Source organism: Streptomyces sp. 7R007 (genome assembly GCF_054850255.1).
Window position 1 is genome coordinate 1 of record NZ_JBTWMV010000019.1, and the last position, 56,377, is coordinate 56,377.

56 protein-coding genes and 1 pseudogene (1 of these 57 cut by a window edge) are annotated in these 56,377 nt (G+C 71.7%); 23 read left to right on the plus strand and 34 right to left on the minus strand.

Features of this window, described 5'->3' with window-relative positions; translation table 11 throughout:
- From ACYF6T_RS24290 to ACYF6T_RS24350, 13 genes and pseudogenes are all read left to right on the plus strand, one after another.
- Window positions 1–575: pseudogene (locus tag ACYF6T_RS24290) on the plus strand (DUF4157 domain-containing protein); the annotation flags it as partial.
- A 165-nt stretch (window positions 576–740) separates the two neighbouring features.
- A complete protein-coding gene (locus tag ACYF6T_RS24295; RefSeq protein ID WP_461698940.1) occupies window positions 741–2,324 on the plus strand; it encodes a phage tail sheath subtilisin-like domain-containing protein in 1,584 nt (527 codons plus the stop codon).
- 57 nt (window positions 2,325–2,381) lie between these two features.
- Entirely contained in the window at window positions 2,382–2,825 is a 444-nt protein-coding gene (locus tag ACYF6T_RS24300) for a phage tail protein (RefSeq protein WP_461698941.1), read from the plus strand.
- Window positions 2,825–3,346 carry a hypothetical protein gene (locus ACYF6T_RS24305; protein ID WP_461698942.1) on the plus strand — a complete coding sequence of 174 codons (522 nt, stop codon included), beginning with the start codon at window positions 2,825–2,827 and terminating at the stop codon, window positions 3,344–3,346. Before ACYF6T_RS24300 ends, ACYF6T_RS24305 begins: the two co-directional genes overlap by 1 nt.
- Window positions 3,343–3,501, plus strand: coding sequence for a DUF6760 family protein (locus tag ACYF6T_RS24310; RefSeq protein WP_461698943.1), 159 nt, complete (start codon window positions 3,343–3,345; stop codon window positions 3,499–3,501). Before ACYF6T_RS24305 ends, ACYF6T_RS24310 begins: the two co-directional genes overlap by 4 nt.
- Window positions 3,502–6,369: 2,868 nt before the next feature.
- Window positions 6,370–6,996 carry an extensin gene (locus tag ACYF6T_RS24315; protein WP_461698945.1) on the plus strand — a complete coding sequence of 209 codons (627 nt, stop codon included), beginning with the start codon at window positions 6,370–6,372 and terminating at the stop codon, window positions 6,994–6,996.
- A 76-nt stretch (window positions 6,997–7,072) separates the two neighbouring features.
- Complete coding sequence (locus ACYF6T_RS24320; protein ID WP_461698946.1) at window positions 7,073–7,495, plus strand: phage tail protein; 423 nt, start codon at window positions 7,073–7,075, stop codon at window positions 7,493–7,495.
- A gap of 41 nt (window positions 7,496–7,536) precedes the next feature.
- Window positions 7,537–8,265 (plus strand): CIS tube protein, encoded by a 729-nt coding sequence (locus tag ACYF6T_RS24325; RefSeq protein WP_461698947.1) that lies wholly within the window; start codon window positions 7,537–7,539, stop codon window positions 8,263–8,265.
- Window positions 8,265–10,172, plus strand: coding sequence for a VgrG-related protein (locus ACYF6T_RS24330; protein WP_461698948.1), 1,908 nt, complete (start codon window positions 8,265–8,267; stop codon window positions 10,170–10,172). The genes ACYF6T_RS24325 and ACYF6T_RS24330 overlap by 1 nt, the downstream gene beginning before the upstream one ends.
- A 31-nt stretch (window positions 10,173–10,203) precedes the next feature.
- The gene (locus ACYF6T_RS24335; protein WP_461698949.1) at window positions 10,204–10,638 is read left to right on the plus strand and encodes a GPW/gp25 family protein; all 435 of its coding nucleotides are present in this window, start codon (window positions 10,204–10,206) and stop codon (window positions 10,636–10,638) included.
- Window positions 10,638–12,596, plus strand: coding sequence for a putative baseplate assembly protein (locus ACYF6T_RS24340; protein ID WP_461698950.1), 1,959 nt, complete (start codon window positions 10,638–10,640; stop codon window positions 12,594–12,596). Before ACYF6T_RS24335 ends, ACYF6T_RS24340 begins: the two co-directional genes overlap by 1 nt.
- Window positions 12,596–13,162 carry a phage tail protein gene (locus tag ACYF6T_RS24345; protein ID WP_461698951.1) on the plus strand — a complete coding sequence of 189 codons (567 nt, stop codon included), beginning with the start codon at window positions 12,596–12,598 and terminating at the stop codon, window positions 13,160–13,162. Before ACYF6T_RS24340 ends, ACYF6T_RS24345 begins: the two co-directional genes overlap by 1 nt.
- A gap of 620 nt (window positions 13,163–13,782) precedes the next feature.
- The gene (locus tag ACYF6T_RS24350; RefSeq protein ID WP_461699112.1) at window positions 13,783–14,913 is read left to right on the plus strand and encodes an NADase-type glycan-binding domain-containing protein; all 1,131 of its coding nucleotides are present in this window, start codon (window positions 13,783–13,785) and stop codon (window positions 14,911–14,913) included.
- Window positions 14,914–14,934: 21 nt separating this feature from the next.
- Here the strand turns inward: ACYF6T_RS24350 and ACYF6T_RS24355 are convergent, their stop codons facing one another.
- From ACYF6T_RS24355 to ACYF6T_RS24365, 3 genes are all read right to left on the minus strand, one after another.
- Entirely contained in the window at window positions 14,935–16,140 is a 1,206-nt protein-coding gene (locus tag ACYF6T_RS24355) for a polyamine ABC transporter substrate-binding protein (protein ID WP_461698952.1), read from the minus strand.
- Window positions 16,141–16,226: 86 nt separating this feature from the next.
- Window positions 16,227–17,396 (minus strand): sensor histidine kinase, encoded by a 1,170-nt coding sequence (locus ACYF6T_RS24360; RefSeq protein ID WP_461698953.1) that lies wholly within the window; start codon window positions 17,394–17,396, stop codon window positions 16,227–16,229.
- On the minus strand, window positions 17,393–18,049 hold the full coding sequence (locus tag ACYF6T_RS24365) for a response regulator transcription factor (RefSeq protein ID WP_461698954.1): 657 nt from the start codon (window positions 18,047–18,049) through the stop codon (window positions 17,393–17,395). The genes ACYF6T_RS24360 and ACYF6T_RS24365 overlap by 4 nt, the downstream gene beginning before the upstream one ends.
- A 120-nt stretch (window positions 18,050–18,169) precedes the next feature.
- Here ACYF6T_RS24365 and ACYF6T_RS24370 point away from each other — a divergent pair, with 120 nt between their 5' ends.
- Window positions 18,170–18,712 (plus strand): hypothetical protein, encoded by a 543-nt coding sequence (locus ACYF6T_RS24370; protein ID WP_461698955.1) that lies wholly within the window; start codon window positions 18,170–18,172, stop codon window positions 18,710–18,712.
- 81 nt (window positions 18,713–18,793) lie between these two features.
- On the opposite strand, the gene ACYF6T_RS24375 is transcribed toward ACYF6T_RS24370, so the two are convergent.
- Entirely contained in the window at window positions 18,794–20,233 is a 1,440-nt protein-coding gene (locus tag ACYF6T_RS24375) for a gamma-aminobutyraldehyde dehydrogenase (RefSeq protein WP_461698956.1), read from the minus strand.
- 170 nt (window positions 20,234–20,403) lie between these two features.
- Here ACYF6T_RS24375 and ACYF6T_RS24380 point away from each other — a divergent pair, with 170 nt between their 5' ends.
- The 7 genes from ACYF6T_RS24380 to ACYF6T_RS24410 all read left to right on the plus strand — a co-directional run bounded on the left by ACYF6T_RS24380 (window position 20,404) and on the right by ACYF6T_RS24410 (window position 27,104).
- Window positions 20,404–20,919, plus strand: a complete 516-nt coding sequence (locus ACYF6T_RS24380; RefSeq protein WP_461698957.1) for an Lrp/AsnC family transcriptional regulator — start codon at window positions 20,404–20,406, stop codon at window positions 20,917–20,919.
- Window positions 20,920–20,938: 19 nt separating this feature from the next.
- Window positions 20,939–22,303 carry an aspartate aminotransferase family protein gene (locus ACYF6T_RS24385; protein WP_461698958.1) on the plus strand — a complete coding sequence of 455 codons (1,365 nt, stop codon included), beginning with the start codon at window positions 20,939–20,941 and terminating at the stop codon, window positions 22,301–22,303.
- Window positions 22,304–22,497: 194 nt separating this feature from the next.
- Window positions 22,498–23,295, plus strand: coding sequence for an ABC transporter ATP-binding protein (locus tag ACYF6T_RS24390; RefSeq protein WP_461698959.1), 798 nt, complete (start codon window positions 22,498–22,500; stop codon window positions 23,293–23,295).
- The gene (locus tag ACYF6T_RS24395) at window positions 23,277–24,593 is read left to right on the plus strand and encodes a hypothetical protein (RefSeq protein WP_461698960.1); all 1,317 of its coding nucleotides are present in this window, start codon (window positions 23,277–23,279) and stop codon (window positions 24,591–24,593) included. Before ACYF6T_RS24390 ends, ACYF6T_RS24395 begins: the two co-directional genes overlap by 19 nt.
- A gap of 84 nt (window positions 24,594–24,677) precedes the next feature.
- A complete protein-coding gene (locus tag ACYF6T_RS24400; RefSeq protein WP_461698961.1) occupies window positions 24,678–25,085 on the plus strand; it encodes a VOC family protein in 408 nt (135 codons plus the stop codon).
- Between the two features lie 37 nt (window positions 25,086–25,122).
- On the plus strand, window positions 25,123–26,244 hold the full coding sequence (locus tag ACYF6T_RS24405) for an LOG family protein (protein ID WP_461698962.1): 1,122 nt from the start codon (window positions 25,123–25,125) through the stop codon (window positions 26,242–26,244).
- A 161-nt stretch (window positions 26,245–26,405) separates the two neighbouring features.
- Window positions 26,406–27,104, plus strand: coding sequence for an LAETG motif-containing sortase-dependent surface protein (locus ACYF6T_RS24410; protein ID WP_461698963.1), 699 nt, complete (start codon window positions 26,406–26,408; stop codon window positions 27,102–27,104).
- Window positions 27,105–27,174: 70 nt separating this feature from the next.
- On the opposite strand, the gene ACYF6T_RS24415 is transcribed toward ACYF6T_RS24410, so the two are convergent.
- The 11 genes from ACYF6T_RS24415 to rpsB form a co-directional block, all read right to left on the minus strand.
- Complete coding sequence (locus ACYF6T_RS24415) at window positions 27,175–28,194, minus strand: ABC transporter ATP-binding protein (protein ID WP_461698964.1); 1,020 nt, start codon at window positions 28,192–28,194, stop codon at window positions 27,175–27,177.
- Complete coding sequence (locus ACYF6T_RS24420) at window positions 28,195–29,796, minus strand: ABC transporter permease (RefSeq protein ID WP_461698965.1); 1,602 nt, start codon at window positions 29,794–29,796, stop codon at window positions 28,195–28,197.
- 44 nt (window positions 29,797–29,840) lie between these two features.
- Complete coding sequence (locus ACYF6T_RS24425) at window positions 29,841–30,914, minus strand: thiamine ABC transporter substrate-binding protein (RefSeq protein ID WP_461698966.1); 1,074 nt, start codon at window positions 30,912–30,914, stop codon at window positions 29,841–29,843.
- 126 nt (window positions 30,915–31,040) lie between these two features.
- Entirely contained in the window at window positions 31,041–32,147 is a 1,107-nt protein-coding gene (gene rlmN / locus ACYF6T_RS24430) for a dual-specificity RNA methyltransferase RlmN (protein WP_461698967.1), read from the minus strand.
- A 58-nt stretch (window positions 32,148–32,205) separates the two neighbouring features.
- Complete coding sequence (locus tag ACYF6T_RS24435; RefSeq protein WP_461698968.1) at window positions 32,206–32,781, minus strand: dihydrofolate reductase family protein; 576 nt, start codon at window positions 32,779–32,781, stop codon at window positions 32,206–32,208.
- Between the two features lie 101 nt (window positions 32,782–32,882).
- Window positions 32,883–33,332, minus strand: a complete 450-nt coding sequence (locus tag ACYF6T_RS24440; RefSeq protein WP_461698969.1) for an SRPBCC family protein — start codon at window positions 33,330–33,332, stop codon at window positions 32,883–32,885.
- Between the two features lie 99 nt (window positions 33,333–33,431).
- Complete coding sequence (locus ACYF6T_RS24445; RefSeq protein WP_461698970.1) at window positions 33,432–34,556, minus strand: phosphatidate cytidylyltransferase; 1,125 nt, start codon at window positions 34,554–34,556, stop codon at window positions 33,432–33,434.
- A complete protein-coding gene (gene frr, locus ACYF6T_RS24450; protein ID WP_461698971.1) occupies window positions 34,556–35,113 on the minus strand; it encodes a ribosome recycling factor in 558 nt (185 codons plus the stop codon). Before frr ends, ACYF6T_RS24445 begins: the two co-directional genes overlap by 1 nt.
- A 130-nt stretch (window positions 35,114–35,243) precedes the next feature.
- Complete coding sequence (pyrH, locus tag ACYF6T_RS24455; RefSeq protein WP_461698972.1) at window positions 35,244–36,002, minus strand: UMP kinase; 759 nt, start codon at window positions 36,000–36,002, stop codon at window positions 35,244–35,246.
- A 191-nt stretch (window positions 36,003–36,193) separates the two neighbouring features.
- Window positions 36,194–37,030, minus strand: a complete 837-nt coding sequence (gene tsf / locus ACYF6T_RS24460; RefSeq protein WP_461698973.1) for a translation elongation factor Ts — start codon at window positions 37,028–37,030, stop codon at window positions 36,194–36,196.
- A 133-nt stretch (window positions 37,031–37,163) separates the two neighbouring features.
- Complete coding sequence (rpsB, locus tag ACYF6T_RS24465; protein ID WP_461698974.1) at window positions 37,164–38,051, minus strand: 30S ribosomal protein S2; 888 nt, start codon at window positions 38,049–38,051, stop codon at window positions 37,164–37,166.
- A gap of 273 nt (window positions 38,052–38,324) precedes the next feature.
- On the opposite strand from rpsB, the gene ACYF6T_RS24470 reads away from it, so the two are divergent.
- Complete coding sequence (locus tag ACYF6T_RS24470; RefSeq protein ID WP_461698976.1) at window positions 38,325–38,894, plus strand: peptidoglycan DD-metalloendopeptidase family protein; 570 nt, start codon at window positions 38,325–38,327, stop codon at window positions 38,892–38,894.
- A gap of 634 nt (window positions 38,895–39,528) precedes the next feature.
- Here ACYF6T_RS24470 and ACYF6T_RS24475 read toward each other — a convergent pair.
- From ACYF6T_RS24475 to proS, 18 genes are all read right to left on the minus strand, one after another.
- On the minus strand, window positions 39,529–40,086 hold the full coding sequence (locus tag ACYF6T_RS24475) for a TetR/AcrR family transcriptional regulator (protein WP_461698977.1): 558 nt from the start codon (window positions 40,084–40,086) through the stop codon (window positions 39,529–39,531).
- Between the two features lie 74 nt (window positions 40,087–40,160).
- On the minus strand, window positions 40,161–41,003 hold the full coding sequence (gene whiG / locus ACYF6T_RS24480; protein WP_461698978.1) for an RNA polymerase sigma factor WhiG: 843 nt from the start codon (window positions 41,001–41,003) through the stop codon (window positions 40,161–40,163).
- 260 nt (window positions 41,004–41,263) lie between these two features.
- Window positions 41,264–42,394: a DNA-processing protein DprA gene (gene dprA / locus ACYF6T_RS24485; RefSeq protein ID WP_461699113.1), complete on the minus strand. Its 1,131-nt coding sequence runs from the start codon at window positions 42,392–42,394 to the stop codon at window positions 41,264–41,266.
- A gap of 23 nt (window positions 42,395–42,417) precedes the next feature.
- Entirely contained in the window at window positions 42,418–44,043 is a 1,626-nt protein-coding gene (locus tag ACYF6T_RS24490; RefSeq protein ID WP_461698979.1) for a YifB family Mg chelatase-like AAA ATPase, read from the minus strand.
- On the minus strand, window positions 44,043–44,405 hold the full coding sequence (locus ACYF6T_RS24495) for a YraN family protein (RefSeq protein ID WP_461698980.1): 363 nt from the start codon (window positions 44,403–44,405) through the stop codon (window positions 44,043–44,045). The genes ACYF6T_RS24490 and ACYF6T_RS24495 overlap by 1 nt, the downstream gene beginning before the upstream one ends.
- Before the next feature lie 108 nt (window positions 44,406–44,513).
- Window positions 44,514–44,822, minus strand: coding sequence for a DUF2469 domain-containing protein (locus ACYF6T_RS24500; protein WP_003965949.1), 309 nt, complete (start codon window positions 44,820–44,822; stop codon window positions 44,514–44,516).
- 56 nt (window positions 44,823–44,878) lie between these two features.
- Window positions 44,879–45,385 carry an NUDIX hydrolase gene (locus ACYF6T_RS24505; protein WP_461698981.1) on the minus strand — a complete coding sequence of 169 codons (507 nt, stop codon included), beginning with the start codon at window positions 45,383–45,385 and terminating at the stop codon, window positions 44,879–44,881.
- Window positions 45,375–46,154: a signal peptidase I gene (lepB, locus tag ACYF6T_RS24510; RefSeq protein WP_461698982.1), complete on the minus strand. Its 780-nt coding sequence runs from the start codon at window positions 46,152–46,154 to the stop codon at window positions 45,375–45,377. The genes ACYF6T_RS24505 and lepB (ACYF6T_RS24510) overlap by 11 nt, the downstream gene beginning before the upstream one ends.
- Before the next feature lie 286 nt (window positions 46,155–46,440).
- On the minus strand, window positions 46,441–47,457 hold the full coding sequence (lepB, locus tag ACYF6T_RS24515; protein WP_461698983.1) for a signal peptidase I: 1,017 nt from the start codon (window positions 47,455–47,457) through the stop codon (window positions 46,441–46,443).
- A complete protein-coding gene (gene lepB, locus ACYF6T_RS24520; protein ID WP_461698985.1) occupies window positions 47,345–48,463 on the minus strand; it encodes a signal peptidase I in 1,119 nt (372 codons plus the stop codon). The genes lepB (ACYF6T_RS24515) and lepB (ACYF6T_RS24520) overlap by 113 nt, the downstream gene beginning before the upstream one ends.
- Window positions 48,456–49,172 (minus strand): signal peptidase I, encoded by a 717-nt coding sequence (lepB, locus tag ACYF6T_RS24525; protein ID WP_461698986.1) that lies wholly within the window; start codon window positions 49,170–49,172, stop codon window positions 48,456–48,458. The genes lepB (ACYF6T_RS24520) and lepB (ACYF6T_RS24525) overlap by 8 nt, the downstream gene beginning before the upstream one ends.
- Before the next feature lie 45 nt (window positions 49,173–49,217).
- Window positions 49,218–49,568, minus strand: a complete 351-nt coding sequence (rplS, locus tag ACYF6T_RS24530; RefSeq protein ID WP_171114436.1) for a 50S ribosomal protein L19 — start codon at window positions 49,566–49,568, stop codon at window positions 49,218–49,220.
- 135 nt (window positions 49,569–49,703) lie between these two features.
- Window positions 49,704–50,537 (minus strand): tRNA (guanosine(37)-N1)-methyltransferase TrmD, encoded by an 834-nt coding sequence (gene trmD, locus ACYF6T_RS24535; protein WP_461698987.1) that lies wholly within the window; start codon window positions 50,535–50,537, stop codon window positions 49,704–49,706.
- Between the two features lie 3 nt (window positions 50,538–50,540).
- Window positions 50,541–51,116, minus strand: a complete 576-nt coding sequence (gene rimM / locus ACYF6T_RS24540; RefSeq protein WP_461698989.1) for a ribosome maturation factor RimM — start codon at window positions 51,114–51,116, stop codon at window positions 50,541–50,543.
- 95 nt (window positions 51,117–51,211) lie between these two features.
- Window positions 51,212–51,451, minus strand: a complete 240-nt coding sequence (locus ACYF6T_RS24545) for an RNA-binding protein (RefSeq protein WP_404193982.1) — start codon at window positions 51,449–51,451, stop codon at window positions 51,212–51,214.
- Between the two features lie 2 nt (window positions 51,452–51,453).
- Entirely contained in the window at window positions 51,454–51,873 is a 420-nt protein-coding gene (rpsP, locus tag ACYF6T_RS24550; protein WP_151786085.1) for a 30S ribosomal protein S16, read from the minus strand.
- Between the two features lie 288 nt (window positions 51,874–52,161).
- Window positions 52,162–52,758: a hypothetical protein gene (locus tag ACYF6T_RS24555; protein ID WP_461698990.1), complete on the minus strand. Its 597-nt coding sequence runs from the start codon at window positions 52,756–52,758 to the stop codon at window positions 52,162–52,164.
- A 260-nt stretch (window positions 52,759–53,018) separates the two neighbouring features.
- Window positions 53,019–54,434, minus strand: coding sequence for a proline--tRNA ligase (gene proS, locus ACYF6T_RS24560; RefSeq protein WP_461698991.1), 1,416 nt, complete (start codon window positions 54,432–54,434; stop codon window positions 53,019–53,021).
- A gap of 198 nt (window positions 54,435–54,632) precedes the next feature.
- On the opposite strand from proS, the gene ACYF6T_RS24565 reads away from it, so the two are divergent.
- Window positions 54,633–55,529: a class I SAM-dependent methyltransferase gene (locus ACYF6T_RS24565; RefSeq protein ID WP_461698993.1), complete on the plus strand. Its 897-nt coding sequence runs from the start codon at window positions 54,633–54,635 to the stop codon at window positions 55,527–55,529.
- Between the two features lie 102 nt (window positions 55,530–55,631).
- On the opposite strand, the gene ffh is transcribed toward ACYF6T_RS24565, so the two are convergent.
- Window positions 55,632–56,377: the end of a signal recognition particle protein gene (gene ffh / locus ACYF6T_RS24570; RefSeq protein WP_461698994.1), read on the minus strand. It continues 805 nt past the right edge of the window; the window shows 746 of its 1,551 coding nt (coding positions 806–1,551); its start codon lies off the right edge, out of view — the gene reads right to left on this strand; the stop codon is at window positions 55,632–55,634.

Sequence of the window (56,377 nt, forward strand, 5' to 3'; positions counted from 1 at the left end):
ACCGGGCGATGGACAAGAACGAGTTCGACGGACTCATGTACGGCAACGCCCTGCCCCAGGGCCGGTCGTACCAGGGCTTCTCGCCGACCCGCGAGTACTCCGAGGCCTACATCACCGGCAACGCGAAGAAGCCGACCAGCCACCTCGTCGAGTTCTACCGGCCCTCCCCGACCCGGCCGGACGGCAGCGAGATCCCGGAGCTGGACAAGCTGCTGAAGGCCGCGGGCGCCGGCGAGAAGGGCGAGGACGGGATCATGTCGACGGCCGTCGGCGATGCCGCCACGTATCCGCCGGAGGTGCTGGAGAACACCCGGAAGAAGGCGAAGCGGACGGCGGCCGTGGACGAGCTGAACGAGGCCATCGCGCAGGCCGAGGCGGATCTGGCCGACCCGAAGAAGCAGAAGTTCCACAAGTCGCGGCAGAAGACGCTGGCCGCCAAGAAGGCGGAGCTCGACAAGATCACCGCCAGGCCCGAGCCGTACCCAGCCAAGGGTGACGCGGTCAAGGCCCTGAACCAGGCGCTGGCGAGCGGCGAGGTCGCCTGGCGTCTGATCACCTTCCGCTCCACGGTGTAGGGACCGCCGGCCGGCCGTACGGGACGCCGGTCCGCGGTGTGGCGCCGGTCTGCCCCTGAGGGCAACGGCACTGCCCCCGGACCGGCCCCCGGGGACGTTTCGACGGGTGCCGCGCGCGCGTGAGGCTGAGGGCGGTCCTGTCTCGTACCCCGAGGAGAGCAGAGCATGCCGTCCTACCTGTCGCCCGGCGTCTACGTCGAGGAGGTGGCCAGCGGCTCGCGTCCCATCGAGGGGGTGGGCACGTCGGTCGCCGCCTTCGTGGGTCTCGCGCCGACCGGCCCGCTGAACGAGCCGACGCTGGTGACCAACTGGAGCCAGTACGTGGCGGCCTTCGGTGAGTTCACCGACGGGTACTACCTCGCGCACTCCGTCTACGGCTTCTTCAACAACGGCGGTACGGCCGCGTATGTCGTCCGCGTGGGCGGCTCGGCCGAGGACGCCGCCGCCGTCGCCGGTGGCGCGCCCGCCGCGGTGAACGGCTCCACCGCCCCGGCCGCGCTGCCGGCCGGCGAGCCGGTGCAGCTGGGCACCTTCCAGGTGACCGCCACCGCGCCCGGCAACCTGAGCGTCGAGGTCGCCGACCCGGAGGGCGAAGGCCCCGCCGAACGCTTCAAACTGCTGGTCAAGGACGGCGACAAGACCGTCGAGACCTTCGACGTGACCGCCAAGAAGGGCGGCCGCAACTACGTGGTCACCCAGGTCAAGGAGCGGTCCAAGCTCATCACCGTGACCGAGGCCGCGCCGGCCGCGCAGCTGGCCCGCCCGGACAACCAGACGGTGGCGCTCGCGGCCCCGGCGTCCGCGCCCGCCGTACCCGACCAGGCGGCGGAGGCCCCCCACCCCGGTCCCGCCCAGTACCTCGGCGACTCCGCCGACCGCACCGGTTTCGGCGGTCTGGAGGCGGTGGACGAGGTCTCCATGGTCGCGGTGCCCGACCTGATGGCCGCCTACCAGCGCGGCGCGATCGACCTGGAGGCCGTGAAGGCGGTCCAGCTCGGTCTGATCGCGCACTGCGAGCTGATGGGCGACCGGGTCGCCGTCATCGACCCGCCGCCGGGCCTGAACGCCCGTCAGATCCGCGTCTGGCGGCAGGAGACGGCCGGCTACGACTCCAAGTACGCGGCCCTGTACTACCCGTGGATCAAGACCTTCGACCCGGCCGTCGGCCAGTCCCGGCTGATCCCGCCGAGCGGTCACATCGCCGGCATCTGGGCGCGCAACGACTCCGAGCGCGGCGTGCACAAGGCGCCCGCCAACGAGGTCGTGCGCGGTGCGGTGGACCTGGAGACCCAGATCACCCGCGGTGAGCAGGACCTGCTCAACCCGATCGGCGTCAACTGCATCCGCGCGTTCCCCGGCCGGGGCATCCGCGTCTGGGGCGCGCGGACGCTGTCGTCGGACCCGGCCTGGCGCTACCTCAACATCCGCCGGTACTTCAACTACCTGGAGGAGTCGATCCTGATCGGCACCCAGTGGGTGGTGTTCGAGCCGAACGACCACGCGCTGTGGGCCCGTATCCGGCGCAACATCTCGGCGTTCCTGGTCAACGAGTGGCGCAGCGGCGCCCTGTTCGGGCAGCGGGCCGAGGAGGCCTACTACGTCAAGTGCGACGAGGAGACCAACCCGCCGGAGTCGGTCGACCTGGGCCGGGTCGTCTGCGAGATCGGCATCGCGCCGGTCAAGCCCGCCGAGTTCGTGATCTTCCGGCTGGCCCAGTTCTCCAGCGGCAGCGGGGAGTTGGAGGAGTAGGCCCGGCCTCCGCCTCCGCGCCCCCCATTTCCAGACGGTCAGAAGGACAAGGAACACATGAGTCTCCAGCCGGGTGACGCCCTCACCTCACACAACTTCGGGCTGCAGATCGACGGCGTGATGGTCGAGTACCTCGCCGAGGTCAGCGGTCTGAGCATCGAGCAGGACGTCATCACGTACCAGCAGAACACCCCCAACGGCCAGAACGTGGTCAAGAACCTGCCGGGTGTGAAGAAGAACGGCACCTGCACGGTGGTCCGCGGCATGACCCAGTCGGCGTCGTTCACGCAGTGGATCAACGAGTCGATCAACGGCCAGATGACCACGGCCCGCAAGAACGCGTCGATCATCATGATGGACTTCCAGAACAACCCGGTGAAGCGCTACCACCTGCGCAACGCCTGGTGCAACAAGATCGACGCGAGCACGGTCAAGGCCGGTGAGGCGTCCGCGCTCACCGAGACCGTGACGATCTCGTTCGAAGAACTGGTCATCGAGTAATGCGGCGTACGGCTGCCAGGAGCGCCGGCGCCGTCGCCTACTCCGGCGCGAACGCGGCGGAGGCGGCGGAGGCGGGCGTGGAACTGCCGGGCCCGGAGGCGACACCGGCCCCGGCGGCTCCCGCCCCCGCCGCCGTGCCGCAACGGGAGTCGCTGCGCACCGAGTTCGCCTTCCAGCTCCCGCGCGGTTACGTCGACGAGTCGGGCACCGTCCACCGGGACGGGGTGATGCGGCTGTCGACGGCGCGGGACGAACTGGTCCCGCTGCGTGACGTGCGCGTCCAGGAGAACCCGGCGTACCTGTCCGTGGTCCTCCTGGGCCGGGTCATCACCCGCCTCGGGACGCTGCCCATGGTCCACGACGGCATCGTGGAGAACATGTTCGCCTCCGACCTGGCGTTCCTGCAGGACTTCTACCGCCAGATCAACGCGGAGGGCCACACCCGCGCGGCCGTGGAGTGCCCGCACTGCTCGGAGCCCTTCGAGGTGGAACTCGGCGGGAGCCGCCTGGGGGAATCGTGACGTACGCGACCGACCGGCTGCACGAGGAGATCGCGTACGTCGCCTACCACTTCCACTGGAGCATGGAGGAGATCCTGAACCTCGAACACCACGACCGCCGCCGCTACACGAACGAGATCGCGTCCCTGGTGACGCGGAGTGGGGCGGAGGGCTGAGCGGTGGGGTTCCTGGATCGAGTACGGGGGCGCGAGCGCGGACGCGTGAACGCCGACGCCCCCGAGACGGCCGCGGCGGTGCCGCCGGCGTCCGCTTCCGCGGCCGACGGCACCGCGGGCATCCCTGTCGTCGCCGCTTCCTGGGCGAAACTGCCGCCCATCCAACGGGCTCTGGGTCCGGGGCCGGCTGGAGTGGCCGACGCCGGGTTCGGCGGCCGGCTGCCGACGTGGCAGAACCCGGGCTTCATGGCTACGGCGTCCCCGGCACTCCTGGACGGCCGCTCCGGCGCGCTGCTCCCCCACACCGCCCACCCGACGCCGTCCCGCCCGGCCCCGGGCCTCGAAGCACCCAGGGGTCCCCTGCCGTTGGCAGGCCAGGAGCCGACGGTACAGCGAACTCCGGCGGTGCCTTTGCGGGTTCTTCCGGCGCGGGGGGTGGGGGCGACGGGGTCGGTTGCGGGGGCGGGCTCGGGAGCCGGTACGGGTGCGGGCTCGGGAGCCGGTACGGGTGCGGGCTCCGGGGCTCGTATCGGCGCGGGCTCGGGCGGTCGTGCGGGTGCGGGCTCGGGGCTTGGTGCGAGTGCGGCCTCCGGGGGGAACGCGACTGGTTCCGGGGGCTCGGGGGCTCGTGCGGGTGCGGGTTCTGAGGCTCGTACTGGCGCGGACTCGGGGCTTGGCGCGAGCGCGGGCTCCGGAGGGAACGCGACTGGTTCCGGGGGCTCGGGGGCTCGTGCGGGTGCGGGCTCCGGGGCTCGTATCGGCGCGGGCTCGGGCGGTCGTACGGGCGGGGGCTCGGGGCTTGGTGCGAGTGCGGGCTCCGGGGGAAGCGCGACTGCTTCCGGGGGCTCGGGGAGTTCGCAGGGAGCGGTTTCGAGGGGTGGGGCGGACTCGCCTGCGGTTGGGCCCAGCTCGGTGAGCAGTGCGGACGCAATGAGTGCTGGGGCGGCTGCGGTTGGCGGGGCGAACTCGCCTGGTGCTGCGGCAACTCCGGGTGGCCGGATGGGCTCGCGGAGCGCCGGCTTGGGTTCCGGGGCGCGGACGATCTCGCGGGCCATCGGTACGGCGTTGAGGCGCGGGACCAAGTCGGCGGTGCCTGGTAGGACTTCGGGAGGAAAGGCCGACTCGTCGGAGGCCGGCGGGGCTTCAGGGGCTGAGGCCGTCACCAAGCCGACGGCTGTCGGGGAGACTTCCGTGCGTGGAGCCACCTCGACGGCTGCCGGGGTGGCTACGGGGCGTGGGGTCGTCTCACCCGCCACCGGGGGGACTTCGCGGGGCGCCGCGAAGTCACCTGCCGTCGCGAAGGGTACGAAGCCGGAAACGATCTCGCGTGCCACCGGGACGGCTCCAGGAGGCGCCCCTAGCTCTCCCGCCGCCACCCCTTCGGCCTCGGGCACGCGAGCCATCTCGCGTGCCACCGGCGCGGCTTCAGGAAGCGCCCCGAGCTCTCCACCGGCTACCGCCTCCTCTTCGCCCTCGGGAAACGGAGCCTTCCCGCGTGCCGTCAGGCCGACTTCAGGAAGCACCCTAAGCGGGCCCTCTACCACTGCCTCCTCGACTTCGGGAAGCGGAGCGATCCCGCCTGCCACCGGCGCGGCATCAGGAAACGCCCCGAGCGCGCCGGCTGCCACCGCCTCCTCGACTTCGGGAACCGGAGCGATCCCGCCCGCCACCGGCACGGCTTCAGGAAACGCCCCGAGCGCTCCCGCTGGCACCGCCTCCTCGACTTCGGCAACGGAAGCAGTTCCGCCCGCCACCCGCGCGGCATCAGGAAGCACCCCGAGCTCTCCGCCGGCTACCGCCTCCTCGGCTTCGAGGCCGATCGCAATCTCGCGTGCCGTCGTGGCGGGCCCGCAGGCCGGCCGTACAGCTCCGCTGACACGCGTGCCCCCAGTAGCCGCCGGGAACCTGAGGGTCCGTCCCGTCGCGAGAGCCATCGCGCCGTCAGCCACCGGGGCGGCGTCGGGAGCCGAGCGTTCCTCGACGGCCGGTACCCCCTCGCAGGCGAACTCGGCTGAGGACACGACCACGACGTCACCGTCCAGCACGCCCACGGAGGCCCGTGCAGCCTCGGTCCCCGCCACGCCCGCGCGGACGGCGCCGGCCCCCGTCTCACCGACGAACGCGCCCCAGGGAGCAGGCACGGCCCCCCAGACCAGCGTGTCTCCGGCCCCCATCCCGATCTCACGTGCCACGGCGACCAGCACCCCCGGCACCCCCTCGCACAGGACCGCGGCCCCCAAAACGGGCACTGCCTCCCAGGCAACCCCCGCGGTCCCGTCGAGCGACGCCCTCACTCCGCTCCCGCAATCCAGCACCCCCGGCGGCGAACGCACGCCCTCGAAGACCGCCACCACCTCCCCGACCCCCATCCCGATCTCGCGGGCCGGCACAACCACCACCCCAGACGCACTCCCCCACACGAACACGCCCCCCAAGACCGCCACGCCCGCACCCAACCCGGCACCCGCGCCCCACACCACCCCAACCCCCATCCCGATCTCCCGAGCCACCGCGACCGGCACCCCCGGCACCCCCGGCACACCCGCGCAAACCAGCACCACCCCGGGAACGGCCACGGCGCGTGCAAGCGAGCCCCACACCACCGGCCCGTCCTCGCCCCCCACCGCAGAACCCCCCACCCTCCAGCGGACGAGCACCTCCCCGGCACCAGCCGCCGACTCACCTGCGAGCACGCCTCGGGAACCCATCAGCGGACCGCCCCTCAACCCGGCCCCCACCACCGCCAACCCAGTCGGCGCCCCGCTCCCCCACCTGCAGCGCGCCACTGCCCCCGCAACTCCCCCGCCGCCCGCCCCTGCCCGCAGGTCGGCCGCCTCGCCCCCCGCACTCCAGCAACGCACGCTGCGCGTGGCACGCACGACCACTCCCCCGAGCCGTAAGGAGGAAAGCGCCCCCACCGTCACCTCCACCCCCCGCGTCGGCCTGGGCGCCCCCCTCTCCTCGGCCCTCACGCCGACCCAGACCCCCGCCGCCCCCACGGCCCCCCGCCGCCCCTCCCTCGGCGCCCCGCTCACCCCTCTCCAAGCGCCGCAGACCCCTGCCAGCCGGCCCCCCACCATCCAGCGCGCCGCGAAACTCACCAAGCCCAAGCCCAGGCCCCGGAACAACCCCACGCCCAACCCGGCCCACACCGCCACCAGCGCCCTCGCCGCAGCCGCCGCGGCCACGGTCGCCGGCACCCTCCCCACGCCCGCCACCCCCCGCGTGGATTCCCCACCCCCGTACACCCCCACCACCACACCACCGCCTCCCTACACCGCCGTCCCGGTCGCCGCTTCCGCCTCCGCCCCACCGTCCGCGCCCCCACCCCCCTACACCCCGACCCCCGCCAACACCTTCGACCCCCGTGACCTCACCGACTTCCAGCTCGACGAGCTCGTGCACCGCATCATCGGCCGCATCACCCGTCTCATCCGCACCGAACTCCGCCTGGACCGCGAACGCGTGGGCAGACTCCGCGACCCCCGCAACTGACCGCCTCCGCACGTGACCCCCCCTCGGCCCCGACCGCCCGCTCCCGCCCCAGGCACGACAGAAAGGCCCACCCGCGATGCCCCGCCAGGACCCTGGTTCCACCATCTGGTTCACCCTCAGCATCGACGGCGAGAGCCTCGGCTACTTCAACGGATGTGAAGGGCTGTCCTCCCAGGTGGAGGTCGAACACCGCCAGGAGGGCGGCAACAACGGCTTCGTCTGGCAGCTGCCGACCCGCGTGACGTTCTCCACGATCCGCCTGACCCGCCCCCTCACCCCGGACACGGCGAAGGTCGCCAAGTGGATCTCGTCCGTGCAGACCGGCATCAAGCGCCCCACCGCCCAGATCGCCGCCCTGCGCGCCGACGGCTCGGAGGTCGCGCGGTGGGGGCTGATCGACGTGCTGCCCGTGAGCTGGACCGGTCCCACCCTCGACCCCGCCAACCCGGCCGTGGCCACGGAGGTCCTGGAGATCGCCCACCACGGCTTCACGGACTGAGGGGCCAGAGGACGAGTAGGACGAGGGAAAGGACACCGGCCATGGCCAAGGGCAGCGGCAGGAGCGGCGCCGGCAAGAGCCTCGTACGCGCCACGCTCACCATCCACGAACCGCCGGTCGGCGACAGCACCACGCCCGGCGGGATCATCACGACCTTCGGTTTCGACTTCAACCCGGCCCAGCTGTCGCTGACCCGCCGCGCGCAGTGGAAGACGACGCCCGCGCAGATCGAACGGGACGGCGCGCTCCCGGAGTTCATGGGCGCCGAGCCGCGGGAGATGAGCGTGGAGATCTTCCTCGACACCTCCGACGAGCCGACCAGCAACACCGTGCTGAAGAAGGTCGAGTCGCTGCTGGAGTGCTGCGAGGTGACCACGCAGAGCATCGCCGCCAAGCAGCCCTCGCCGCCGTGGGTGGTCTTCGAGTGGGGGTCGTTCTCGACGGCCCGCTTCACGGCGTACGTCAGCTCGGTGGAGGCCGCCTACTCCCTGTTCGGGACGACCGGCGTGCCGATCCGGGCCACCTGCCGGCTCCAGCTGCACGAGATCCCCAGCAAGACCAAGGGGCAGAACCCGACGTCCGGCGCGCTCACCGCCCAGCGCGTGCACCGCGTCGTGGCCGGCGACTCGCTGCAGTCGCTGGCCTGGCGGGAGTACGGCAACGCCGCCGCCTGGCGGTCCATCGCCGAGGCGAACGGCATCGACGACCCGGCCCACCTGCCCACCGGCACCGAACTGGTGCTGCCGGCCGCCGAGGAGGTGCGTGCCTGATGGTGCGCGCGGCCTTCTCGAACGTCGTCGACGTCCGCATCGGCGGCGCCAAGCTGCCCCCGGAGTACGCGCGGGCGCTGGTCGACAGCTGGGTGGACCAGGGCGTGGGGGTGCCGGCCGCGTTCCGGCTCACCTTCCGCGACCCCTACCGGCACATCCTCGGCAAGCTCGGCGTGAAGTTCGGCACCAAGGTCTCCATCGCCCCGGTCTCCGACGGCAAGGGCGCCGCCGATCCGCTGCTGACCGGCGAGGTCACCGGCCTGGAGGCCGACTACGACGGCACCGGCACGTTCACCGTGATCCGCGGCTACGACTTCGGGCACCGCCTGCTGCGCCAGCGCCGGGTCGCCGCCTACCGCAACCAGAGCGCGTCGGACATCGCCCGCAAGCTGGCCGCGCAGGACGGGGTGCCCGTCGGGCGGATCGAGTCGACGAAGACGGTGTACGAGTTCATCAGCCAGTCCAACGTCAGCGACTGGGACTTCCTCGCGCGGCTCGCCGACGAGAACGAGATGGTGATGTCGGTCGACGCGGACGGCCGATTCCAGTTCGTGAAGCCGAAGCCGTCGTCGGGCGCGCCCTCCCCGGAGACGGACGGCGACAAGAGCCCGTTCGTGCTCCAGGCCGGGCACGACATCCTGCGGCTGCGGGCCGCGGTGACCGCCGCCGACCAGGTCGGCAGGGTCGAGGCGCGCGGCTGGGACGTCACGACGAAGAAGAAGCTGACCGCCACCGCGCCGGCCACCGCCAACCCCGGCATCCAGATCGGCAGTTCGCCGGGCGAGGCGGCCGGGAAGTTCAAGACGGCCAAGCTCGTGGAGACGGGCACGCCCTACGACAAGCAGAGCGAGGTGAAGTTCGCCGCGGACTCCCTCGCCGACGACGTCACCGGCTCGTTCGCCGAGCTGGAGGTCGTCGCGCGCGGAAACCCCAAGCTGCGCCCGGGAGTTCCGGTGGCCCTCGCCGACGTCGGGGACCCCTTCGAGGGCAAGTACACCGTCACCTCCGTCCGGCACGTCTTCGGCGATGGCACGCACTACGAGGCGTGGGTGACGGTCAGCGGGCGGCAGTGGCGGTCCCTGTACGGGCTGGCCTCGGGGGGCGGCGACAGCGCGCCGCGGCTGCCCAGCGTGGCCAACGCGCTGGTGACCGACGTCAACGACCCGCTGAAGCAGGGGCGGGTGAAGCTCCAGTTCCCGTGGCTGGACGACACCTACGTCAGCGACTGGACGCGGACCGTGCAGCTGGGCGGCCTGGGCGGCGGCGGGATCTTCCCGCTCGACGTCAACGACGAGGTGCTGGTCGCCTTCGACCGGGGTGCCCTGGACCACCCGTTCGTGATCGGCGGGCTCTACAACGGCCGGGACAAGCCGACCGTGGTCAGCGATGTGCCGCTGCACGACGCCGTGCGCAAGAAGGCCAGCCGGCACACCGTCTCCGACCGGGACGGCAACCGCATGGACCTGCTCAGCCAGAAGACCGGTCTGCGCAAGCAGGGCGTGCGGCTGATCTCCGGGGACAAGCAGCTGACCATCAACCTGGACCGGACGAAGACCGAGATCGTCATCGACAGCAAGGGCTCGGTCACCATCAAGGGCAGCCGGAGCGTGAGCGTGGAGGCCGGCACCGACCTCACGCTCAGCGCCCGGCGCGCCCTGACCATCAAGAGCGGCGGCCCGCTCAGCATCCAGGGCGGCGGCATGGTCAACGTGCGGGCCGCGGGCGAGATCGGGGTGAACGCGGTCGGCGCGCTGAACCTGAGCGCCGCGGGCGCCGCGAACCTCACGGGCGGGGCGACCGTGCAGGTCACGTCGGCCGTCAACACCACGATCAAGGCGCCGACCACGATGGTCGCCTCCCCGGTGTTCGGCGTCACGACCATCCCGGTGCCGATGGTGATCCCGTGACCGATTCCACGACATGCGGAGGGTATTCCTGATGGCCGAGCAGTTCGTCGGCTCCGGCTGGTCGTTCCCGCTGCGCATCGGGCCGACCGGCGGGATCGCCCTGGTCAGCGGGGAGCGGGAGATCGAGGAGTCGATCCGGCTGATCCTGTCGACCGCGCCGGGCGAGCGCCCGATGCGGCCCGACTTCGGCTGCGCGATCCACGACCTGGTCTTCGCGCCGGTCAACGAGCAGACCGCGGGCCGCATCCAGCACGCGGTGCACGTCAGCCTCGACCGCTGGGAGCCGCGGATCGCGGTCGACGACGTCGAGGTGACGGCCGGCTCCGACCAGAGCGTGCTGTACATCGACGTCCGCTACTCGATCCGCGGCACCAACAACCCGCGCTCCCTGGTCTTCCCGTTCTACGTCATTCCGTCCCACGACGAGCCGGACGGCGCCGCGCCGGCTCCTGAAAGCGACCGCTGATGGCCCTGCCCTCCCCCAACCTCGACGACCGCCGCTTCCAGCAGTTCGTCGACGACGCCAAGCGCTACATCCAGCAGCGCGCCCCGGAGTGGACCGACCACAACGTCTCCGATCCCGGCGTCACCCTCGTCGAGACGGTCGCGCACATGGCCGACCAGATCGTCTACCGGCTCAACCGGGTGCCGGAGAAGAACCATCTGGCGTTTCTGGACCTGGTCGGGATCACCCTGTTCCCGCCGTCGGCGGCGCGCACGGACGTGACGTTCTGGCTGTCGGCGCCGCAGGAGGAGGCGATCACCGTGCCGGTGGGCACCGAGACCGCCACCCTGCGCACGGAGGGCGAGGAGGCGGTCGTCTTCGCCACCGAGCGTGAACTGGTCGTCGTACCGTGCGAGCTGCGGCATCTGCTGGTGCAGCACAAGGGTGAGGCGGCGGTCGACCGGACACCCGAACTGGCCGACGGCAAGGACCTGTTGTGCTTCTCCGAGTCGCCCGATCCGGGCGACTGCATGCTGCTCGGGCTGACCAACGCCGTGCCGCACTGCGCGGTCTCCCTGGACCTGGACAGCCGGGTGGACGGCGTCGGCGTGGACCCGCGTCAGCCGCCGCTGGTGTGGGAGGCGTGGACGGCGGACGGCTGGCAGCCCTGCGAGGTCGACCGGGACGGCACGGGCGGCCTCAACCGGCCCGGCGAGGTGGTCCTGCACGTCCCCGGCGGTCACGTCCTGTCCCGCAACGCCGGGCAGGAGGCGGGCTGGCTGCGCTGCCGGGTGACCGAGCCGCTGCACGGCCAGCCGTTCTACACCACCTCGCCGACGGTCCGCTCCGCGGAGGCCTTCACCATCGGCGGCACCACGGGCGCCGTCCACGCGGAGACCGTGTACGACGAGGCGCTCGGCGAGTCGACGGGCCTGCCCGGGCAGCGCCTGCGGCTCGCGCACGCCCCGGTGGTCGGCGACGACCCGCCGGTGCTGCTGCAGACCGCCGAGCACGACGGCTGGGTGGACTGGCAGGTCGTGCCCAACTTCGCCGCGTCCGGGCCGTACGACCGTCACGTCACCCTCGACGCCACCACCGGCGAGATCGCCTTCGGTCCGGCGGTGCGCGAGCCGGACGGCTCGCTGCGCCAGTACGGCACGGTCGCCCCCAAGGGCGCGCCGATCCGTGCCCGCCGCTACCGCACGGGCGGCGGCCGGGCCGGGAACGTGGCCCGGGGCGCGGTGCAGATCCTGCGCACCTCCATCCCGTACGTCTCCGAGGTCGTCAACCGCGAGGCCGCGCGCGGTGGCGTGGACGGGGAGACGGTGGAGGAGGCGAAGGTCCGCGCGCCGATCACGCTGCGCGCCCAGGAGCGGGCGGTGACCCTGCGGGACTACGAGGAGCTGGCCCGCCGTGCCGCCCCGGAGACCGCGCGCATCACCTGCCTGGAGGGCGAGGAGGGCGAGCACGGAGCGTATGCCGTACGGGTGTTGGTGGTGCCGCAGGCGGTACCGGACCCCGGCGGGCGGCTGCGCTTCGAGCAACTGGTGCCCGGCGACGCCCTGTTGGACCGCATCAGCCGCTACCTCGACGAACGGCGGCTGATCGGGACGAGGTTGGCGGTGGGGCCGCCGTACTACCAGGGGGTGACGGTGGTGGCCACGGTGCACGCGTTCAAGGGCGTGGACACCGATCGGGTACGGCGTGAGGCGCACGACGCCCTGTACCGGCACCTCGATCCGCTGACCGGCGGCGCGAACGGCACGGGCTGGCCGTTCGGCCGTCCCGTGCAGTCGGGTGAGGTGTTCGCGGTGCTCCAGCGGGTGCCGGGGGTCGAGCTGGTGGACCAGGTGGTGCTGCACCCGGCGGACCCGCTGACGGGCAAGCGGGGGGAGGCGACGGACCGTATCGACCTGTCCGCTCCCTCCCTCGTCTTCTCCTTCGACCACCGCGTCCGGGTGATCGGGGACGGCGCCTGATGAGAGGTTCCATCGACGGCCTGGGTTCCTCGGCGCCCATCGGCACGATGCTGCCGGCGGTGTTCGCCGACGACGACTTGGCCCTGCGGTTCGTGGGCGGGCTCGACGACGTCATGGCGCCGATCCTGAGCGTGCTCGACTGTCTCGACACCTACTTCCGGCCGTCCCTCGCGCCGCTCGACTTCGCCCAGTGGCTGGGCGGTTGGGTCGGCGCGGAGACCGACGGCAGCGAGCCGGAGCCGCTGCTGCGGGCGGCGGTCGCGGCGGCGGCGTACCTGCACCGGGTGCGCGGTACGCGGCGCGGGCTGGCGGAGGCGGTGCGGCTCGCGTTCGGCGTGGAGCCGGAGATCGACGAGAGCGGCGGCGCGACGTGGAGCGCGCGCCCGCTCGGGTCCTTCCCCGGCGCCCCGCGCCCCCACCTGCACGTCCGCCTCAGCCTGCCCGACCCCACCCCCGCGGACCACCACCGCCTGGACGCCCTCGTGGCCGCCGCCCGCCCCGCCCACATGCCGTACACGGTCCAGGTGACCGCCGCCGCTCCCGCCGAAAGGATCCCCGAGAGATGACGACCACCCAGAACTGCGCCGAATGCGGCACCCGCGCGGAACCGGGCCAGTCGTTCTGCGACGCCTGCGGGGCCGTGCTGAGCTGGACCGACCGTGCGAAGGCGGCGGCCGCCGCGGCCACGGCGCCCACGAGGACACCGGAGCAGACCGTTTCCGCCGGGGCGGACGGCACCGGTCCCACCGAAGCACCCCGCGCACCGGCCGACGCCACGCCGATACCGCCCCAGCGCACGGCCACCCCCGACGACGCCACGGGCGCCGACGCGGCGCACGGGCCCGGTGCGCCCGTGACCACCGGCACACACGACGACAGCGCGACGGCGGAGCAGGACCCGGCGCCCGGGACACGTCACGCCCCGGTCCACGCATCCCAGGCCGCCCGCTCACACCCCGGCGACGCGGCCACCGACGCCCCGGCAGGCGGCTCGGCGCACGGCGCAGGCGTCCCCGGGAGCGCCGGCGGCACCGCTCCCGGCGGGGCCGCCCTTTCCGCGTCGGGCGGGACCGCCTCGGCGGCGGACTCCGCCCACCCGGGTGCCGGCGGTGACGGCTCCGCGCCCGGCTGGGACGCCTTCTCCCCGCAGGACGGCGGTACGGGGCCGGCGCCCACGCCCCGCGACCTGCCGGCCTCGCCGACGGCACCGACGCCCGCCCCCGGCGCCGCCGCCAACAGCCACGCCACCGCACCGGACACGGACGGCGCCTCCCACCCCGGCACCGCCCCCGACGAGACCGCCCCCACGCAGCCGGTCCCCGCCTCGGCCCCGGTGCCACCCCCGTCCCCCGTGGACGAGACCGCCCCCACCCAGCCCGTACCGGCCTCCGCAGCCCCGCCCGTGGCCCCCGTCACCCCCACGACCGACGCCACCGACCGCGCCCGGCGTCTCCTCATCCCCGTCGCCGACCCCGAGCCGCGCCCCTCCGCGACCCCCTCCGTCGCCCCGGTGCTGCCGGGTCGGCCCACACCTCAGCGGCCGCAGGCCGTGCGGGCGCCCGGGGAGGAGCTCGGGGCGCACGGCGGGATACCGTGCCCCTGGTGCGCCACGCCCAACCGGCCCGACCGGCACTACTGCGCCCGCTGCGCGATGCCGATGGCCGGCGGCGAGGCCACGCCGGGCCGGCTGCCCTGGTGGCGGCGTCTGTTCGGGGCCGGCCGGGAGGCCCCGTGGGCCGGTGACCGCCCGCGCCTGCGCCGCGCCTTCGACCGCGTGCTGACCTGGCTGGGCGTGGCGATCGCCCTGACCCTGGTGATCGTGCTGGCGGTGAACACCCCCAAGGGCATCCAGGCGGTCCGCGACCACTTCGCCAAGCGGGCCCCGGTCGCCCCGGACCGGGTCAGCGCGTCCCGCTCGTATCCCGGTCACAAGCCCCAGCTGGTGTTCGACAAGCTCAACGACACCTGGTGGGGGCCCGGTGTGTCCGAGTCCGGTCAGGGGCAGTGGATCGAGGCCGGTTTCGACGAGCCGACCCGGCTGCTGGACCTGATCATCACGCCGGGCGTCTCCACCCACGCCGACAAGCTCAACCAGTCGGCGCTCCCGCACCGCCTCAAGGCCACCGTCACCCTGTCCAACGGCAAGACCACCACCCGTGAACTCACCCTCGACCAAGGGGCCGGCGGCCAGCGCGTCGCCTTCCGCGTCGGCGAGGTGAGCAAGGTCCGCTTCACCATCGAGTCCGCGTACGCGACCTCCGCGAGCAAGCAAGTGGCCATCGCGGAGATCGAGTTCTTCGGCCGCTCGAACAACTAGCCGCGGGCATCGCGCCCTTCCCTACAGCCCCACGATCCGGTTCCACCGCTGGGCGAACTCCGTCCGCTCGTTCGCGGCGATGTCCCGGGCGATCGCGAGCCGCCTGCGCATGCCGGCGTCGGGGAAGACCAGCGGGTTCTCGGCGAGGGCGGCGGTGTCCGCGTCCTTCGAGGAGGCGAGGACGTCCTGGGCGGCCGGGACGGGGCAGACGTAGTTCACCCAGGCGGCGAGTGCGGCGGCGACCTCCGGGTCGTAGTAGTGGTCGACGAGCCGCTCGGCGTTCGTCTTGTGCAGGGCGCGGTCGGGGATCATCAGGGAGTCCGCCCACAGCTCCGCGCCCTCCTCGGGGACGACGAAGCGGATGTCGGGGTTGTCGGCCTGGAGCTGGATGACGTCGCCGGAGTACGCCTGGCAGGCCAGGACGTCGCCGCTGACCAGGTCCTTGGTGTAGTCGTTGCCGGTGAAGCGGCGGATCCGGCCGTCGCGGACGTGCTTCTCGACCTGGTCGCACACCGTGTGGTAGTCGTCGGCCGTCCAGCGGGTGATGTCCACGCCGTTGCCCTGCATCAGCAGGGCGAACGCCTCCTCGTAGCCGGACAGCAGGGTCACCCGGCCCTTGAGGTCCTCGGCCCACAGGTCGGAGACGTGGCGTATCTCGCGGCCGAGCTCCCCGCGGTGGTACGCGATGCCGGTGATGCCCGACTGCCACGGCACGGTGTACCTGCGGCCGGGGTCGAAGGCGGGTGAACGCAGCAGTGGGTCCAGGTACTCGGTCACGTTGGGCTGCTCGGACCGGTTCATCTCCTGGACCCAGCCCAGCCGGACGAACCGCGCGCACATCCAGTCGCTGATGACGATCAGGTCGCGGCCGGTCCGCTGGTGGTTCATCAGGGCGGGGCTGATCTTGCCGAAGAACTCGTCGTTGTCGTTGATCTCCTCGACGTAGTCGACGGCGATCCCGGTGCGCTTCTCGAAGGCCGCCAGCGTCGGCCGGCGGTTGGGATCGTCGGCGTCGGCGTCGATGTAGAGCGGCCAGTTCGCCCAGGTCAGCTTCTTCTCGGTGGCGGAGAGGTCGGTGCCGGCGCGGTCGCCGGGCCGCACGTAGGCCGCGGGCACCCCACAGCCGGCCAGGCCGGCGAGCGCCGCACCCCCGCCGAGCGCGCGCAGGAGCCGGCGGCGGGAGACGGAGGGCCGCGGCGGCGGAGGCGTTCTGGGTGTGAGGGGCATGGCCGCAGCATGCCGGTGTCGCCTGTGCCCGGACAATCGACGCTGCGTCGAGCACCCGTGCACAGGTCCGACACCCTGTCGATCCGTCAGCCGACGGGCACGGGGCGGCGCGCCGGTGTGTACGGCGGCAGGCTGACCTCCACGGTCAGTCCGCCCCGAGGGCGCGTGTGCGCCCGTACGCGGCCCCCGTGCGCGGCGACGACGGCCGCCACGATGGACATGCCGAGGCCGAGGCCCTCCCGCCTGCGTACCCGGTCCGGGCCGAGCCGGCGGAAGGGCTGGAAGAGGCCCGCCGCCTGGTCCGGCGGGATCACCGGACCGCTGTTCTCGATCCGCAGCGCCGGGCGCCCCGCCGCGTCCAGCCCCGTCCACACGCTCACCCAACCCTCCTCGTTGGCCGGGAGGTTGTGGCGTACGGCGTTGTCGGTGAGGTTCACCACGAGCCGCTCGATCAGCTGCGGATCGCCGAGCACGGGCGCCGGCTCCAGCCGCGCCTCCACCCGCGGCCCCGACACCGGCAGCCGCGCGCGCACCAGTTCCGTCAGGTCGACGAACTCTCGCTGCTCCAGGCCGCGTTGGCTGCGCGCCAGGGTCAGCAGGGCGTCGATCAGCCGTTCCTGCTCCTGTCCGGCCGCCCGCACCCGGGTCAGGGCGGCCCGCAGGGCGTCCGGCGGGGCGTGCGGGTCGGCGAGGGTCACGTCCACGATGGTCTGCTGGAGGGTGAGCGGGGTGCGCAGTTCGTGCGAGGCGTTGGCGACGAACTGCCGCTGCGCCTCGAACGCGCCCTCCAGGCGGGCCAGTACGTCGTCGAAGGTGTCCGCCATGGCCTTCAGTTCGTCGTCGGGGCCGGGCACCGCGAGCCGTTCGTGCAGGTTGTCGGCGGAGATGCGGCGGGCGGTGGCGGTCATGGTGCGCAGCGGCGACAGCACGCGGCCGGCCATCAGCCAGCCGAGCGCGAGGGAGGCCAGCGCCATGACGGCGAGGGCGACCGCGCCCTCGATGAGCAGTTCGTGCAGCTGGTCCCGGCGTACGGCCTCCACGACCGCGCTGACGGTCGGCGGGTCCAGGCTGCCCGCCCCGGTGCCGGGCGTGACGGGTCCGCCGACGGTGACGGCGGCCCGGCCGGCCGCGGAGTGCGCGGCGAGGAGGTAGGTGATGCCCAGCAGCAGGGCCCCGGCCACGACGAACAGCGCGCTGTAGAGGAGGGTGAGCCGCAGCCGGATGCTGCGCGGCCGCCAGCCGAGTGCCGCCCTCACCGGATGCGGTACCCGGCCCGGTCGACCGTCTCGATCAGCGGCGGCTCGCCGAGTTTGCGGCGCAGCCGGCTCACGGTGACCTTCACGGTCTGGCTGAACGGATCGGCGGCCTCGTCCCATGCCCGCTCCAGCAGCTCCTCGGTGGACACGACCGCCCCCTGTGCCCCGAGCAGCAGCTCCAGCACGGCGAACTCCTTGGGGCTGAGCGGCAGTCGGGACCCGTCGCGCAGGGCCTCCCGGCGGGCCGGGTCCAGCCGCAGCCCGCCGCGTACCAGGACCGGCGGCAGCGCGGGCTGCGCGCGGCGCGCCAACGCCCTTATCCGCGCCACGAGTTCGGCGAAGGCGAACGGCTTGGGCAGGTAGTCGTCGGCGCCCAGCCCCAGTCCCGCGACCCGGTCGGCCACCGTGCCGGAGGCGGTGAGCATCAGCACCCGCGCCCGGCTGCCGCCCGCGGCCAGCCGCCGGCACACCTGGTCGCCGTGGACGCCGGGCAGGTCGCGGTCGAGCACGACGACGTCGTAGCCGTTGACCTCGGCGCGCTCCAGGGCCGTGGGGCCGTCGAAGGCGAGGTCGACGGCCATGCCCTCGCGGCGCAGCCCCGCGGCCACGGTCTCGGCGAGCTCTTCGTGGTCCTCGACCACCAGCACACGCATGGCGTCCACTGTGGCGGGCCGGTGGTTACACGCGCGTAAGAGCGGCCGTTCCGCCGCTGTAACCGTGCGGGGAGTTGCCTGGGCGCCGTCAACGACAGCAGCCACACCTCTGGAGGAACCATGCGTGCTCTGGCGTCCCGGCCGCAGCGGATCGCCCTCGGCATCGCCGTGCTGACGGCCGCGGCACTCGGCACGGTCAGCGCGTCGGCGGCCCAGGCGACCGGCACCACCACGGCCACGACCACCACCACGACCACGGCTTCCGCGCACGCGAAGCCGCACAAGGCGGTCGGCCTGGCGGTGGCCTACCACCCGACCGCGAACGCCCCGGACGACGTCAACGCCGCCAACGACGACTTCGCCGCCTGCATGAAGGACCGGGGCCAGTCGGTCTTCCCGGACTTCCACGCCTCGAAGGACGACGAGGGCCGCGTCCGTCTCGACGTGACCGTCAAGGGCGGCGGCTTCGACCCGACGTCCAAGGCGTACGAGAAGGCCGTCAAGGTCTGCGGCCCGATCCTGGAGAAGGCCGGCATCACCTTCCCGGACCCGGCGGACCTCCCGCCGCTGCCGACGAAGCCGGGCCAGGGCCCCGGGTCGGGCACGACCCGCCACGTCGAACCCGGCACGCCGGCCGAGCCCGGTCTGACGCTGAACACCTGACCCGGGCCAGCCGCCAGGAGGGGGGAAGCGCACGGCCCCGGCGCGCGTTGCCGCGCCGGGGCCGTGCCCATGCGGTGGGGGTTACGCGTCCAGGGACGTCATCACGTGCTTGATCCGCGTGTAGTCCTCGAACCCGTACGCCGACAGGTCCTTGCCGTAGCCCGACTTCTTGAAGCCGCCGTGCGGCATCTCCGCGACCAGCGGGATGTGCGTGTTGATCCACACGCAGCCGAAGTCCAGCTTCTTGGACATCCGCATCGCCCGCCCGTGGTCCTTGGTCCACACGGAGGAGGCGAGCGCGTACTCGACGCCGTTGGCCCACTCCACGGCCTGGTCCTCGTCGGTGAAGGACTGGACGGTGATGACCGGTCCGAAGACCTCCTTCTGGATGATCTCGTCGTCCTGCTTGACGCCGGAGACGACGGTCGGCGCGAAGAAGTACCCCTTGTCGCCGACCCGCTTGCCGCCGGCCTCCACGCGCGCGTGCGCCGGCAGCCGCTCGATGAAGCCCTCGACCTGCTTGAGCTGGTTGGGGTTGTTGAGCGGACCGAACAGCACGTCCTCGTCGTCCGGCTGCCCCGTCTTGGTGTCGGCCGCCGCCTTCGCCAGCGCCGAGACGAACTCGTCGTGGATGGACTCCTGGACGAGGACGCGGCAGGCCGCCGTACAGTCCTGGCCGGCGTTGAAGAAGCCCGCCACGGAGATGTCCTCCACGGCCTTGGCGATGTCCGTGTCCTCGAAGACGACGACCGGCGCCTTGCCGCCCAGCTCCAGGTGGACCCGCTTGAGGTCCTTCGACGCCGACTCGGCCACCGACATGCCGGCCCGTACCGAACCGGTGATGGACGCCATGGCCGGCGTCGGGTGCTCGACCATCAGCCGGCCGGTGTCACGGTCGCCGGTGACGACGTTGAAGACGCCCTTGGGCAGGATGCCCCCGATGATCTCGGCGATCAGCACGGTCGACGCCGGCGTGGTGTCCGACGGCTTGAGCACCACCGTGTTGCCCGCCGCGATGGCCGGCGCGAACTTCCACACGGCCATCATCATCGGGTAGTTCCACGGCGCGACCTGCGCGCAGACGCCGACCGGCTCGCGGCGGATGATGGACGTCATACCGTCCATGTACTCGCCCGCGCTGCGCCCCTCCAGCATGCGCGCGGCGCCCGCGAAGAAGCGGATCTGGTCCACCATCGGCGGGATCTCCTCGGACCGCGTGAGCCCGATCGGCTTGCCGGTGTTCTCCACCTCGGCCGCGATGAGGTCCTCGGCGCGCTCCTCGAAGGCGTCGGCGATCTTCAGGAGGGCCTTCTGGCGCTCGGCGGGGGTCGTGTCGCGCCAGGCGGGGAAGGCCGCGGCGGCGGCGGCCATGGCGGCGTCCACGTCCGCCGGGCCGGACAGCGGCGCGGTCGCGTACGCCTCGCCCGTCGCGGGGTTGACCACCTCGGTGGTCCGTCCGTCGGCGGCGTCCCGGAACTCACCGTCGATGTAGTTGCGCAGACGACGCAGCTCGGTGCTCACTGCCGGCCTCCTGTCAGGTTCTGGTGTCCGATTGCTGAGACATCCCCACCCTAATCCGCCGGCCGACGTTTTCAACACCCCCGATTGCGCGATCGCTGCGAAATCCGCAGGACTCAGTCACGTAAACAACGAATTTCATCGCTCCGCCCTTGCGGAACTGTCGAGACGTCGTGCACAGTGAGCTGGTGGCCAGTCGAAGCGCAGACCAGAGGGACTCCCGCGAGTCCAGGAACGGCACCCCCCACCTGGACGCCGTCTCCCTCGCCATCATCGAGCAGCTCCAGGAGGACGGCCGCCGGCCGTACGCCGCGATCGGCAAGGCCGTCGGCCTGTCGGAGGCGGCCGTGCGCCAGCGCGTGCAGAAGCTGCTCGACCAGGGCGTGATGCAGATCGTCGCCGTCACGGACCCGCTCACCGTGGGCTTCCGCCGGCAGGCGATGGTCGGCATCAACGTCGAGGGCGACGTCGAGAAGATCGCGGACGCGCTGACTGACATGTCGGAAGTCGAGTACGTGGTGATGACCGCGGGCTCGTTCGACATCCTCGCGGAGATCGTCTGCGAGGACGACGACCACCTGCTGGACGTCATCAACAAACGCATCCGGTCACTGCCCGGCGTGCGCTCCACCGAGAGCTTCGTCTACCTCAAGCTCAAGAAGCAGACCTACATGTGGGGAACCCGATAACCGTGAGGACCCGATAACCGTGAGCACCAAGGACCTCAGCCAGACCGCGTACGACCACCTGTGGATGCACTTCACCCGCATGTCCTCGTACGAGAACTCCCCCGTGCCGACGATCGTGCGCGGCGAGGGCACCTACATCTACGACGACAAGGGCAAGCGCTACCTCGACGGTCTCGCCGGCCTGTTCGTGGTCCAGGCCGGTCACGGCCGCACGGAGCTCGCCGAGACGGCCTTCAAGCAGGCCCAGGAGCTGGCGTTCTTCCCGGTGTGGTCCTACGCCCACCCGAAGGCCGTGGAGCTGGCCGAGCGCCTGGCCGACCACGCGCCGGGCGACCTGAACAAGGTCTTCTTCACCACCGGCGGCGGCGAGGCGGTGGAGACCGCCTGGAAGCTGGCCAAGCAGTACTTCAAGCTGGTCGGCAAGCCCACCAAGCACAAGGTCATCTCCCGCGCGGTCGCCTACCACGGCACCCCGCAGGGCGCCCTGTCCATCACCGGCCTGCCGGGCCTGAAGGCCCCCTTCGAGCCGCTGGTCCCGGGCGCGCACAAGGTGCCGAACACCAACATCTACCGCGCGCCGATCTTCGGCGACGACCCGGAGGCCTTCGGCCGCTGGGCCGCCGACCAGATCGAGCAGCAGATCCTCTTCGAGGGCCCGGACACGGTCGCCGCGGTCTTCCTGGAGCCGGTGCAGAACGCCGGCGGCTGCTTCCCGCCCCCGCCCGGCTACTTCCAGCGGGTGCGCGAGATCTGCGACCAGTACGACGTGCTGCTCGTCTCCGACGAGGTCATCTGCGCCTTCGGCCGCCTGGGCACGATGTTCGCCTGCGACAAGTTCGACTACGTCCCGGACATGATCACCTGCGCCAAGGGCATGACCTCGGGCTACTCCCCGATCGGCGCCTGCATCATCTCCGACCGCCTGGCCGAGCCGTTCTACAAGGGCGACAACACCTTCCTGCACGGCTACACCTTCGGCGGCCACCCGGTCTCCGCCGCGGTGGGCCTGGCCAACCTCGACCTGTTCGAGCGCGAGGGCCTCAACCAGCACGTCCTGGACAACGAGGGCGCCTTCCGCGCCACCCTGGAGAAGCTGCACGACCTGCCGATCGTCGGCGACGTCCGCGGCAACGGCTTCTTCTACGGCATCGAACTGGTGAAGGACAAGGCGACGAAGGAGTCCTTCAACGAGGAGGAGACCGAGCGCGTCCTGTACGGCTTCCTCTCCAAGGCCCTCTTCGACAACGGCCTGTACTGCCGTGCCGACGACCGCGGCGACCCGGTCGTCCAGCTCGCGCCGCCGCTGATCTCCAACCAGGAGACGTTCGACGAGATCGAGCAGATCCTGCGCGCGACGCTCACGGAGGCGTGGACGAAGCTCTGATCCTCACGGATTCAGCCGCTTATACGGCCCGGGGCGCACCCGTCCGAGTGACAAGGGTGCCCTCGGGCCGCGTGCTGTCCGGTGTTGCGCCGGTCGCTCCTTAGCGTGCCTGGTAACCGATCGGCCCTGCTTTCGTTCCCCCGCTCGGGGGATTGGCAAGAGGGAACGACAGATCCGAACCGAGGTGTACGCCCATGGAGGCCCCGCCCGACAACGACGTGCTGTGGGCACGGTCCCTGCACTTCACCCACGCCGACGGCTCCCCCGCGCTGGGCGGTGTCTCGCTCGGCGTGCGGGAAGGCGAGATCCTCGCCGTCACCGGCCCGCGCGGCAGCGGCAAGACCACGCTGCTCAGATGCCTGTCGGGGCTCACCCCGGCCGGACGCGGCGAGATCTGGTTCAACAGCGTGCCGGTGCACACGATGGGCCCGGCGACCCGGGAACGGCTGCGCCGCGACCGCTTCGGCTGGATCGACCCGGCCCCCGCGCTCGTCCCCGAGCTGAACGTGTGGGAGAACGCCGCGCTCCCCCTGATGCTGCGCGGCACGGGCCGCCGGCGCGCCAGGACGGCCGCCCTGGAGTGGCTGGAGCGCCTCGACGTCGGCGACCACGCCCGCCGGCGCCCGCACGACCTGACCCAGGCCGAACGCCAGCGCGTGTCGATCGCCCGCGCCCTCGCTCCCGCGCCGACCGTGCTGTTCGCCGACGAGCCGACGGCGCCGCTGCACCGCGCGGACCGGGCGCACGTCCTGCGGACGCTGACCACCGCGGCCCGCTCGCACGGCATCACGGTGGTCCTGGCGACCCACGAGGCGGAGACCGCCGCCCTCGCCGACCGCACGGTGTCGCTCCTGGACGGCCGCCGGGTCCACACCGTCCACCTTCCGCCGATGCCGGAGGCGGAGAGGGGGCCGCGGGGGCGCGGGAGCGGACCGGGCGGCCGGGGGGCCGCGTCGGAAGGCCAGGGGGCCGCGTGCTCGCTCTCCGTCTGACCCGCACCGCCCACCCGGCCGTACACCTGCGCCGCCTGCTGGTGGCCACGGCGTCGGCCGGCACGGGTTTCCTGCTGCTGTGCACCCTCGGCTACGCCCTGAACCACCCCGAGACCCCCTCGGCCTCCCTCCTCCGCCTCGCCTGGTGCCTGACCCCGCTGGCCGCCACGGTCCACCTCGCGGTCGCGGTGGCCCGCACGGACCCCGCGACGAAACCCCGCCCGGGCCTGTCGGCGATCGGCCTGGGCCCCGCCCGCCTGATGGCCGTCTCGGCCACGACGACGGCCCTGTCCTGCACACTGGGCTCGACGCTGGCCCTGCTCGTCTTCCTCCACCTCAGAGGCGACCTGACGGGCATGCCCTTCGACGGCGCCGCGGCGGACGCCCTGGCCGCGAACCAGCCCCTGCCCCTGCCGGCCGCCCTGACCCTGCTCACCCTGGTCCCGGCGATCGCGTCGGCGACGGTGGCCCTGGTCCTGCGCCCGCGGGACGCCCGCCCGGCCGCGACGCGGGGCGCGGGACGCGCGTACGGCCGTTTCGGGGCGTACGGCAGAGCGACGGCACGGGAGACCTTCGGTGCGTACGGCCGCTTCGGCGCCCGTCTGCGCGGTGCCTCGCGCGTCCGGGAGCTACCGCCGTCCGAAGACGAGAGCGAAACGCCTCCCGCGGCGACCCCCGCGCCCCGCACCGCGCCCGCCGGCCTCCCCTGGGGCGCGGCCGTCCTCGCCGCGGGCCTGGCGGTGGAGGCCTACGCCGGCCGCACCGCCGGCCGCCCCACCCTGACCATGCCCGGCGGCCTCACCCACAGCACCCCCGCCCTCCTCCTCGGCCTCACCCTCACCGCCGTCGGCCTCGCCGTCGCCGCCCCCGGTCTCACCCACCTCACCGGCCGCCTCCTGCAGTCCGCCCGCCCCGGCGCCCTCCGCCTCCTCGCGGGCCGCGTCCTGATGGAGGAAGCCGTCCGCATCGGCCGCCCCCTGGGCGTCGTCTGTGCCGTGGCCTGCGCCGCGTACGCCATGACGGCGCTCTACGAACCCGCCGCTCCCTCCCCCTCCTTCGGCCCCCTCACCACCCTCGGCACCCTCCTGGTCGCCGGGTGCGCGGTCGCCACCCTCCTCACCGCCGCCGTGGAGGCCAGACAGGCCCGCGCCGACACCACCGCCGCCCTGCTGCGCCTCGGCGCCCCCGCCACGATGCTCCGCACCGCCGCCGCCCTGCGCACCGCCGCCCTGCTCGCGCTCTTCGGCCCGCTGACCCTGCTGGTGGCCGAACTGGCGGCGCTTCCGCTCACCCGGTGAAAAGTTCTCCCCCGCGCACCGATGACTTCCGCGCCGCGCCCCGGTCTACCCACCGAACGGCACGACACCGACGGGAGAGGCCCCATGTACCAGCAGATGATCTTCGTGAACCTGGCCACCACCGACGTCGCCGCGTCGAGGAAGTTCTTCACGGAGCTCGGCTACACGATCAACCCGCAGTTCAGCACGGACGACTGCGCCTGCGTCGTGATCAGCGACACCATCATCACGATGCTGCTCAGCAGGAAGCGCTACTCCGACTTCACCAAGAAGGAGATCGCGGACTCGGCGAAGACCAGCGAGGTGCTGCTCTGTCTGAGCGCGGAGAGCCGCGAGAAGGTCGACGAGCTGGTGGAGAAGGCGGTCGCGGCCGGCGGCACCGCCAACCCCGACGTCCAGGACCACGGCTACATGTACGGCCGCTCCTTCGACGACCTCGACGGCCACAGCTGGGAGGTCGTGTGGATGGACCCGGCGGCGGTCCAGGGCTGACCCCTCGACGGCGGGACGGCGTGCCTAGCATGGGCCCGTGCAGACGAGCCCGGCCCATGCGGCCCACCACGACGACCGCGAGATCGAGACGATCGAGGACTTCGACGCGACCGTCTCGGCGCGCGGCACCCTCGCCGGCTACCGCGTACAGGCCGTCGATCTGACGGACCGTACGAGGGAGTTGCTCACCACGGACACCGCGGGCGCCGTCTTCCTCGGCTGCCCGATGCGCGAGGACGCGGCGGCCAAGATCCGCACCGACGGCGCCCTGGTCTTCCCGCCCGTCCCGCATCTGCCCTTCGACCCGTACCGAGGGCATCTGTACCGGCCCGCCGAGCTGTTCGCCGCCCTGGAGAAGGGGTACGAGCACACGCCGGACGCCCTCGCCTACGCCTGGTTCCAGCGCACCAAGGCCGACGGCGACATCTACGCCTCGATGCTGCGCGCCGTGCACGACGACTCCATCTCGGACGCCCTGGACGAACTCCTGCGCGGCGCCCGGGTGGTGGGCGTCATGGGCGGTCACGCGATGGCGCGCGGGACGGAGGCGTACGCCGGTGCCGCGCGCCTGGGCCGAGAACTGAGCCGGTCCGGCCTCACGGTGGCGACCGGCGGCGGTCCGGGCGCCATGGAGGCGGCGAACCTCGGCGCGTACGCGGCGCCGTACGAGGACGCCATGCTGGAGGAGGCCTGCCAACTCCTCGCGAAGGCGCCGTCGTTCACGCCCTCGGTCACCGAATGGGCGCGGGCCGCGTTCGAGGTGCGCGAGCGCTGGCCGAAGGGCAACCACTCGGTGGGCATCCCGACCTGGTTCTACGGCCACGAGCCGCCGAACCCCTTCGCCGCGTACATCGCCAAGTACTTCGCCAACGCCACCCGCGAGGACGGCCTGCTGGCCCGCTGCAACGCGGGCGTGGTCTTCCTGCCCGGCGCCGCGGGGACCGTACAGGAGATCTTCGACAACGCGACGCCCAACTACTACGAGTCGCGGGGCGAGCCGACGCCCATGGTGCTCGTCGACCGCGTCCACTGGACCGAGCGGCTGCCCACCTGGCCGCTTCTGCAGGCACTCGCCCGGGATCGGTCGATGGAGTCCCGAATCGCCCTCGTTGACCGGATCGAGGAGGCTCCGGCGGCGTTGAAACGTCTCTGCGGTTAATAAGAGCGTAAAGCCAACGCTCTTGTTCCGCGCACGCATTGACACTACTTATGGAACGCTTATAAACCTGTGAGCCTCCTGGGGAACGTGAAGCCTCGTCTCACCGTCGCTCCACATCCCCTTCAAACCCCCCGCAGTTGTACCTCCCGTGAAGGGCAAACGTGTCCATAACCCGCCGTACCGCACATCGTTCAGCGCGCATCCTGGGTGTCGCCGCCGCTTCCACCGCTCTTGCCCTCGGTGTCGCGGGCAACGCGCTCGCCTGCAACATCAGCGAGTTCTCCGCCGAAGCCAAGTGCGATGGCGCCAAGGGCATCATCAACGTCATCGACAAGGACGCCTCCGGCACCCCGGCGACCATCACCGTGTTCCTCGAGAACAACGGCGCCGACGAGAAGCAGGTCGGTCAGCAGGACGTCACCGGCTCCCGCGCAGGCACCGTCGTCACCTTCAACGAGGACTGGGCGCCCAACGCCGAGTACCGTGTCCACGTCACGGCCGGGAAGGACAAGGACCACCCGATCGTCGACAAGGACATCACGCCGAACCTGACCACGCCGTCCGAGGGCTGCTCGAAGGACGAGTCGACCCCACCGGCCACCCCGACCCCGTCGGAGTCCTCCTCGGCCCCCGCCGAGGACACCCCGACCCCGACCCCCTCGGCCTCGGACAGCACCACCGCCCCGGCCGAGACCTCCAGCAACGCGCCGTCCCCGGCCGCCGGCGACTCCAACCTCGCCGAGACCGGTGCGAACTCCAACACCGGCCTGATCGCCGGTGTCGCCGGTGCGCTGGTCGTCGTCGGCGGCGGTGCCGTGTTCTTCGGCATGCGCCGCCGCGGGGCGAACAGCGGCCGCTGACGCCCCACTCGGCACCACCGTGTGGCCCGTCCCCGTATCCCCGGGGGACGGGCCACACGCATGCGGTGGCTCAGCCGAGGACGACGGTCTCGGCCGCGTCGAAGCCCACGCCGACGGTCTGGCCGACCTCCGGCGCCTCCCTGAGCGCGCAGGCCGCCTCCAGGCGTGGCGCGTCCTCGGGCTGGAGGTGTACGGCGACATGGGTGCCCTTGAAGGTGCGCGCGGCGACCGTGCAGCGCAGGCCCTCCTCGGCGGGCAGCAGCCGTACTCCGGCGGGCCGCACGAGGAGCGTGCGGGTGCCCTGCGGGGCGTTCTCGGGCACCGGCACCTTGCCCCACACCGTGTCCGCGGCCTCGCCGCCGACCGTGCCCTCGGTCACGTTCTCGAAGCCCAGGAAGCGGGCCACGAACGCGTCGGCCGGCCGCTGCCAGACCTCAAGGGGCGTCCCGGACTGGGCGATCCGCCCGTCCCGCATCACCACGACCCGGTCGGCGAGCGCGAACGCCTCGCCCTGGTCGTGCGTCACGGCGAGCACGGTGGTGCCCAACCGGCCGAAGAGTTCCCGCAGTTCGACCACGAGGCGCTCGCGCAGCGAGCGGTCGAGCTGGCCGAGCGGCTCGTCCAGCATCAGCAGCCGGGGCCGGGGGGCGAGCGCGCGGGCCAGGGCCACGCGCTGCTGCTCGCCGCCGGAGAGCGCGGCGACGGCCCGGCGCGCGGCGCCCGGCAGCCCGACGAGGTCGAGCAACTCCGCCACCCGGTCTGCCTGTTCGCGCGCGGACGCGCCGTGCATGCGCAGCCCGAAGGCCACGTTGCCGCCCACGTCCCGCTGCGGGAACAGCTGGTGGTCCTGGAACATCAGTCCGACGCCCCGCTTGTGCGCGGGCACCCCGGCCTGGTCACGGCCGTCGAGGAACACCCGTCCCCCGGACAGGGGTTGCAGCCCGGCCACCGCGCGCAGCAGGGTCGATTTGCCGCTGCCGCTGGGTCCCAGCACGCACACGACCTCGTGCTCGGCGACCCCGAGGTCGACGGCGTCGAGCACCGCCCGTCCGCCGAACCGCACGGTCGCGCCTTCCAGGCTCAGCAGCATCTAGAACTCCCCGCTCCGGTCGGTGCGGAGCCGCTCCAGCACCAGCAGCGCCGCCGCGCACACCACCATCAGAATCGTGGACAGGGCCATCGCCTGGCCGTAGTTGAGATCGCCGGGCCGGCTCAGCAGCCGGGCCACCGCGACCGGCAGCGTCGGGTTGTCGGGCCGTGCGATGAACACGGTCGCCCCGAACTCCCCGAGCGACACGGCGAACGCGAACCCGGCGGCGACCAGCAACGCCCGCCGCACCAGCGGCAGATCGACCTCCCGCCACACCCTCCACGGCGACGCCCCGAGCACCGCCGCCGCCTCCCGCAGCCGTGCGTCCACGGCCCTGAGCACCGGCAGCACGGTCCGTACGACGAAGGGCACGCCGACCAGCGCCTGCGCCAGCGGCACCAGGATCCAGGACTGGCGCAGGTCGAGCGGGGGCCGGTCCAGGGCGATCAGGAAGCCGAAGCCGACGGTCACCGCGGAGACGCCCAGCGGCAGCATCAGCAGCGCGTCGAAGCCGCGCACCAGCCGGCCGGCGTCCCTGCGGGCGAGGGCCGCGGCGGCCAGAGCGCCGATCACGACGGCGATGGCGGTAGCGGCGAGGGCGTACTGCAGGGAGTTGCCGACGGCGTCGAGGGGCGGGACGAGGAAGGTGCCGCCGTCCTCGCGGGTCAGGGCGCGGTAGTAGCCGAAGCCGGGTGTGTCCAGGGACCGTCGCACCAGGACCGCCAGCGGCAGCAGGAGCAGCACGAGGACGGTGACCAGGACGCCGGCCAGCACTCCCCACTGTCCGGCGCCGCGCGGCCGTCGCGCGGTCGCCGAGGCGTCCACGAGCCGCAGGGCGCTCTCCCGCCGCCGTACCGTCCAGGCGTGCACGGCGAGGATCGCGCCCACGGCGAGGAACTGGACGAGGGTCAGGACGGCGGCCGTGGAGAGGTCGAAGATCTCCGAGGTCTGCCGGTAGATCTCGACCTCCAGCGTGGAGAAGGTCGGTCCGCCGAGGATCTGCACCACGCCGAAGGAGGTGAAGGTGAACAGGAAGACCATCAGCGCGGCGGCGGCGACGGCGGGCGCGAGGGCGGGCAGCGTCACGTTCCGCCAGGCCCTCCACGGTGACGCGCCCAGCATGCGCGCGGCCTCCTCCTGGCGCGGGTCCAGTTGGGACCACAGCCCGCCGACGGTGCGTACGACGACGGCGTAGTTGAAGAAGACGTGCGCGAGCAGGATGGCCCACACGGTGGTGTCCAGCCGTACGCCCCACAGCTCGTCGAGGAGTCCGCCGCGGCCGACGAGCGCCAGGAACGCCGTGCCGACGACGACCGTCGGCAGGACGAAGGGGACGGTGACGACGGCGCGCAGGACCTGTTTGCCGGGGAAGTCCAGGCGGGCGAAGACGTAGGCGCCGGGCAGGGCGATCAGCAGGGTGAGGGCGGTGGAGGCGAGCGCCTGCCAGGTGGTGAACCACAGGACGTGCCGGATGTCGGCCGCGGTGAGGACGTCCGCGATCCGGCCGAACCGCCAGACCCCGTCGGCCTTGAGCCCGCGCGCGACGATCGCGGCGACGGGCCAGGCGAAGAAGAGCGCGAAGAACGCGACGGGCAGGGCCATGAGCCCGAGCCGCGCCGCGCTCCCCCGCCGCGCCGGACGCGGGGCTACTTCAGTACGAGTGACGTCCACGTCTTGACCCACTGGTCACGCTTGGCGGCGATCTTGTCGGGTGCCATGGTCTCGGGGTTCTTCGCGGCGGGGCCGTACTCGGTGAACTCGGCCGGTACCGCGGCGCCCTTGACCACCGGGTAGACGAACATGTTCAGCGGCATGTCCTCCTGGAACTCCCTGGTCAGCAGGAAGTCGATGAGCGCCTTGCCGCCCTTGGTGTTGCCTGCGTTGCTCAGCAGCCCCGCGAACTCGATCTGGCGGAAGCAGGTGCCGGTCGCCACGCCGGTCGGGGCGGTGGCCGGCTTGGGGTCGCCGTAGATCACCTCGGCGGGCGGGGAGGAGGCGTAGGAGACGACGAGCGGCCGGTCGGCCTTGGCCTTCTTGCCGCCCGCGGAGCCGGAGAACTCCTCGTTGTAGGCCTGCTCCCAGCCGTCGACGACCTTGACGCCGTTGGCCTTGAGCTTCGTCCAGTACGCCTGCCAGCCCGTGTCGCCGTACTCGGCGGCGGTGGCGAGCAGGAAGCCGAGGCCGGGCGAGGAGGTGGCGGCGTTCTCGGTGACGAGGAGGTTCTTGTACGCCGGCTTGACCAGGTCCTCGAAGGAGGCGGGCGGGGTCAGCTTGTGCTTGCTGAAGTACGCCTTGTCGTAGTTGACGCAGATGTCGCCGTAGTCGATGGGCGTGACCCGGTGCTTGTCCTTGTCGAGCTGGAACCGCGTGTCGACCCGGCCGAGCCCCTTGGCCTCGTACGGCTGGAAGAGGCCGTTGTCGAGGGCGCGGGAGAGCAGGGTGTTGTCGACGCCGAAGAAGACGTCGCCCTGCGGGTTGTCCTTGGTCAGGATCGCCTTGTTGACGGCCTGGCCGGCGTCGCCGTCCTTGAGGACCTTCACCTGGTAGCCGGACTTCTTCTCGAAGTCCTGCAAAACGCTCTTGGAGACGGCCCAGGAGTCGTGGCTGACCAGGGTGACGGTCTTGGAGTCGGCGGCCGAGGAGCCGTCGGACGAGCCGCACGCGGACAGCGTGACGAGACCGAGGCCGACGACGGCGGCCAAGTACTTCTTGGTGTTCACGGTGATGACCGAACTTCCTACCCAGAATGACCTGGGCGAGGTTCAGAGGGTCTGCGGCCCGGTTGCCGCACTCTCAGCGCTGTGGCGCTCCCCTGTCGGATATGAAGATGTACGTACGGGCAAAGGTTACCGCTCGGTGGCGGCGAGCTGTCCACAGGCCCCGTCGATCTCCTGCCCGCGGGTGTCCCGGATGGTGACGGGCACCCCGTGGGCGGCGATGGCCTCGACGAACGCCTTCTCGTCCTCGGGCCGCGAGGCGGTCCACTTCGACCCGGGGGTCGGGTTCAGCGGGATGAGGTTGACGTGCACGGGCCTGCCCCGCAGCAGCCGCCCCAGTCGGTCGCCGCGCCACGCCTGGTCGTTGATGTCGCGGATGAGCGCGTACTCGATGCTCAGCCGGCGCCCGCTCTTCTCGACGTACTCGAACCCGGCGTCGAGCACCTCGCGCACCTTCCAGCGGGTGTTGACGGGCACGAGGGTGTCGCGGAGTTCGTCGTCGGGGGCGTGCAGGGAGATCGCCAGCCGGCACTTGAAGCCCTCGTCGGCGAACCGGTGGATGGCCGGCACCAGCCCGACGGTCGAGACGGTGATCCCGCGCTGGGACAGCCCCAGCCCGTCCGGGGCGGGGTCGGTCAGCGCCCGGATCGCCCCGACGACGCGCTTGTAGTTGGCGAGCGGCTCGCCCATCCCCATGAAGACGATGTTGGACAGCCGCGCGGGGCCGCCCGGCACCTCGCCGTCCCGCAGCGCCCGCATCCCGTCCACGATCTGGTGGACGATCTCGGCGGTGGACAGGTTCCGGTCCAGCCCCGCCTGCCCGGTCGCGCAGAACGGGCAGTTCATCCCGCAGCCCGCCTGCGAGCTGATGCACATCGTCACCCGGTCCGGATACCGCATCAGCACCGACTCGACGAGCGTCCCGTCGAACAGCCGCCACAGCGTCTTGCGGGTGGTGCCCTGGTCGGTCGACAGATGCCGTACGACGGTCATCAGCTCCGGAAGCAGCGCCTCCCGCAGCCGGTCCCGGGACCCGGCGGGGATGTCGGTCCACTCCGCGGGGTCGTGCGCGTACCGCGCGAAGTAGTGCTGCGACAGCTGCTTGGCCCGAAACGGCTTCTCCCCGGCCTCGACCACCGCGTCCTTGCGCTCGGCGGGCGAGAGATCGGCGAGATGCCGCGGCGGCTTCTTGGCTCCGCGCGGGGCGACGAATGTGAGTTCTCCGGGCTTAGGCATGGCCTTACCAGTGTCGCAGATCGAACCGGGTGGCCCGGTCGGCGGTGCGTGGGGCCGGTCAGTGGAGCGTCGGGCGGTAGACGAGTTCCTGGATGTCGCCGTCGAGGGTGTGGCGTTCGATCAGTTGCAGGTCGAAGTCGGCGGCGTCGCGGAAGACCGGGTCCAGGCCGGTGCGGCCGGTGATCACGGGGAAGAGCGTCACCTGGAGGCGGTCGACCAGGCCGGCGGCCATCAGGGCCCGGTTCATCGACAGGCTGCCGTGGGAGCGCAACGGCACCTCGGACTCCTCCTTGAGCCGGGCGACGACCTCGACGGCGTCCCCGGCCGCGACGGTGGCGTCCGGCCAGTCGAGGGGGCCCTCCAGGGTGGTCGAGATCACCGTCGCCGGCAGGTTCCGCATCCGCGTGACCCACGGGTCGCGCACCTCGGAGTCCTCGGCGCTCTCGGCCAGCATCCGCGTGAACGCCTGGAAGGTGCGGGCGCCGAACACCATCCGCTGCTCCCCGCCGTACTGGGCGAGACGGTGGTCGAGCAGCTCGGGGCCCTGCTTGCCCCAGTAGCCGGTCCAGTCGCCGCCGGCGGCGCCGTAGCCGTCGAGGCTGGAGAAGACGTCGAAGGTGTAGGTCGCGGGCATGTCGTTCTCCTCGGGTGCGGGCGGGGGCGGGCCACGGCGACCCGCCCCACCCGTAGACCCGGCCGGCCGCCGGAAGTCATCGCCGGGGCGGTGACGAGGGGTCAGGCGGCGGTGTGCTCCAGCCGTTCCTTCAGCAGCCGTTCGTTGCGCGGCATCTCCTTGCGGGCCTGGGGCCGGACGACGAGGGGCAGCAGAAGCCTGCCGATGCCGTGTCCCTCGAAGTCGAGGTCCATCGTCACGTGGGTGCGACGGCCGTCGTCGAGGGGCGTGATCTCGCCGTGGAAGGTGCCGCGGACGGGGCCGTCGACGCCGCGCACGCTCCAGGAGCGCTGCGGCTCGTACTCGGTGCACTCCATGGTCATCGGCATCTCGCGCCGGCCCACGTGGCGGGTGACGCGGACCCGGGAGCCCAGTTGGAAGGGGCGGTCGTCGAGCTGTTCCGCGCTGACCGCGCTGAGCTGCCATTCGGGCAGGTGGGAGGGGTCGGTGACGTACGCCCAGACATCCTCGGGACGGCGGTCCACGTCGAACTCTTCATGGATGGCGGACATGGCGCCTCCTCGTCGGGAGATCCCCTTTGAGGGCTTACACCGGGATCGTCCCACTCCGCCGACGGCCACGCCATCGGCGGAGCGGAACCTGCGAACCCGTCAGCCGGACCCCACGAACAGCACCATCAGCAGCCACACCACGGGCGCCGTGGGCAGCAGCGAGTCCAGCCGGTCCATGATGCCGCCGTGGCCCGGCAGCAGCGTGCCCATGTCCTTGATGCCGAGGTCCCGCTTGATCATCGACTCGCCGAGGTCGCCCAGCGTCGCGCTGGCCGCGACCGCGAGGCCGAGGAGCAGGCCCTGCCACCAGGTGCCGTCGTCGATCAGGAACTGCATGCACAGCGCGCCCGCCACCATCGCGAACGTCACCGCGCCGACCAGGCCCTCACGGGTCTTGCCGGGGCTGATGCGCGGCGCCAGCTTGTGCGTGCCGAAGCGCCAGCCGACGGCGTACGCCCCGGTGTCGCTGACGACCGTCAGCAGCAGGAACGTCAGCACCCGCCAGGGGCCGTCGTCGGCGGTGAGCATGAGCGCGACGAAGGTGGCCAGGAAGGGGACGTAGAAGGCCGCGAAGACCCCCGCCGTGACGTCCCTGAGGTAGCCCTCGGGCGGCTCGGTCATGCGCCATACGAGGACCGCGAGCGCCGTGAGCGCCATCGCCACCCACGCGCCCTCGGCGCCCCGCACGTACCCGGCGACGACCATCGCCGCGCCGCCGACCGCGAGCGGGACCAGCGGCGCCCTGATCTGCTTGCGCTCCTGAAGCCTGCTGGTCAGCTCCCACAGCCCGACGACCACGGCGACCGCGATCACGCCGACGAAGACGGCCTTGACGACGAACAGCGACGCGATGATCACGACGCCGAGACCGACGCCGACCCCTATGGCCGCGCTCAGATCGCGCCCCGCGCTCTTCTTCGGCGGCCGGGGGGCCGGCTGGGAAGCGTCGGGCATGGGCTCCGGATTCTGCTGCACCGCCCCGGCGGGCGGCGCCTGCGGCGTCTCGTCGCGGAACAAGGGGCCGCTCAGCCGAGCGGCCCCCCGGTCGTCATCCTGGTCTCCGCCGTACGCGGGCACCTCGGGCACGATGGGCATGGGGCGAGTCTGCTGCGCCTCAGGCGCATCGTACGCGGGACCCGCCGGGGCAGCCCCCTGGACAGGTCCCTGCTCGGAGGGCCCCCAGTACCCGGCTTGTGGCGGCGCTCCCCAGGAAGAGTCGTTCATCAGACCTCGAGCAGCTCCGCTTCCTTGTGCTTGAGGAGCTCGTCCACCTGAGCGACGTACTTGTGCGTGGTGTCGTCGAGCTCCTTCTCCGCACGGCGGCCCTCGTCCTCGCCGATCTCGCCGTCCTTGACGAGCTTGTCGAGGGCGTCCTTGGCCTTGCGGCGCACGGAACGGATGGACACGCGCGCGTCCTCGGCCTTGCCCTTGGCGACCTTGATGTACTCGCGCCGGCGCTCCTCGGTGAGCTCGGGGAACACCACGCGGATGATGTTGCCGTCGTTGCTCGGGTTGACGCCCAGGTCGGAGTCGCGGATCGCCTGCTCGATGTTGCGCAGGGCCGTCTTGTCGAACGGGGTCACGACCGCCATGCGCGGCTCCGGCACGGAGAACGAAGCCAGCTGGTTGATCGGCGTCGGCGCGCCGTAGTAGTCGGCCACGATCTTGTTGAACATCGCCGGGTGCGCACGGCCGGTGCGGATCGCGGCGAAGTCCTCCTTGGCGACCACGACGGCCTTCTCCATCTTCTCCTCGGCCTCGAGGAGGGTCTCTTCGATCACCACTTGCTCCTGCGTGTCTTGAGTAGGCCCGGCTGCGGTTCCTTGGTGGGGGCGGCGGCCGGCTGCGTCGCGTCTTCTTCCTGCACGGTTCCCGACCGGCAGGACATTGTCCATCCCCCGGTCAGGGTCATCAGCCGTGGCTGCCTTGCTCACCCACAAGCGTGCCGATCTTCTCACCCTTGACGGCCCGCGCGATATTGCCCTCGGCCAGAAGCTCGAAGACCAGGATCGGCAGCTTGTTGTCGCGGCACAGGGTGATGGCGGTGGCGTCGGCGACCTTCAGGTCGCGGGTGATGACCTCGCCGTAGCCGAGGGAGTCGAACTTGACGGCGTCCGGGTTGGTCTTGGGGTCGGAGTCGTAGACCCCGTCCACGCCGTTCTTGCCCATCAGCAGCGCCTCGGCGTCGATCTCCAGGGCGCGCTGGGCGGCGGTGGTGTCGGTGGAGAAGTACGGCATGCCCATACCGGCACCGAAGATGACCACGCGGCCCTTCTCCAGGTGGCGCACGGCGCGCAGCGGGATGTACGGCTCGGCGACCTGGCCCATGGTGATGGCGGTCTGCACCCGGCTGTCGATGCCCTCCTTCTCCAGGAAGTCCTGGAGGGCGAGGCAGTTCATCACGGTGCCGAGCATGCCCATGTAGTCGGAGCGGGCCCGGTCCATGCCGCGCTGCTGGAGTTCGGCGCCGCGGAAGAAGTTGCCGCCGCCGATGACAACCGCGATCTGCGCGCCGTCGCGTACGACGGCCGCGATCTCGCGGGCGATCTTGTGCACCACGTCGGGGTCCACGCCCAGGCCCCCGCCGCCGGAGAAGGCCTCTCCGGACAGCTTCAGCAGAAACCGGCCGCGTACTTTGCCGTCGTCGCTCTTCTGGGCCTTGGTGGTCATGGGGATCCCGCCTCTTTCACGTGGTGCACATACGAAGAAGGCCATTGCCGCTGGGGTCGCTATCCGCTCCCATGCTCGGCAATGGCCTCCTCGTCAGATCTGCTGTCGTCCCCCACGCACGCGTGCGTGGAGGCGTACGCGGACGACTGCACCCGACCTTATCGGTCCTGTGCGCCGATCGCGGTACGGACTCAGATGCCGACCTTGATGCGCGTGAAGCGCTTCAGGGTGACACCGGCCTCGTCCAGGACCTTCTGGACCGACTTCTTGTTGTCGAGCGCGTACGGCTGGCCGAGCAGCGTCGCATCCTTGAAGAAGCCGTTGAGACGCCCCTCGACGATCTTGGCGATCGCGGCCTCGGGCTTGCCCTCGGCGCGGGTGGTCTCCTCGGCGATGCGGCGCTCGGACTCGACGACCTCGGCCGGCACGTCGTCCTTGGAGAGGTACTTCGGCGCGAAGGCGGCGATGTGCTGGGCGACGCCCTTGGCGACCTCGGCGTTCGGCTTGTCGAACTCGACGAGGACACCGATCTGCGGGGGCAGGTCGGGCATCGTGCGGTGCATGTAGGCGAGGACGAAGCCGTCCGAGAACTGCGCGAAGCGGTCCAGGACGATCTTCTCGCCGAGGTTGGCGTTGGCCTCGTCCACGAACGCCTGGACGGTCTTGCCGGGCTCGATCTCGGAGGCGAGCAGGGCCTCCAGGTCGGCCGGGGAGGTCTTGGCGACGTGCTCGGCGATCGCGGTGGCGACGGCCTGGAACTTGTCGCCCTTGGCGACGAAGTCCGTCTCGCACTTCAGCTCGACCAGGACGCCGGAGGAGTTGTCGTCGGCGATGATGGAGACCACGGCGCCGTTCTCGGCGGAGCGGCCCTCGCGCTTGGCGACGCCCTTCTGGCCCTTGATGCGCAGCGCCTCGACGGCCTTCTCGACGTTGCCCTCGGCCTCGTCCAGCGCCTTCTTGCAGTCCATCATGCCGGCGCCGGTGAGCTCACGAAGCTTCTTGACGTCGGCGGCGGTGTAGTTCGCCATGAGTCGTTAAGTCTTTCTCGAAGTCGGAAGATCTACCCGGTCCACCATCCACACGCGGATGTAGATCGCGAACCTACGGGTGAACGGCGGGGGCGACTTGGGTGTCGCCGCCCCCGCCGTCAACGCTGACTGATCAGGCCTGCTCGGCGTCCGCGGCCGGAGCCTCGGCCGCGGGGGCCTCGGCGGCGGGGGCCTCGGCGGCCGGAGCCTCAGCGGCGGTCTCGGCCGGCTTCTCGGCCTCGTCCGCCTTCTTCTCGCCCTCGAGCAGGTCGCGCTCCCACTCGGCGAGCGGCTCGCCCGCGGCCTTCTCCTTGCCCTCGGTGGCGACACCGCTGCGGGCGATGAGGCCCTCGGCGACGGCGTCGGCGATCACGCGGGTGAGCAGGGTGACGGAGCGGATCGCGTCGTCGTTGCCCGGGATCTTGTAGTCGACCTCGTCGGGGTCGCAGTTGGTGTCGAGGATGGCGACGACCGGGATGTTGAGCTTGCGGGCCTCGCCGACCGCGATGTGCTCCTTCTTGGTGTCCACGATCCAGACGGCGCTGGGCACCTTCTGCATCTCGCGGATACCGCCGAGGGTCTTCTCCAGCTTGGCCTTCTCGCGCGAGAGCACGAGAAGCTCCTTCTTGGTCAGACCGGAGGCGGCGACGTCCTCGAAGTCGATCTGCTCGAGCTCCTTGAGGCGCTGCAGACGCTTGTAGACGGTGGAGAAGTTGGTGAGCATGCCGCCCAGCCAGCGCTGGTTGACGTAGGGCATGCCGACGCGGGTGGCCTGCTCGGCGATGGCCTCCTGCGCCTGCTTCTTCGTGCCGACGAACATGACCGTGCCGCCGTGGGCGACGGTCTCCTTGACGAACTCGTAGGCGCGGTCGATGTACGACAGCGACTGGAGCAGGTCGATGATGTAGATGCCGTTGCGCTCGGTGAAGATGAAGCGCTTCATCTTCGGGTTCCAGCGACGGGTCTGGTGACCGAAGTGGACGCCGCTCTCCAGCAGCTCCCGCATCGTGACGACGGCCATGGCCGTAACTCCTTGGTGTTCTCGGTTGTGCCGCGAAGGCCGGACGGCTTTCGCGCCTGACGCCCGTGGCGCGCCGTGCCGCTGAGGACCGAGAGGCGCTGACACCGGCCGTGTGCGGGCCTGGTGTCGGGGCGTGCGAAGTCGACCCGGTGACCCGGATCGCCAGAAGAAGTGTACGGGACCGGCGGGGCACCGGGTGACGCCGCTGTCCACAGCCGGGGGGTTGTCCACAGATCCCGGCCATGATCGTGGCGGGTGCGGGACGGTTGCGGCATGCGAGCGAAGCGATACGTGCGCCTTGCGGGGGCGGTGCTGCTGGGGCTGACGTGGGCCGTCCTGACCCCTTGGGCCTGGGCCGAGCCGCCTCCCGTGCCGGCCGACCCGGGTCCAGGAGTCCCCGCCGTGGGGCGCGTGTGGCCCGTGGGGAGACGGCCCCTGGTCCTACGGGGCTGGGAACCCCCGGCGACGGTCTACGGCCCCGGCCACCGGGGCGTGGACCTGTCGGCGCCGCCCGGGACACCGGTACGGGCGGTGGCGGCCGGCCGGGTCTCCTTCGCGGGGCGGGTGGCGGGGCGGGGGGTGGTGTCCGTGGAGCTGACGGGCACGGGGCTGCGGACGACGTACGAGCCGGTACGACCGTCCGTGGCCGAGGGCGCGGAGGTGGCACCCGGCGAGGTGGTCGGGGTGGTGGAGGCGCAGGCGTCACACTGCCCGGTCACCTGCGTGCACTGGGGCCTGCTGAGAGGCACCACGTACCTGAACCCCCTCTCCCTGCTCCCACCGTGGCTCCTGAACGGAGAACCCCCGAGACTGCTGCCGGTCCTGGGGGTACCACTGCCATGACCACGGGCACGGGCGTCGCCCGAGCACAGACATACGGGGCAACTCAGCGACAGCCACGAGGACACCTCGCCCGGGGGCACGGGGGGTGGCTCAGCCGCAGGCATGGGGTGACCCAGCCGCGGGCACGGCGGTGGCTCAGCCACGGGCACGGCGGTGGCTCAGCCGCAGACACACGGGTGGGCCGACCGCAGGCACGGGGGTGGCTCAGCCGCAGGCACGGAGGTGGCTCAGCCGCAGGCACGCGGGCGCCTCAGCCGCCGGCGCGCGGGCTACCCAACCGCAGGCACGCGAGCGCCTCAGCCCCAGGCACGCCGGCACCTCAGCCGCGGGCACGAGGGCGACCCGACCGCAGGCACGGGGGTGGCCTAGCCGCGGACACGCGGGCGCCTCAGCCCCGGACACGCGAGCGACCGAACCGCAGCACGCGAGCGCCTCAGCCCCGGACACGCGAGCGGCCCAACCGCAGGCACGCGGGCGCTCAGCCGCCGGCACGAGGGCGACCCAACCGCAGGCACGCGGGTGGTTCCGCCGCCGGCACGCGAGCGGCCCCACCGCAGCACGCGAGCGCCTCAGTCGCCGGCACGCGGGCTACCCAACCGGAGGCACGCGGGTGGTTCTGCCGCGCGTCGGCGTTTCAGCCGCGTACGCCTCGTAGGGCCATCGTCACCGCCGCGTCCGCGATCACCGTCGGGTCCTCCGCGGCACCCAGTTCGATCCGCCGCACCGCCGCGTCGACCACGCCCTGCACCAGCATCGCGGCCAGCCGGGGCTCCGCGTGGCCCAGCTCCGCCAGCGCCTCGACGATCATCGCGACGAGCCCGCCGTGTGCGGCCCGGATCTTCTCCCGGGCCCCCGCGTCGAGCTCGCTGGAGGAGATGGCGACCACGGCCCGGTGCCGCCGGTCCCCGACCAGCGTCAGCTGCCGGCGCACATACGCCTCGACCTTGCCCTCGGCCGACCCCGCCCGCTCCATGGCGGCCTCGACCTCCGCCGCCCACACCGGGAAGTCGACCGCGCACAGCTCCTCGACCACGGCGGCCCGCGACCGGAAGTACTCGTACACGGACGACCGCGCGAGCCCCGTCCGCTCGGCGAGAGCCGGGAAGGTCAGCGCCTCCGTCCCGCCCTCGGACAGCAACGACCGGGCCGCGTCCAGCAGGGCGGCTCGCTGCATCGACCTGTGCTCGGCCACGGAGGCCGCTCGAATCCTTGGCACGTCAACCACTTTACGGACGCACCACCCGCGACGGGAGTGAGTCACCCGTCTCAGCGCCCGAAGCCCGCCAGCTTCGCCCGCAGCTGCAGCACCGACTTGGTATGGATCTGACTGACCCGGCTCTCGGTCACGCCCAGCACGTTCCCGATCTCGGCGAGGGTGAGTCCCTCGTAGTAGTACAGCGTGACGACGGTCTTCTCCCGCTCGGGCAACGTGTTGATCGCCCGCGCCAGGAACCGCCGCAGCTCACGGTCCTCGGCGACCTCCACGGGGTTGTCGGCGGCGGTGTCCTCCAGCGTGTCCATGACGCTGAGCCCGTCCCCGCCCTCGCCCCCGACGTGCAGCAGCTCCTCCAGCGCCACCACGTTGGCCAGCGACAACTGACTGAACACCGCGTGCAGTTCGTCGACCCCGATGCCCAGCTCGGCGGCCACCTCACCCTCCGTCGGCGTCCGCCTGAGCCGCGCCTCCAGGGTCGCGTACGCCCGCTCGACGTTGCGCGCCTTCTGCCGCACCGACCGCGGGATCCAGTCCAGCGCCCGCAGTTCGTCGATCATCGCACCGCGGATCCGGGTGATCGCGTACGTCTCGAACTTGATCTCCCGGCCGATGTCGAACTTCTCGATGGCGTCGATCAGCCCGAAGACCCCCGACGAGACGAAGTCGGCCTGCTCCACGTTGGGCGGCAGGCCGACGCTCACCCGTCCCGCCACGTACTTCACCAGCGGCGAGTAGTGCAGGATCAGCTGCTCCCGCAGCCGCTCGTCCCCCGTCGCCTTGTACGACCGCCACAGCTCGTCGAGCGTCGAGGGAGCGGGCGGCCGCACGCTGCCACCGTCGCGGGCGGCTGGGGGGATCGCCGCCCGGTCGGACCCGGAGGTGTGCTGGGGCATTCGTCGCCTTGTGCCGTTCTGCCGTGAAGTACGGGAAAGGAGGGAAGTCGGTGAGGTCGGGGCCTGTGTCTGAATCCACGTGAGCGTAGCGTGACTGGAGAGTCGCGGTGTGCGAAGGGCGGGGCAGGTCCGCCCCGCAGATGCGTTCCGTGGACCGCCCCGCCGGGGCACGGCCGTCGCTCCCTGTGATCACATCACCACCTCAACTGCCCGAATCCGCAAGGGCTTCGGGGTTCCCCCGGACGGCCGAACACGCTCGGTCAACCGGGGCCGGCACCGCGCCGGACGGAGATCATCGCCTGGCGTGTCAACTTCCAGCCGTCGCCGTGTCGTTCGACGTAACCGAGTGATCGGAGTTCGTACAGTCTCGCGATCGCGTCGTCCGGGGTGGTCTGGGCGCCGCGGGCGATCTCGCCGGGTGGTGCGGCACCGCGGCCGGGCAGGGCGGCGAGGACGCGGCGGGCGGCCGGTTCCAGCAGGTCGCGCGGGAGGACCGGGCCACGCCGCTCGGGGGCCAGTTCGCCCATGTCGCCGACCAGTTCGACGACTTCCGCGGCGTCGGTGACGAGGGCGGCGTCCGAGCGCAGCAGTTCGTGCACGCCGGCCGAGAGCGCGCTGGTGGCCGGGCCGGGCACTCCTATCGTGTGACGTCCGAGGCGCTGGGCGGCGCGCGCGGTGACGAGCGAGCCGCTGCGGTAGGCCGCCTCGACGACGACGGTCCCCCGGGTGAGGGCGGCGATGACCCTGTTGCGCACGAGGAATCTGCTGGGCGTGGGGTGGTCACCGGGCGGCAACTCTCCGACCACGAGTCCCTGTTCCGCGATCCTGCTGATCAACTCCGTGTGGCCGCGGGGGTAGGGGCGGTCGACGCCGCAGGCGAGCACCGCGACGGTGGCCCCGCCGGCGCCGAGGGCTCCGCGGTGGGCGGCGCCGTCGACGCCATAGGCTCCGCCGGACACGACGACCCATCCGCGCTCGGCGAGGCCGGCGCCGAGGGTGGCCGCCATGTGGGCGCCGTACTCGGTGCAGGCCCGGGCGCCGACCACGGCCACGGACCGCAACGCCCACATCCGCAGGCTCGCGGGCCCCCGCACCCACAACCCGAGCGGCCGCCCGTCCCCCAGATCATCAAGCTGCCCCGGCCACTCCCCACCCCCCGGTCCCACAAACCGCACCCCGGCGACCCGGGCGACGGCGAGGTCACGGCGGGGGTCGGCCTGACGGGCGCGGGTGAGCAGACCGGCCCAGCGCTTGTCGGTGACGCCCGCGAGCTGCGGCTCACCGGCTCGCAGGCACCGTTCCAGCTCCACGGCACCGAGCTCCCGCAGCCACCGGCCGGCGACCTCGTCGCCCGGTTCGATGACGCGGGTCAAAAAGACCCGCGCCAGCATCTCGCGATCCGTGTCGTCGACGCTCACGTCAGCGCCCCGATGGCCATGGGCACACCGCGGGGTACTCCGGTGCGCAGTTGCAGGGCCAGGGCGACGTCGGTGGCGTCGGGCCGGTCGTGGCCGACCAGGTCCGCGACGGTCCACGCGACGCGCAGGACCCGGTCGAGTCCGCGGGCGGTCAGGACTCCCCTCTCCAGATTCCGTTCGGCTTCGTCCATCGCCCCGCTCAGGGCGTGCCAGCGGGTGCGCAACTCCCGGCCGGGCACCTCGCTGTTCGTCCGCCACGGCGTGCCCGCCAGCCGCGCCGCGGCCCGTTCCCTGGCCGCACGGACCCGGTCCGCGACCGTCGCCGTGGTCTCGCCGCGGGCGCCGCGGTCGGTGAGTTCGGCGCGCGTGACCCGGTCCACCTCGACCCGCAGGTCGACCCGGTCGAGCAGCGGGCCGGAGAGCCGCGCCTGGTAGCGGCGGACCGCCGAGGGCGGGCACTCGCAGAAGTCGTCCGTCTGCGAGAAGCGACCGCAGGGGCAGGGGTTGGCCGCGAGCACCATCAGGAACCGCGCCGGGAACCGTACGACTCCCGCACTGCGCGCGATCACCACATGGCCGGCCTCCAGGGGCTGCCGCAGCGCGTCGAGGGCCTGGCTGTTGAACTCGGGGGTCTCGTCCAGGAAGAGCACACCGCGATGCGACAGCGACACGGCGCCGGGCCGGGCGATGCCGGGGCCTCCGCCCACCAGGGCCTGCATGGTCGCCGAGTGATGCGGGGCGCAGTACGGCGCGACGTCGATCAGGGGTTTGCCCGGTGGCAGGAGGCCCGCCACCGAGTGCACCGCCGTCACCTCCAGGGACTCCTCGCGGGTGAGCCGGGGCAGGATGGCCGGGAGCCGTTCCGCCAGCATCGTCTTGCCGGCCCCGGGCGGCCCTTCGAGGAAGAGGTGATGACCGCCGGCCGCGGCCACCTCCACCGCCGTCCTCGCGGCGATCTGCCCCACCACGTCGGACAGGTCGTGCCCCTGGTCGTGCTGTGCGGCGCCCGCGCTGTGCATCCCCGTGGCCGCCCCGGTCCCGGGTACCCGCAGGCCCGCCAGGAGCGGGTCCGGGCGGCCGTGGTCCTCCGGTTCCTCGTCGGGTACGGGCTCGTCCGCCAGGATCGCGATGAGCTGGCGCAGGCTGCGTACGCCCAGGACGGACACACCGGGCACCAGCGAGGCCTCGGCGGCCGCGCACTCCGGCACGACCACCTGCTCATAGCCGGCGTCCGCTGCGGCCAGGATCGCCGGCAGGATGCCCCGGACCGGCCGCACGCGTCCGTCCAGGCCCAGCTCCCCGATCATCACGATGTCGGCGAGCACCCTCGGATCGATCCGCTCGGAAGCCCCCAGCACCGCGCAGGCCACGGCGAGGTCGAACCCGCTGCCGGCTTTCGGCACCGACGCCGGGCTGAGCCCGACCGTCAGCTTCTTCTGCGGCCACTCGCCGCCCGAGTTCACCACAGCCGCCCGGACCCGGTCCCTGCTCTCCGTCAGGCTCTTGTCCGGGAGGCCCACCAGGGTGAACGCCGCCACGCCTGGTTCGAGGTCGGCCTGGACCTCGACGACCACGCCCTCCACGCCCACCAGGGCCACGGAACAGGTGCGCGCGAATCCCATCACGCCACCCCCCGCGCGTGCTCGACCACGGGTGCGCCGCGGTCGGGGAGCAGGACGCCGACGAGGTCGATGCGGACGCCGCCGGGTGGGGCGCCGCCGTGGGCCTGGATCCAGCGTTCGGCCAGGTCCCGCAGGCGTTGCGCCTTCTCAGGGGTGACCGCGGCCATCGGATGCTCGTAGCAGCCGCCCCGCCGGGTCTTGACCTCGCAGATGACCAGGACGTCCCCGTCGCTGGCCACGAGATCGATCTCACCGGTCCTGCCACAGCGCCAGTTGCGCTCCAGGACCGTCATACCGGCGTCCGTCAGCCGGCGCGCGGCGAGCTCTTCGCCGTACTTGCCGAGTGCACTGCGTGCGTTCATGTCGGCACCACCTCCGGCGCCAACCGTCACGCATCCGCCCCCACCGGGTGGATCTTGGTGGACTACTCACCGGTTGTGGATATCTCCCTCACCCGGCCCACCGCCCCCTCAGCCTCCCGGCAGCTCCAAGTCGCTCTTGTTCAGCTCCTCGATGTTCACGTCCTTGAACGTCAACACCCGCACCTGCTTCACGAACCGAGCCGGCCGGTACATGTCCCACACCCAGGCGTCCGCCATCGACACCTCGAAGAACACCTCACCCTGGACCGAGTGCACCTGCATCTCGTAGTCGTTGGTCAGATAGAAGCGCCGCTCGGTCTCGATCACGTATTTGAACAGACCGACGACATCGCGGTACTCCCGGTAGAGCTTGAGCTCCATCTCGGTCTCGTACTTCTCGAGGTCCTCGGCGCTCATGGCATGTTCCCCTTCAGCCGTGCGATCCCACCATTGTGCGCCAGTCCCGTGCGCCCCTAGACGATTTCGGTGTCAAGGGTCACGGGCCCGGCCGGGGGACCTTCGTCGAGCAGCCTGCGCAGCAGCTCGGCGAGTCTGGTCGGATACACCGTCTCATGTGCCCGGGTCAGTTCCGCACACGTCCACCAGCGCGCTCCGGCGACACTGCGCCGCTCCAGCTCGGTCAGGGCCGTGGCGGCCGTCGCCGTCTGGCTCGTACGGGCCAGGTAGTACCACTCGTCCTGGTCCCAGCGGCGGCCCGCGAACGGGAACGAGCACATCCGCCGCCACAGCACCGGACCGAGTTCCACCTCGGTGATGCCGGTCTCCTCGGCGAGTTCCCTGAGAGCGGCCTGTTCACGTGTCTCCGCGCCCTCGAGCCCGCCCCCGGGCGTGAACCACCAGTCGTCGGCCGGATCGTCCGGCTCGTGACCGTGCAGCAGGAGAATGCGGTCGTGCGGGTCGAGCAGCACCACCCGGGCCACCTTGCGCGGCTCGCCCGTGAAGGAGGCCTCAGCCGGCACGCACGGGCTCCGTCCCGGTCCGCGCGCGCCGCCGGCCCAGCCGCTTGGCGATCGGACCGTACGCCCCGCCGCCGAGGACGAGCACCGCGCCGACGACGATCAGCGCGACGATGATCCGCAGCGGCCCCGGCGAGGAGATCGCACCGAGCACCTCGAACCCGGTCGGCTTCTGCAGCATGCCGTCCATGGGCCAGACCACCGCGTCCACACGGGCCGACACGGCGCTGGTCGCGACCGTGCCGCTGGCGGCGTCGGTGAGGTGGGCGGTGGAGTCCAGCGAGCCCTGGCGCTCGTCGCCGAGCAGGAAGAGCCGGCCCCTGGGCACGGTGACGGTCGGGAAGTTCTTGATCTCGGCGAGGCTGCCCTTGGGCAGATACGGTTCCTCGATCTGCTTGCCGTTGACGGTCAGCTTGCCGTCCGTGCAGCAGGACACCTTGTCGCCGCCGACCGCGACCACGCGCTTGACGACGGGCGCGTTGGTGACCCAGCTCTTGTCGGTGAAGACGACGACGTCACCCCGGTGCACCTCGCTGCCGTCGACGCGCTGCGCCAGGACCCGGTCGCCGGCGTCGATCGTCGGGGTCATCGAGGTGGTGGGGACCGTGTACGGGCGGTACACCACCGCGCCCCAGGCGAACCCTCCGAGGAACAGCACGATGCCCAGGGCGACCGCCAGCCCGGACAGCCGCTGTCCGGCCCTGCCGCCCACCGGGACCGTGCTCTTGCCGCCGCTACGCGGGGCCGTACGCGTCGTGCTCTCGCCAACCATGGCCCGCACCCTACCCGGCGGTACCTGACCCGGTCAGCCCTTCCGGGGCGGCCCGGGCCACAAGCTCCACGAGGGTTTCACGCGAGCCCGCGACCCGCCTCACGCCAACCCGCGGACCCACCTCACGCCAACCCGCCACCCACCTCACGCCAACCCACGGACCCGCCTCACGCGAACACACGCGTCCCCTGACGCGCCCCGCGCCCTCTCGCGCGACCGCGACCGCGCCCCGTGCCCTCTCACCCGACCACGACCAGCGACCCCGCCCGGTCGCCCCGCACGCCCGTCACCCGGGCGTCCGCTCCGAGTCCCGTCGCCGGCTCACGACCACCGTCGCCCGCCTGCGGCGCCACAGCGCCGCCGGCACCACCCCGGCCAGGGCCACCGCGTCCGGCGCGGTCGTCAGGGCGGCGGAGGCCGAGGACTGGTCGCCGAGGCCGGTCTGGTCGAAGGTGTCCGGGATCGGGAGGGTGTCCCAGCGGTTGATCGGCCAGGCGATCACGATGGCGCGGCCGACGACGTCCTTCACCGGGACCATGCCGTTGTGCTTGTCGCTCTGGTTGTAACGGGAGTCGCGCGAGTTCTGGCGGTGGTCGCCCATCACCCAGATGTAGCCCTTGGGCACCTTCACCGTGAACTGACCGCCCTGGTCGTCGACGCTGCACGGGGTGTTGCCCGGGTACACGTACGGCTCGTTCAGCGCCTTGCCGTTGACCGTCAGCGGGCCGCTGTTCTTGCAGGAGACCGTGTCGCCGCCGACGCCGATGACGCGCTTGATGAGGTCCTTCTCCTCTGCGGACGGCATCAGGCCGATCCAGCTGAGGACCTTCTGCAGCGCGTTCGGGTTGGCCGTCGGCTCGCCCGCCAGCCAGTTGTCGGGGTCGTGGAAGACGACGACCTCGCCGCGCTCGGGCTTGGAGCCGAACCAGGGGGTGAGCTTGTCGACGAGGACGCGGTCACCCTGCTGGAGGGTGTTCTGCATCGAGTCGGACGGGATGGAGAACGCCTGCACCAGGAACGTCTTGATCAGCAGTGCCAGCACCAGCGCGATGCCGATCAGGATGGGCAGCTCCTTCCAGAAGGAGCGCTGCTTCTTCGCCTTGGGGGCCGAGTCGCCCGGCCCCTGCCCGTCCCCGTCGGTGCGGGTCTGCTCGCCCGGCGCCGCGGCGTCCTCCTCGGGCGCCCCGGAGTCACTCCCGGAGGTCACGGCGCCGTCCGCGGCCGGGTCGGCGGACTCCACGGGGCGCCCGTGGTGTTCCTCGCCGTCGTGTCCGGACCGTGCGCCAACCGCCACATCCCCCACGCCAACTCCTTACTCTGTGCCGCCGCCTGCCCATGACCCGGTGCAGGCCCACCACTCCCATAACGAGCGGGAGTTCCGCAGGGCTCGGGAGTTGGATCGTTCCGTTCGGATCCTCGGAGGCAACCCTATGCGACGGCTGGACGGACGCGGTCGTCCCGGACGTGGAGTCGGAGACCGAGGCGAAAGTTTTAGGTTCTTTCAAGGTCGTCCAGTGACCGAACGGCCAGGCGATGACCATGGCCCGGCCCACCACCGAGTCCACGGAGACCGTGCCTCCGTAGTCGGTGTTCTGGTGCGAGCGGGAGTCCGCGGAGTTGCCCCGGTGGTCGCCCATCACCCACAACCGCCCCTTCGGGACGGTGATGTCGAACGCCTGCTCGGACGGGGCGTTTCCGGGATAGAGGTAGTCCCCCTCGGTCAACGGCACGCCGTTGACGGTCACCCGTCCTTGCGCGTCGCAGCACTTGACGTGGTCGCCGCCGACGCCGATGACCCGCTTGATGAGGTCCTTCTCGTTGTCGGACGGCAGCAGCCCGATGAAGGTGAGCCCCTCCTTGACCTGCTTGACGACGACGGGGTCGTTCTTCTTGGTCGTGGTCTGCTCGTCCGCGAGCCAGCCGCCGGGGTCGTGGAAGACGACGACGTCGCCGCGCTGCGGCTTGGAGCCGAACCAGGGGGTGAACTTGTCGACCAGGACGCGGTCGCCGATCCGGATCGTCTGCTCCATCGAGCCGGACGGGATCACGAACGCCTGGACGAGGAAGGTCTTCAGGACGAGGGCTATCAGGACGGCGACCCCGACCAGGAGCGGTATCTCCTTGACGGCGCTGCGCCTGCGCTTTCGTTTGACCTTGCGCTGTAGCTTGCGCCGCTCGGCGCGGGTGCGGCCGCCGCTCGGGGCGGTGCCGGAGGTGCGGCGGGAGCCGGTGGGCAGGAGGTTCTCGGTGCCGAGGGCGCTGAGGCTGCCGGTCGGTGCCGGCCGGCGCGGTTTGCCGCGGTTACCCATGCGCACCGCCGGCTGCGGGCACGCGCGCGTAGGCGGCGGGTCGGTGCAGGCGCGTGAGGTGGGCGGTGGGCCAGACGATCCAGTCGGCGCGCCCGATGACGTCCTTGACCGGGATCATGCCGCCGCCGGGCGAGCCCAGGTGGTCGCGGGAGTCGGCGGAGTCGCTGCGGTGGTCGCCGAGGACGAAGAGGGTGCCCTGGGGCACGACGACGTCGAAACGCACCGTGGACGGGCTGTCGCCGGGGTACAGGAAGGTCGACTCGTCGACCGACCGGCCGTTCACCTCGATCCTCCCCTTCTTGTCGCAGCAGACCACGTGGTCTCCCCCCACACCGACGACGCGCTTGATGTAGTCCGCGTTTCCGAAGTACCCGGTTCCGTCGAAGACGACCACATCGCCGCGGCGCGGTTCGGCACCGAAACGGTACGCCAACTTATTTACGAGAACGCGGTCCCCGATCCTCAATCCCTGTTCCATGGATCCGCTGGGAATCTGGAATGGTTGCGCCACGAACGTGTTGAGGAGAAGCAAAAAGACCAGGCAGACCAGGAGGGTCAGGGAGATCCGTCCGCCGGGCAGCCAGTCGGTGATCCGCGCCACCAACGCGAAACGCGACCGTCCCTCCCGCTCCTCTGTGTCCGAGATCTCCTCGGATACGGAAGGGCGGGAGGAGCGGTCGCGCTCCGTGTGCTGTGCTTCGGTGTCCATCGGGGCCCGATGCTATCCGGCCCCGATGAGAACCCCGGTAAGAGCTCAGCTCTCGCGCTTCTCCTTGATCTTCGCGGCCTTGCCGCGCAGGTCGCGCAGGTAGTACAGCTTGGCGCGACGCACGTCACCGCGGGTGACGAGCTCGATCTTCTCCACGATCGGGGTGTGCACCGGGAAGGTGCGCTCGACGCCGACGGAGAAGGAGACCTTGCGGACCGTGAAGGTCTCGCGCACGCCGGAACCCTGGCGGCGGATCACCACGCCCTTGAACTGCTGCACACGGGAGCGGTTGCCCTCGATGACGCGGACGTGGACGTTCACGGTGTCACCCGGGCGGAAGGCCGGGACGTCGCTGCGCAGCGACGCGGAGTCGACGGAGTCGAGCAGGTGAGACATGTCGTCTGCTTTCTTCGCTGATGCCACAGGTCATCAACGGCACGTAGGTAATCACTAGGGACTGCGGTGCGGGTCGGGGCGGGCGTCGTGTCCCCCTGTGGCAGGGGCGCACGCCGGACGGCGCACAGCAGCGGCCTATTCTTCCACGCCCTCTGGCCTGCGCCAAAATCGGCCGTGCGGCTCCCCCTCCGGGTCGGGCGCCCAGCCCAGGATGGAGAGCATCTCGCGGTCCTTCTTGTCGAAGGCCTTGGGGTCGCACCGCTCGATGAGGTCGGGCCGGTTGGCCGTCGTCCGCTTCAGCGCCTCGTCGCGCCGCCACCGCGCGATCTTTCCGTGGTGGCCGCTGAGCAGCACGTCCGGGATGCCCCGGCCGCGCCACTCGGGCGGCTTGGTGTAGACGGGGCCCTCCAGGAGGTTGGCCATGGCGCCGGGTGCGAAGGAGTCGTCCCGGTGCGACTCGGCGTTGCCGAGGACGCCGGGCAGCAGCCGGGCCACGGCCTCGGTGATGACGAGGACGGCCGCCTCGCCGCCGGCGAGGACGTAGTCGCCGATGGACACCTCGTAGACGGGCATACGGGTGGCGTACTCGTCGATCACCCGCCGGTCGATGCCCTCGTAGCGGGCGGGCGTGAAGACCAGCCAGGGCCGCTCGGCGAGTTCGACGGCGAGTTCCTGGGTGAAGGGGCGTCCGCTGGGCGTGGGGACGATCAGGGCCGGCGCGTGGGAGCCGGCCTCGTAGCCGTCGGCCAGCGCGCTGTCGAGCGCCTCTCCCCAGGGCTCGGTCTTCATGACCATGCCGGGGCCACCACCGTACGGCGTGTCGTCGACCGTGTTGTGGCGGTCGTAGGTCCACGCGCGCAGGTCGTGCACATGGACGTCCAGCTGCCCCCGCGCGCGTGCCTTGCCGACCAGGGAGACGTTCAGGGGTTCGAGGTACTCGGGGAAGATCGTGACGACGTCGAGGCGCATCGCTTACGACTCTTCCCGGGACGAGGACGGCTCTTGCCGCGAGTCCTCCCGCGAGGAGGCGATCTCGGCCCGGTCGTCGATCAGGCCGGGCGGCGGAGAGATGACCGCGCGCTGCTCCTCCAGGTCGATCTCGGTGACGATCTCCCCGACGAAGGGGATCATCACCTCGCTGCCGTCCGGTCGCTCGACGATGAAGAGGTCCTGGGACGGCAGGTGCGAGATCTCGGTGATCCGACCGACCTCCACACCGTCCTCGGTCACCACGTCGAGGTCGATGAGCTGGTGGTCGTAGTACTCGTCCTCTTCCTCGGGCAGCTCGTCCGGGTCGACCTCGGCGATCAGGAGGGTGTTGCGCAGGGCCTCCGCGGCGGTGCGGTCGCGCACGCCCTCGAAGCGCAGCAGCAGCCGGCCGCTGTGGACCCGGCCGGTCTCGATGGTGAGCGGACCCACCGAGGCGGGGTCGGTGGCCAGGACGGCGCCGGGGGCGAGCCGCAGTTCGGGCTCGTCGGTGCGGACCTCGACGGTCACCTCGCCCTTGATGCCGTGGGCGCGGCCGACCCGCGCGACTACCAGCTGCACTTCTCACGATCTCCTGTCATACGACGGCCCCCACGACGTCGGGCCGGGGACGGCCCAGTGGCCCTCCCCGGCCCGAGCCGGTGCTGCGTTCGGCGTCAGCGGACGTGGTCGACGTCGACGAGGTCGACGCGGACACCGCGGCCGCCGATGGCGCCCACGACGGTGCGCAGAGCGCGTGCGGTGCGGCCGTTGCGGCCGATCACCTTGCCGAGGTCGTCCGGGTGGACCCGGACCTCGAGCACGCGTCCGCGACGCAGGTTGCGTGAGGCGACCCGCACATCGTCAGGGTTGTCGACGATGCCCTTCACGAGGTGCTCGAGAGCCTCCTCAAGCATGGTCACGCCTCGGCCGACTCGGACTCGGCGGCAGCCTCGTCCTTCTTCTCCGCCTTCTTCTTCTGGGTGATCGCCTCACCCTTGCCCTCGTCGTCGCCACCGAGGGCCTCGAACGACGGACGCGCCTTCTTCGGCTCGGCGGTCAGCAGCGGAGCCGGGGCGGGCTCGCCCTTGAACTTCTGCCAGTCGCCGGTCTTCTTCAGGATGGCGAGCACGGGCTCGGTCGGCTGCGCGCCGACACCCAGCCAGTACGCCACGCGCTCGGCGTCCACCTCGATGACCGACGGGTTGTAGGTCGGGTGGTACTTGCCGATCTCCTCGATCGCACGGCCGTCACGACGGGTGCGGGAGTCGGCGACGACGATGCGGTAGTGAGGCGAACGGATCTTGCCCAGACGCTTCAGCTTGATCTTGACTGCCACGGGAGTGGGTTCTCCTGGATTTGACGTGGTTGGGCACGGCGAGATTGCCGCGTGGGGTTGCGGTACCCGAGTGCCCGATGGACGCGTCAGCCGGAGGAGAGAGGGGTCCTGTGCGGCTGTCGAGTACAGCTAGCCATTGTGCCACATCCGGCGGACCGCTCCGGACCGGCGGCCCCGGCGGCGGGCACGCCTGAGCGGCATCCGGCGTCCGCCTGACCCGACGCCGGATGCCGCCCGGGCTCACGTCCGACCGACAGCCACGAGATGCCGGTAGTCGTGCCCCCGCGCCTACGCCGCCCCGGCCACCTCGGGGATCCGGAACGGCTTGCCGCAGCCGCCGCACACGATCGGGGCCTGGGCCAGGACCGAGGGGACGACGCGTACGTTGCGGCCGCAGTCGCAGACCGCCTTGACCCGGACGCCGCCGCCGGAGGAGCCGTGGCGGGCGGCCGGGCCCCGGAAGGTGCGGGTGGTGTCGGCGGAGGTGGCCGCGGTGTGCGCCTTCAGGGCGCGCTGGAGGCGCTCGATCGTCGGACGGTAGCGCCGCTTGGCCTCGGGGTTGAGCGTGACCAGCGAGAAGCCGCTGCTCGGGTGCGGCTCCTCGGGGTGGTCCAGGCCCAGCTCCTCGGCGATCGCCAGGAACCTCCGGTTGTGGTACCGGCCGGCGCGGGATGTGTCGCGCACGCCGCGGGCGGCGGCGATGCCATGGACTGCCTCGTGCAGCAGTCGCTCGAAGGAGAGCTCGTGACCGCACGCGGACGAGGACTCTCCGATCAGGGACTCGGGCGCGGCGAGATCGGGCAGCTCGGGGTGGTACCGCTGAATGTCGGCCCACGCCTGTGCCAGCTCTGCGGCGAGAACAGGTGGTGTCTGTGTCGTGCTCACGTAATGACAACGAGCGGGGGTGCCCCTGTGTTCCTATTCCGGGGCATCCCAAATAATTTGCACGTACCCGTCAGTTGCCGCTGATGCGTGGAGACGAGGGCGGGTGCGCTGATCTGCGGAGAAGCCTCACAGCTCGTACCAAGCTGGTGCGTAGTGTGATCTACGCACCAGCACGTAGATCGTGTCCACGCGCTGGTGCGGCTGCGATCCGCGTGTGCGCAAGAGGCGTTTCGGTCGCTCTCGGCGCGGACGGCGCTGCCTCAGTAAGCGCGCGCGACGACCGCGACGTTACCGGGTGCGTCCTCGGCGTCCGGCACCGACCCGTCCTCGGCGACCAGACACCGTACGGTGACCGCGTGTTCGGCCAGCCTGGCCTCGCCCTCCGCGCCGAGCGCGGCCCACGGGATGCGGGCCCAGCCGCCGGCCGCGGCCGCCTCGACGGCCTCCTCGACGGTCGCCACCTCGGACGTACGGGACAGCCGCCGCTGTCGTGACTGGGTCAGCAGCAGCGCCTGGTCCTCCTCCAGCATCCCGGGCAGCACGTCGACGAGCCCGTCCAGCGCCACCGGCTCCTTGCCGCCCGGAATCCGGCGGACCAGCGTCGCCGTGCCGCCTGCCAGGTCACGCGGGCCCACCTCGACCCGCACCGGCACGCCCTTGAGCTCCCAGTCGACGGCCCGGCGTCCGAAGGGGACGTCGGTGCGGTCGTCGACGTGGACGCGGACGCCCGCCGCCCGGAGCCGGTCGGCCAGCTCGCGGACCTTGGCCAGAACCGGCTCGTCGCCCTTGACCGCGACGACGACGACCTGGATCCGCGCCAGCCGCGGCGGCACCCGCAGCCCGTCGTCGTCCCCGTGCGTCATCACCAGGGCGCCGATCATGCGGGTCGTCGAGCCCCAGGAGGTCTGCCAGACGAGCTCCTGCGTGCCCTCCTTCGACAGGTACCGGGTGTTGAAGGCCCTGGCGAAGTTCTGGCCCAGTTCGTGACTGGTGACCATCTGCAGGGCCTTGCCGTCGCCCATCATGCTTTCCAGCGTGAGGGTGTTGACGGCCCCGGCGAAGCGCTCCTTGGCCGTCTTGCGGCCGGCCACGAAGTCCATCGCGAGGACGTTCGTGAGGAAGTCGCCGTAGACGTGCCGATGGATGTGCGCGGCGAAGTCGCGCGCCTCCTCGTAGGTGGCGTGCGCGGTGTGGCCCTCCTGCCACAGGAACTCCGTGGTGCGCAGGAAGAGCCGGGGCCTGAGCTCCCAACGCACCACGTTCGCCCACTGGTTGATCAGCAGGGGCAGGTCGCGGTAGCTCTGCACCCACTTCGAGAAGTAGTCGTTGACGATCATCTCGGAGGTGGGGCGGACGACCGCGGGCTCCTCCAGTTCCTTGCCGCCGCCGTGCGTGACCACGGCCAGTTCGGGTGCGAAGCCCTCCACGTGGTCGGCTTCCCGGGCGAAGTACGACTGCGGGATCAGCAGCGGGAAGTACGCGTTCTGCGTGCCCGTCTCCTTGATGCGGGCGTCCATCTCGGCCTGCATCCGCTCCCACAGCCCGTACCCGTACGGTCGGATGACCATGGTGCCGCGCACCGGGCCGTTGTCGGCCAGTTCCGCCTTGGTGATCAGGTCCTGGTACCAGCGGGGGAAGTCGTCCGCCCGGGGTGTGAGCACGGGAGCCTTTGCCATGGCGCGATGTTACGGGCCCACGTTGCCGTGATGTGAATTCTTTTCGCCTGCACAGCCCACCCACAAGCCGGGCCCGTCAACCCCTGGACGAGCGGTCGAGTGCGGAGTTACCTGGCATACGGGGGAAGTGCGAGCGCACGTCACGGGGGCCACGGACATGGGCACAACGGCAACTCTCGGCGGATTGGGGCGCTTTACATGACACCTACGCTCGTGCGGCAGCACCTACCTCACGCGGGCCGGACGCCCCGTGTGGACCTGTGTGCACGCGCGCGTGACTGGTCCGAGATCCAGGAGCGGATGCTGGTTCCGCTCTACGAGGCCGTCTACGAGCGACTGGAGGTGGGTGCCGGCACGCGGCTGCTGGGCCTCGGGTGCGGCAGCGGACTGGCCCTGCTGATGGCGGCCTCCAGAGGCGCGGCGGCCGTCACCGGTGTCGACTCCTCGTCCCAGAAGCTCGCCCTCGCGCGCGAGAGGCTGCTGCCGCAGGCCTGGGACGGCCGCACGCGTGCGGACACCCGGATCATCGAAGGGGCACCCGGGGACGCGGCCGACGCGGAGACGCCCGCGTACAACCTGGTGACCGCCTTCGAGCCCGTCGGGTGTCTGGCGGGCGACTCGGAGGGACTCGGCGAACTGCTGCGGGCAGCGACACCGCTCGCCGAGCGCGGGGCGCCCGTGGTGCTCGCCGGCTGGGGTCCGCCGGAACGGTGCACCACGTCGTCCGTGCTGCGGGTCGCCACCAGGCTCGCGGATCCTCCCCCCGGCTCTCGGCATCGCTCGGTCTGGGGAGACCCCCGGCGCGGCGTGGGCGGTTGGCGCCCCGCCCTTCGCGATGACCTGGAGGAGGTGGTCCGGCGCGCCGGCCTCAAGCCGGACGGTTCGGGGCGGGTCTCCTGCCCCTTCGGGTACGCCGACACCGACAGCGCGCTGCGGGGGCTGCTGTCCACGGGCCTGTTCGACGCGGCGATCTCCGCGACCGACCGCACGCAGGTCGACAAGGAGGTGACGGAGGCGCTGCACCCCTATGTGCGCGGCGACGGCACGGTGTGGATGCCGAACGTCTTCCGCTACGTGATCGCGCGCACGCCCTAGACCCGCGCCGCACCCGCCGTGCGGCAGGCGCCGGCCTCCGCGGGGTTGGTCGCGTCCGGGTGTGACGGCGACGACCAACCCCCGGCGTGCCGGCGGGTGGGCTCAGCCCATGAACTTCTTGAACTCGTCCGGCAGCTCGAAGTCCTGCGGCGCCTGCTGACCCGGCACTCCGAAGGCACCGCCCTGGGCGGCCGCCGCGCGCCGGGCGGCCTCCTCCTGCTCCTGCTGCTTGCGCTTCATCGGGTTGCCGGAGCGCTGCTTGCCCTTGGCCTTCTTCGGCTGCTTCTTCGCGCGGCCGGGGCCGCCGCCCATGCCCGGGATGCCCGGCATACCCGGCATGCCGCCGCCCTGGGCCATGCGGGACATCATCTTGCGGGCCTCGAAGAACCGCTCGACCAGGTTCTTCACCGCGCTGACCTCGACACCGGAACCGCGCGCGATACGGGCGCGGCGGGAGCCGTTGATGATCGTCGGGTCCTGGCGCTCGGCCGGCGTCATCGACTTGATGATCGCGGCCGTGCGGTCCACGTCCCGCTCGTCGAGGTTGTTGATCTGGTCCTTGATCTGGCCCATGCCGGGCAGCATCCCGAGGAGCTTCGAGATGGAGCCCATCTTCCTGACCTGCTCCATCTGGGCCAGGAAGTCGTCCAGGGTGAAGTCCTGGCCCTTCTTGGACGCCAGCTTGGAGGCCATCTTCTGGGCCTCTTCCTGGCTGAACGTCTTCTCCGCCTGCTCGATCAGGGTGAGCAGGTCACCCATGTCGAGGATGCGGGAGGCCATCCGGTCCGGGTGGAAGGCGTCGAAGTCCTCCAGCTTCTCGCCGTTCGACGCGAACATGATCGGCTTGC

What these genes read in the sequence shown, in the direction of transcription:
- ACYF6T_RS24435 (WP_461698968.1), bottom strand. Translation starts at nt 32,781, where the DNA reads ATGCCCGCGACCTACACCTTCGACGTCTTCTCCAGCCTCGACGGCTAC.
- ACYF6T_RS24355 (WP_461698952.1), bottom strand. Translation starts at nt 16,140, where the DNA reads ATGCCCCTCACACCCAGAACGCCTCCGCCGCCGCGGCCCTCCGTCTCC.
- tsf (WP_461698973.1), bottom strand. Translation starts at nt 37,030, where the DNA reads ATGGCGAACTACACCGCCGCCGACGTCAAGAAGCTTCGTGAGCTCACC.
- ACYF6T_RS24495 (WP_461698980.1), bottom strand. Translation starts at nt 44,405, where the DNA reads ATGAACGCACGCAGTGCACTCGGCAAGTACGGCGAAGAGCTCGCCGCG.
- ACYF6T_RS24330 (WP_461698948.1), top strand. Translation starts at nt 8,265, where the DNA reads ATGGTGCGCGCGGCCTTCTCGAACGTCGTCGACGTCCGCATCGGCGGC.
- ACYF6T_RS24305 (WP_461698942.1), top strand. Translation starts at nt 2,825, where the DNA reads ATGCGGCGTACGGCTGCCAGGAGCGCCGGCGCCGTCGCCTACTCCGGC.
- ACYF6T_RS24565 (WP_461698993.1), top strand. Translation starts at nt 54,633, where the DNA reads ATGACACCTACGCTCGTGCGGCAGCACCTACCTCACGCGGGCCGGACG.
- lepB (WP_461698982.1), bottom strand. Translation starts at nt 46,154, where the DNA reads ATGGTTGGCGAGAGCACGACGCGTACGGCCCCGCGTAGCGGCGGCAAG.
- ACYF6T_RS24500 (WP_003965949.1), bottom strand. Translation starts at nt 44,822, where the DNA reads ATGAGCGCCGAGGACCTCGAGAAGTACGAGACCGAGATGGAGCTCAAG.
- ACYF6T_RS24295 (WP_461698940.1), top strand. Translation starts at nt 741, where the DNA reads ATGCCGTCCTACCTGTCGCCCGGCGTCTACGTCGAGGAGGTGGCCAGC.
- rplS (WP_171114436.1), bottom strand. Translation starts at nt 49,568, where the DNA reads ATGTCTCACCTGCTCGACTCCGTCGACTCCGCGTCGCTGCGCAGCGAC.
- ACYF6T_RS24470 (WP_461698976.1), top strand. Translation starts at nt 38,325, where the DNA reads ATGCGAGCGAAGCGATACGTGCGCCTTGCGGGGGCGGTGCTGCTGGGG.
- rlmN (WP_461698967.1), bottom strand. Translation starts at nt 32,147, where the DNA reads ATGCCTAAGCCCGGAGAACTCACATTCGTCGCCCCGCGCGGAGCCAAG.
- ACYF6T_RS24370 (WP_461698955.1), top strand. Translation starts at nt 18,170, where the DNA reads ATGCGTGCTCTGGCGTCCCGGCCGCAGCGGATCGCCCTCGGCATCGCC.
- rpsB (WP_461698974.1), bottom strand. Translation starts at nt 38,051, where the DNA reads ATGGCCGTCGTCACGATGCGGGAGCTGCTGGAGAGCGGCGTCCACTTC.
- ACYF6T_RS24320 (WP_461698946.1), top strand. Translation starts at nt 7,073, where the DNA reads ATGCCCCGCCAGGACCCTGGTTCCACCATCTGGTTCACCCTCAGCATC.
- ACYF6T_RS24300 (WP_461698941.1), top strand. Translation starts at nt 2,382, where the DNA reads ATGAGTCTCCAGCCGGGTGACGCCCTCACCTCACACAACTTCGGGCTG.
- pyrH (WP_461698972.1), bottom strand. Translation starts at nt 36,002, where the DNA reads ATGACCACCAAGGCCCAGAAGAGCGACGACGGCAAAGTACGCGGCCGG.
- ACYF6T_RS24345 (WP_461698951.1), top strand. Translation starts at nt 12,596, where the DNA reads ATGAGAGGTTCCATCGACGGCCTGGGTTCCTCGGCGCCCATCGGCACG.
- ACYF6T_RS24335 (WP_461698949.1), top strand. Translation starts at nt 10,204, where the DNA reads ATGGCCGAGCAGTTCGTCGGCTCCGGCTGGTCGTTCCCGCTGCGCATC.
- ACYF6T_RS24440 (WP_461698969.1), bottom strand. Translation starts at nt 33,332, where the DNA reads ATGTCCGCCATCCATGAAGAGTTCGACGTGGACCGCCGTCCCGAGGAT.
- ACYF6T_RS24325 (WP_461698947.1), top strand. Translation starts at nt 7,537, where the DNA reads ATGGCCAAGGGCAGCGGCAGGAGCGGCGCCGGCAAGAGCCTCGTACGC.
- whiG (WP_461698978.1), bottom strand. Translation starts at nt 41,003, where the DNA reads ATGCCCCAGCACACCTCCGGGTCCGACCGGGCGGCGATCCCCCCAGCC.
- lepB (WP_461698985.1), bottom strand. Translation starts at nt 48,463, where the DNA reads ATGGGTAACCGCGGCAAACCGCGCCGGCCGGCACCGACCGGCAGCCTC.
- lepB (WP_461698986.1), bottom strand. Translation starts at nt 49,172, where the DNA reads ATGGACACCGAAGCACAGCACACGGAGCGCGACCGCTCCTCCCGCCCT.
- ACYF6T_RS24545 (WP_404193982.1), bottom strand. Translation starts at nt 51,451, where the DNA reads ATGCTTGAGGAGGCTCTCGAGCACCTCGTGAAGGGCATCGTCGACAAC.
- ACYF6T_RS24415 (WP_461698964.1), bottom strand. Translation starts at nt 28,194, where the DNA reads ATGCTGCTGAGCCTGGAAGGCGCGACCGTGCGGTTCGGCGGACGGGCG.
- ACYF6T_RS24340 (WP_461698950.1), top strand. Translation starts at nt 10,638, where the DNA reads ATGGCCCTGCCCTCCCCCAACCTCGACGACCGCCGCTTCCAGCAGTTC.
- ACYF6T_RS24400 (WP_461698961.1), top strand. Translation starts at nt 24,678, where the DNA reads ATGTACCAGCAGATGATCTTCGTGAACCTGGCCACCACCGACGTCGCC.
- ACYF6T_RS24365 (WP_461698954.1), bottom strand. Translation starts at nt 18,049, where the DNA reads ATGCGTGTGCTGGTGGTCGAGGACCACGAAGAGCTCGCCGAGACCGTG.
- ACYF6T_RS24490 (WP_461698979.1), bottom strand. Translation starts at nt 44,043, where the DNA reads ATGGGATTCGCGCGCACCTGTTCCGTGGCCCTGGTGGGCGTGGAGGGC.
- ACYF6T_RS24420 (WP_461698965.1), bottom strand. Translation starts at nt 29,796, where the DNA reads ATGGCCCTGCCCGTCGCGTTCTTCGCGCTCTTCTTCGCCTGGCCCGTC.
- dprA (WP_461699113.1), bottom strand. Translation starts at nt 42,394, where the DNA reads ATGCTGGCGCGGGTCTTTTTGACCCGCGTCATCGAACCGGGCGACGAG.
- proS (WP_461698991.1), bottom strand. Translation starts at nt 54,434, where the DNA reads ATGGCAAAGGCTCCCGTGCTCACACCCCGGGCGGACGACTTCCCCCGC.
- trmD (WP_461698987.1), bottom strand. Translation starts at nt 50,537, where the DNA reads ATGCGCCTCGACGTCGTCACGATCTTCCCCGAGTACCTCGAACCCCTG.
- ACYF6T_RS24445 (WP_461698970.1), bottom strand. Translation starts at nt 34,556, where the DNA reads ATGAACGACTCTTCCTGGGGAGCGCCGCCACAAGCCGGGTACTGGGGG.
- ACYF6T_RS24390 (WP_461698959.1), top strand. Translation starts at nt 22,498, where the DNA reads ATGGAGGCCCCGCCCGACAACGACGTGCTGTGGGCACGGTCCCTGCAC.